The sequence below is a fragment of the Thalassotalea sp. PP2-459 genome (assembly GCF_001913705.1).
Lineage (GTDB): Bacteria > Pseudomonadota > Gammaproteobacteria > Enterobacterales > Alteromonadaceae > Thalassotalea_C > Thalassotalea_C hakodatensis.
The window spans coordinates 1-57,671 of record NZ_MKQD01000056.1; the positions used below are offsets into that span (position 1 = coordinate 1).

The window sequence follows — 57,671 nt, forward strand, 5'->3', positions numbered from 1 at the left end:
ACTGGAGTAGAAGAACTACACAGCGCAAGTGTTGCCTTGTATAAATACCAAACAAATTGCGGCAAAAGTAAACATGAAAGATCAACACGCTCTAGTTATTTATCCATATTAATATTAAGTGTACGTATCTCATCAATTGTCTGTTGCTCAAGTTCTTGCAAAGACTTGCCATGTGCAATCGGTGCACCGGTTTCAGGGTCCACTTTCACAAAAACGATATCGTCAGCCATACAAATCGTTTTTTTAGTGACCTTATTTCTTACTAAACAGCTAACAGTAATTGATGTACGGCCAACACTTTTTGTTTCCAGTCCGAACTCAACTACATCTCCTTGCATAGCGGGTGCTTCAAAGGTTATTTCACCAATATGTTTAGTTACTAAGAAGTTAGTTTCAAGTTGACAAATTGCATAAATTGCAGCTTCTTCGTCAATCCACTGCAGTGCGCGACCGCCAAATAATGACAGTCCATAGTTTAAATCGCTTGGCATCACTAATCGTCGAGATAAAAATCGCATAGGTATTTCCTTGTTAAAAAGATGCGTTAAATTATAGACTAAGCCATTGTCTTTAGGGAGTTAAATATAAACTTTACTGGCTACTTACTAAAGTGTGAGTAGTTTTATCGACAGATAAATCGTTGCACAACTTACTACGATAAAAAGTAATGAAAACATCAGTTGAATAACATTGATTAATTTATGTTTAATTGATGAGAAAAAACCAATTTTGTCAGTAGATTGTGCTAATGGTTGAAAACAAAACGTTAACGTTCTAAACAATAAACACCATAAGAATGTTAACATTAAAAAAGTTAACCCGTTATTTTGCGTGGCAATATCGGCAAATAATAATAGGAAAACAAAGATACTGGCGCTTACTAACGTTCCGATAAGAAAAATAGCACGAAAAGGGAATACTAAATTTGCTAGTTTTTCGAAAAATCTAAACATATCAACAGCCCATTTAAAGAAAATACATTGTTCACAACGTTATCGCATAATATTGATTCAAATACATGCACTTTATTGATTGATAACTAAATGACGACTTATCAATGCTATAGATGCTAAAAACTCACCGTTAATATCCTTTTTGGTAACTTACCGTTCGTGGTAATTGCCCGGTATTGTAGTAATTAACAATATTGTTCACCACAACATCACAGGCAGTATTCTGGCTTGTTGGTGCTGAAATATGCGGTAACACTGTGACTTTATTATGTGACCAAAAAGCATGTTGCTGTGGTAAAGGTTCTTGATTAAAAACATCTAATATTGCCTGAGATAAATGTTCTTGATCAAGCACTTCAAGTAAAGCCTGTTCATGAATAATGGCGCCGCGAGCAAAGTTAATCAAGGTTGCGCCTTTTTTTAATTGCATCAATCGACTTTTATCAAATAATTGACGCGTTTCATCGGTTAAAGGTAACAAACAAATAACAATATCAGCATGACTTATTGTTTGAGTTAAGCCTTCATCTCCCGCAAAACATGCAATACCTTTTATTGATTTTTTACTGCGACTCCAGCCACGAACATTAAAACCATTTTGTGTTAATGCCGCACACGCAGCTTGGCCTAATTCCCCCAAACCGAGCACTGCTATATTGCATTCTTGTGTAAGTGTTACAGGGTGTTGTTGCCAGTTTTTTGTTTGTTGCTGTTGCGAGTAACGCAACATATCACGTAGTACAAAATAACTCCAAGCAACACAAGCTTGCGCCATCGTTAATGCTAAGCACGGATCAACAAGTCTCACTAACTGGATAGGTTTGTGTTTTAAATCATCAACAAGCCTTTCTACACCGGCCCACAAACTATGTACCCAAATAATATTAGGATAGTTAGCCAACAATGCTGGTTCAGGATTAGCTACTATCGCAAACTCTACCAGTGCGTTTTGACGGTTGCTTAACTCATTTGGTAAGCAAACTCGCGCATCTACCTGATGATGTTGTAAAGATTTATTTAGCGCTTCACACCACGTTTGTTGTTCAGATAGCGATAGCTGACTGACTAACGGAATAAGCTTACTCATAGTGCTATTTCTTTTCTTTCAATGACAATACATTACGTTTTGACTGTTCATCAAAGGCAGCATAGGGGCTGGCATTGGGGTTATCGTAACGCTTTTTCGCCTTTGCTGGCTTAGCAACGTTGTTTTCTATTTTTTCAATGGGCTTTTTACGGTATTCGGCAGGTTTTTGTTGCGTTTTTTTATCGGCCCCTTCTGGGCGATGTGTTAACTGAAGCGCCATTAAAAAATTACGTAAAAATTGCGATTTACAGTGGCGGTAATTTTTATGCTCTGGCTTTCTAAAGAAAGCCGTTAATTCTGCACTGCCAATAGTCACATCCATTTTAGCCAACAAAGCAATAATATCGTCGCTGGTCAAATTCAACGCTATTTTAAGTTTTTTTAAGATTAAGTTTTTTGTGAGTTGCTTTTCAGGCGCTGGTACTGCCTTTTCACTTCTACCGCGCTTTTCAACAATAAAACCATTGAGAAAACTTGCCAATTCACTGTCTGATATAGGCATCGTTTCTTTGTCTTCATCAGGTTTTAACCAAGCGATCACTTGTTGCGTTGTTACTTGCCTACTTGCCAAGGCAAAAATATTCACCATCTGTTGATCTTTAAATTGAAAGGTAAAACGTATTCGACGAAGGACATCATTATTGGTCAAGTGGTTTCTCGCTACAGTTAAGGTAATAAAGTCATTATTATATCGTCTTTCAGCTTTAATTCGAAATAAATGTTAACGCCTAGCGCCTGCTAAGGTATCATCAGCAAGTTTTTCACGGATAATCAAGACAAACAGCTAGCTTCATGACTAAATCAAATACGCTTTTTCAACCAACATTACCTAATCGCAAGGGTAAAAATGCCGATAAAAAGGCATGGCAAAACTTATTAGGGTCAAGTGCAACACTTGCTATTTATCATGCGGCCTTACAAACCGAAAAACCCATTTTATTGCTCACGCATGACACGCCTTCGGCACTCAAATTTGAGCAAGAACTACGCAGTATTAATGCAAACAATCAGGTACCTATTTGTTTATTTCCTGATTGGGAAACACTCCCTTACGATACATTTTCACCACACCAAGATATTATTTCACAACGGTTAGCAACGCTTTATCAGCTTTCGCGAATGAAACAAGGTATTGTCATTGTTCCAACGGCAACCTTTATTCAACGCTTAGCACCAAAAGCTTACCTTGAAAGTAATAGCTTACTGATCAAAAAAGGTGATCGAAAAGATCTACATCAAATGCGTGTTGAGCTAGAAGCAAGCGGTTATCGATGTGTTGATCAAGTGATGGAGCATGGCGAATTTTCCGCCCGTGGTGCGATTCTCGATTTATACCCGATGGGCAGTAATAAACCCTTTCGCCTTGACTTTTTTGATGATGAAATTGAAGAAATTCGTCATTTTGATCCTGAAAGTCAACGTTCAAAAGAACAAATTGAAACGATTGATTTGCTTCCGGCACATGAGTTTCCTACCGATAAAGACGGGATTAATACGTTTCGTCGACAATATCGAGAACAATTTAGTGGCACGATTGATAAAGAATCTATTTATCACCAAGTAAGTAACGGTATTTTACCCGCGGGGATTGAATATTATTTACCGCTCTTTTTTGAACAAACAGATACCCTTTGTGATTATTTAGCACCCGATACTATCGTGCTCATGTCTGGTGATATAGAGAAATCTTTAGCAAATTATTGGCATGATATCGAATATCGCTATGAAGATAGAAAATACGATTTAACTCGTCCACTGCTGCCGCCAGAGCAGTTATTTCTCTCTGAAACAGATTTATACGTAGCACTAAAACCTTTTGATCGTATCACTATTGAAGCAACAGCAAATAATGAAGCTTCTAGCACGCGAGGTATCGTAAGTTATGATGTTAAACCATTACCTAATATTACCGTCAATCATCAATCAAAAGATCCGTTTGACCTCTTAAATGGTTTTATAAACGAAAAGTCTTCTCATGGTAAAACGCTATTCGTTGCCGAAAGCCAAGGCCGACGAGAAAGTGTATTAGAACTGTTAAAACGTAATAACTTAACACCACCACTTTTTGACACGATTGCTGACTTTATTGACAGTGAACACCCCATCGGAATCACGGTAAACGCCTTAAGTGCTGGCTTTATTTTTCAATCCAAAGGTACAGCGGCTAAAAACAATATTGCGTTAATTACGGAAACTGAACTACTCGGTGACCGAGTCAGACAATCAAGACGTAGAAAAGCCCAACAAGACGTTCATGCTGATGCAATCTTTAAAAACTTGGCAGAGCTCAGCATTGGTCAACCTGTCGTACATATCGAGCATGGCATAGGAAGATACTTAGGTCTGCAAACCTTAGAAACTGGCGGCATAAAAACCGAATTTCTGACTTTACGTTACGCCAACGACGCTAAGTTGTACGTACCGGTTGCCTCGTTACATTTAATTTCTCGGTACTCGGGTGCAGATCAAGATCATGCACCGCTACATAAACTCGGTAACGATACCTGGAGTAAAGCTAAACAAAAAGCAGCAGAAAAAGTGAAAGATGTTGCCGCTGAGCTGCTTGATATTTATGCAAAACGGGCGGCAAATACGGGTTATCAATTTACTCGCAACAAAGAAGATTACCGTGCTTTTGCAGATAGTTTTGGTTTTGAAGAAACCTTAGATCAAGAGCAAGCGATTAATGCGGTGATTAGCGACATGTTATCTGATAAAACCATGGATAGGTTAGTGTGTGGTGATGTCGGTTTTGGTAAAACAGAAGTCGCGATGCGCGCAGCTTTTGTCGCAGTAAACGACAGTAAGCAAGTGGCTATTTTGGTACCAACAACACTACTTGCTCAACAACATTATGAGAACTTTAAAGATCGTTTCGCCAATTGGCCTATATCGATTGAAGTTTTATCACGTTTTAAATCAGCAAAAGAACAAAGCCAAATTATTGAACGTGTTGAGTCTGGTCAGGTAGATATTCTCATTGGCACTCATAAATTATTGCAAAATAGCATCCAATATCATGACTTAGGTTTACTTATTGTCGATGAAGAGCATCGATTTGGCGTGAAACAAAAAGATAAGATTAAAAAGCTTCGTGCTAATGTAGATATTTTAACACTTACGGCAACACCGATCCCTAGAACATTAAACATGGCGATGGGTGGCATGCGTGATTTATCAATTATAGCTACTGCGCCAGCAAAACGCTTAGCGGTAAAAACCTTTGTAAGACAACGAGACAATTCACTGATCAGGGAATCTATTTTACGTGAAATTCTAAGGGGTGGACAAGTATACTTCTTACATAATAATGTCGATACTATCGACAAAACCGCCGCTGATTTAGAAGCCTTATTGCCCGAAGCAAAAGTCATTGTTGCCCATGGGCAAATGCGTGAACGAGAACTAGAACGTATCATGAGTGACTTTTATCACCAACGTTATAATGTATTAGTTTGTACTACTATTATTGAAACGGGTATCGACGTACCAAGTGCCAATACTATCATTATGGACCGAGCTGACCACTTGGGTTTAGCACAATTACATCAACTTCGTGGCCGTGTGGGTCGTTCACATCATCAAGCTTACGCATACCTACTCACTCCTCATGAAAAGCGTATGACCAAAGATGCTAAAAAGCGTCTTGATGCTATTGCTTCATTGGAAGACCTTGGCGCAGGTTTTACCCTTGCTACACACGATTTAGAAATTCGTGGTGCTGGTGAGTTACTTGGTGAAGACCAGAGTGGTTCAATGAACCAAGTAGGGTTTAGTTTATATATGGAAATGCTTGACCAAGCGGTAAATGCTTTAAAAGAAGGTAAACAGCCATCGCTTGACCAAGTATTAGCAACACAAACTGAAGTTGACTTACGTGTACCAGCCTTATTACCTGATGATTATATTTTTGATGTAAGCTTACGTTTAAGTTTGTATAAGCGTATCGCAAGTTGCAAAAACAAAGCAGAATTAGACGATGTGCAAATTGAATTAATCGATCGTTTTGGTCTATTACCACAGGCTGCCAAAAATTTAATACATATTGCTAAACTGAAAATTAAAGCACAAAACATTGGTATAGCACGAATTGACGCAGGACCAGCCGGCGGTTCAATTGAATTTAGCGAAAACACTCGTGTCGACCCCATGTTTATTATTTCTTTAATACAACAACAACCAAGCGTTTTTAAAATGGATGGCGCCAATAAGTTGAAATTTATCCGTGAAACGGAAGATACAGCAAGCCGCTTTACTTTAATTTCATCAATACTTGCTGATCTGTCAAAAAAACTCAATTAACACGGATGCTAATTCAAGGTATGATGAATAATAAAGCTGTTAAATATTTAAAGAATATAACTTGTTGGTACTTAGATGAAATTTAAACAAGGGTTAGCGCTGCTTTCCAGTCTTTTTGTCGCAAATAGCCTCGCTGCTACAAGTCGATGGTCAGGTGATTGGTTTGAAATAGAAGTTATTTTACTATCAAATATTGCAGATAAATCAGCGATTAAAGAAGTATTTACCAACCAACAACCTTTACCTAACTATGAGCAGTCTCGTGATTTACTAGGAACATACCTTACCCCTGATGTAAGCAATTTAAAACGTTTATTACCACAGTGTTATGCAAACACTAACGCACCAGATGCATTCAGTAAATATCATACCGTTTCAGCCCCTAAACTTAATAGTCTATTTCAAACATTTAACCTCTCGTTAAATCAACATCTTGCTGAGCTTGATCAGAATGCTTTAGCAGAAAAACGTTCAAACAACGAACAACAAGCGATTGAAACTCAGGCGATAACTTCCCACGAAGAACAAAGTCAGTCGCATGATGTGCAAACTACCGATGATTTCTTTGATCGTGTAAAAACGACCCAAGAAGGGGCTCTTAGCGTACCTTTAGACGAAAAAACACCTAACAATCACAGTGCTGATGTAACAATACCAACTAAACCCCCTCTTAACGCGCAAAAAACATTAAGCGATGAAGATTTAACATTCTTAACAATCGTTGAAAAACTCACTACGGCATATCCTGATATAAATCTTTATTTGCCTGAATTACTCGACAATCCACCATGCACATTAACGCCAAATCAGTTCGATGCGTTATCAGTTGATCCAGCATTGTATTCATATAACAGTTATGCTGTTGAACATGTGCCATCAAAGATTGATGGCGTTGAAAATTTATACTCATCGACCCCCTATTTAATAAGTAGAGCTTCATTAAAACTTGATGATATTGTATTGCAATTAAAACGCAGTCGTGATTTTAAGCCACTATTACATGTAGGCTGGCGTCAACAAGTTTTTGAACAAAAAAAATCTGTACCTATGCGATTATATGCTGGCGCTAATCTGCAAAAGCACTATCAGCAAGCATTAATACAATATAATGAAGAAAGACGAGCAGAGCTCGATACTGAGCAAAATTTACAGTCAGTTCTTGGTGGTGCGCTTAATAACACTACAGTTTCACCAGCAATACAAAAACAACAGGCAATCACTCAACGAAAACAGCAAATTTTATCAACACTACAGCATTTTAACCATGAACAACCGATTTCTCAGCTAACACTAGCACCTGAGCCGATAATCTATGGTGAACAACTCAGTGTTGGTCAAGCACCAACACCACCAATACAGCCGTGGTACCTTAATGGATTTTTAAACATTTATTTAATTGGTAATTACCTAAATGTAAAAGCTGACTTTTCAATTATGAACCTGAGCTTAGCAGAGCAAGCAAGTTTAGCATTAAGACCTAACGCAACATTTGAACTAACGCCAGTTAGGCTTAAACAGAAGCGTAGAGTAATCAGTCAAGAAACACATTACTTTGATCACCCTTATATGGGCATGATCGTTCAAATTCGCCGTCATGATCGCCCTGAACCAAGGGTAGTACAATCATTAGCAGGAAATTAAACATATGGAAAAAGAAATTGAAATTCAAGCGGCAGTATTTCGCCGACTATTGCGCCACTTAGACAGTCGTAAAGATGTACAAAATATTGAGTTAATGAATTTAGCTGGATTTTGTCGTAACTGTTTCGCTAAGTGGACTGTCGCTGAGGCAGAGAAACTAGGTGAAAAAGTAGATATTGAAGATGCAAGAGAGCATGTATACGGCATGCCTTACGCACAGTGGAAAGAAAAATATCAATTACCTGCTACCGAAGAACAAATGGCCACCTTCAATAAGCTGCAAGCAAAAAAATAAAAACACTGATCTTCATTACAACTAATTTAAGACATGACAGTGAAGCAAAAAGCTTAGCAATGTTTAGCTTTTTGCCACATATCTCTTACATGCATATTGATTTAAACGTTATTTGTTCAAGTCATTAATGCCCATGTCTACTATTACTGGGACGTTAGTACCATTCACTGCATATAACCATAGCAAACTTTTCAACACTATCCTTTTGGTATTCAACGGTATTATTTCGGTTTTCTAAGCAATGTAATGCCAAGTTTCTCGCAAATAGAAACAAAATTATCTTGTCTTAGCGGTTTCACTATATAATTTTTTGCCCCAAGCTTAATACACTCAAGCGCTGTTTTCTTTTGCCTATTCCCCGTCAGCATCACTGTATTTGCATCTTTATTATTCGAACTCTGAGATATTTGATCCAACAAGTAAATACCGCTGGTATCTGGGAGGCCTATGTCTAATAAAATCAAATCATATTGTTTGCTTTTTAAACACGCCAATGCCCTTCTACCTGTAAAGGCGGTATCAAGCTCTAGATTGAATAACTTAAGAATCTCTGAGGTTAAATGAATACTTATAGGATCATCTTCAATAAGCAGCACTTTTAATTTATCTGGTAATTTAACAATGTCACTTTCGATAGATTGCGATTGCAGCTCTTGAAACTTATTATGAATTTGTTGGCAAGCAACCTTTGCTAGTTCATCTTTGTCACCATCTATTTTTTCTAGCATATCTTGATTGTCTTGCACAAAAGATTGCAATAAATTTAAAACTTTATTTTGAATTTTTAACAGCTCTGGCCTTATTTCATCAGATTTTATTTTGCCTAATGTTTCTCTTAATATACCGAGATCTAGCGATACTTTTTGATGTTGTTGTATTTTTTCTGCAGCATTATCTAATGCAGATTCAATAATACCTACTGAGCTTTCAAGCTCTTGCTTCAGTTGTTCTTTACGCTCAAGCCCTTTTGCTACAACCCCTCTTACATCATCAGCATATTTTTCTTCACGATAGATATGCTCAAGCCCAGGTTTTTCTTTTTTAGCAAAGCCAAGTTCAATTAATAAATGTTCACAGATAACAATAGGCCGATGAATTTCATACAATGGCCTAGCAACTAAATAGTCATCAATAATACCATTTCGGTAAGCATCATAAGCTTCTCCTTCATCATGTCTAGAAACTAAAGAAACAAAAAAATGCTCACATAAGCTTTGATCCGGTACTTTATCTAATGAACCATAAAAAATAGAGAGTGTTTCTTGGAATCGTTCTGCGGAAACTAAAATAATCTTAGGTGTTTCTTCTTTTAATTGTTCAACTAGTTCATCAGGCTCTTGGCATACTTTTATTTTTTCATAATGCTTAGTTAATGTAGAGATCAATAAGGAATCCGTACTTTTATCACTGGAAAACAATACAATTTGATCAGCTTTTTTCATATATTTAATGGTCCTGTAAAGCTATTGATAATAAGTTCCTTAATATTTGAAAAAGTAGAACAAAACACGCTAACCACATCCAATTTACGCTTAAACATATGGCAATCACACGCCTCATATACTGACGCATGACGTAATGAAAATACCAAATAATAATTGAAGTGATTGTTTTGTTGTTCTCTCATCTAATTTATAGTGCTTATGAACAATTGCAAAAATAATTAGCTTAGAGGAAGTATAGAAAATAAGAATTGAAAATCAAAAATTTCGAGCATTTCTAGTTCCACCTTTACCTTAAATAAGTGATGACCATAAGAAAAGGTAAGGCGAAGTTGAGAGTTAAATAGCTTTGTTAAGTGCTTATTATCGAAAACATCAAACCGGGTTATGTTGATCTTAGTTGTACACTTATGCAGCGCTATATATGATGTTTATACAAGGCTGAACTTAGATAACGGGGTTGTTCTGCATAAATAACCTGAGCTCAGGTTAAATAGATGAAAACGCCCTAGAAAATTCGCACTCAAAAGTTCAGCCCCACCTAACTAAAGCAAAGCCATGGGTGCTTCATATTAACAGACGTAAAGAAGTATGCCTTAAATGCTAAGCTTAATTTCTGTCTTGATATTTTCTTTGCGTCTGTCTTTATTCAAACGCGAATCAAGCCAACGGCCTCTATTTTTTTGATGCAAGCGGCGATCTTCCCCTGAACGTCGTTCAACAAAATACGCTTTTTTAGGCGCTTTTTTCTTTTTTTGAGTCTGTTCTGCTGTTTCATTATTTTCTTCAGACGACTGCTCTTGCTGAGGCTCGTGTTGCTCAGGTTGGCGATCTTTTGCTGTTGTTTCCGACTTTACAAGATAGGATGGCGGTAATAAATCTGCCAAAACGTCCATTTTTCATACCTAATAATTCAATTAAAAACCAAAGACTTGGTTATATTATCGGCAACGAATCGAATTTCTTTAGCAATGAATTAACAATTTTTTGACTTTTTTTATTTTTCAGCTAAAGCGTGTTAAACGAGTAACAGCAGTAATCAGCAATTATATTATTTTATAAAAAATGAGCAACTTCATCACTGGTTAAATAACGCCATTCGCCTAATTCAAGCTCTCCAAGTTTAACACTGCCAATACTTTCCCGGTGTAAACCAACCACTTTATTCCCCACTGCGGCAAACATACGTTTAACTTGATGGTACTTACCTTCGGTGATGGTAAGTAAAACTTCTTTTGGCTCGACCATTTCTAGCACTGCTGGTCGAGTAAGGTCTCTTTCTCCTTGTAATTGCACACCCGATGCAAATTGTTCAGCAGTGTCAGGTTTTAAGGCATCTCGTAACCAAACACGGTAGGTTTTCTCACACGCTTTTTTGGGCGAAATAATATTATGTGACCAACGTCCATCATCTGTGATTAACACTAACCCCGTGGTATCGGCATCAAGCCGACCAGCAATATGCATATCAAATGCTTTATCTATATCAAGAAAATGTAATACTGATGGGTACAACTCGTCAACATTTGAACAAATAGTATCTACTGGCTTATGCAGCATAATATATCTTGATTGTCTGGCGATTAATTGACTGCCATCTACACGAATATCATTGTTTTCATGTACCTGTGTAGCAGGGTTGGTAATAACCTCATTATTTACCGTTACTTCACCTTTTTTTAATAACTTTTTGGCTTCTGTTCGAGTAAGTTCGGTACTTTTACAAATAAATTTATCTAAACGCATAGGCAAGTTTTTGTCGTCGTATTGTCAATCTTAGTGCAAAATTACGCCAAGATTGCAATATTGGATTGATTAAGTGATGATAATCTGACAATTGTAATCTTTCACACGAGATCCAACAAATGGATTTACTCTCAGGCCTAATAATAATTACTTCAGTTCACTTATTAGCTGCGGCCTCTCCAGGGCCTGACTTCGTATTAGTGACACAACAAACTCTTAAACATGGCAAAAAAGCTGGCCTGCTTTGTTCCTTAGGTATTGCGTTGGGGTTATCCGTTCATATCATATATTCTGCTTTAGGGTTAGCAGCAGTAATAGCCAGCTCCGATACCTTATTGTGGGGAATAAAAATTCTCGGTGCTGGTTACTTATTTTATTTAGGTATTCAAGGCTTACGTGCAACACCACGTAATATAGAGCCACCGTTGAATCAAGAAGATACACTTATTGGTAAAAATGACGAGAATAATTTAAACAACAGACAAGAAGAGTCAAGCGTAAAAACGATCATCAAAGGCTTTTTTTGTAACGCCTTAAACCCTAAAGCCCCCATTTATTTTGTCGCATTATTTACTGTGATATTGTCGCCAGAGCTACCTAGTACACACTTAATCATTTATGGCATTTGGTTAATGGTGATTCAATTAGCCTGGTTTTGTTTGGTCACGCTCTTATTCTCACAACCTCGCATTAATTTGAAATTTCAGCAAATGGGCCATTGGATTGATAAAGTTACTGGTGGCGCTATGGTTTTATTAGGCATCAAAGTATTGACTTCTAAACTAGAATAACAGAGACAATAATGGCAGAAAAAACCTATCAATCTTTTGCTGACTTTTATCCATTTTATTTGAGCCAGCATAAAAATAAAACCTGTAGACGTTTACATTTCATGGGCTCTTTATTCGTGCTTATTCTACTTATGTTGAGTATTTTTACTCAACATTGGCTGTATTTATTTTATGTGCCTATTGCAGGTTATGGATTTGCTTGGATTGGTCATTTCTTTTATGAAAAAAATAAACCTGCCACTTTTAGTTACCCCATTTATAGCTTGATTGGTGACTGGGTAATGTTTAAAGACATTCTGCTTGGTAAAGTCAAACTTTAACGGTAGATGCAGCTAGCCATGTTATTTGGCTTGAATTCGAATAAATAATATGTCGCCAAATCACGACTAGTTCTATCAAGTATTCTCGACTCCGTGTTAAATATATTTGACACATGAAACACAAATAAGTAACATCACCCAATGTCTACTATTTTTTACATGGTGTTTAATATGTCTTACAAAGAAAAAACTATCTGGATATCTTTACTAATTTTACTTTATATTTGGGGTGATTATGGTTTCAGCTTATTAGCCTTGATAGAACAACAACAGTTAACACAAACGAATGTCAATTCATTACTAAAAGTGGTTATTTTCAAAACCATTGCGTTAGAAATTATTTTAAATATTGTACTGGCCGTGATTAGTGCAAAAGATGCAAACGTTGATGAAGATGAACGCGATAAACAAATATCACTTCGTGCCAGTAAATATGCCTATGTTGTATTGTCAGTAGGTGTTGCTCTTGCTATTTTTTACACCTTAGCACCAATGTTAAACGCCTTTCTATTACCAGACACGCAATTAGCCTACCACGAAAAAATTATCCAAATCATTATTATTTTTATGGTAAGTGCTGAAATTACGAGAATGAGCTCACAGCTATTCTTCTATCGCAGGGGCTTTTAACGATGACAAAAGTGATCACTAACACGCTTCGTAAGTTACGCTTCGAGCAAAATGAAATGACACAACAGCAACTTGCCGATGCAATTAGCGTTTCAAGGCAAACTGTTGTAGCCATAGAAAAAGGAAAATATTCCCCCTCACTAGAGGTGGCATTTAAAATTGCTGATGTATTCGCAGTCAATATTAGCGATGTATTTCAATATCAACATAGCAGTAACACAGACTAAAAAGCGAATACCACGTTACATAGAATGTGAACAATTATTTCTACCAAGTACTATTCGCTAGTAGGTCATTTTTTGTCGTTACTCTAACTTTGTCGGTTTATTAACAAGAAGCGCTTTTATTTCCGCTAATTCATTTTGAAGAGATTCAATTTGCGCTCTACTTGCTGGTTCTGCTCCTTGTGCAGATTCACCGTGCTGTTTAGCACGGTGTTGCTCATGTTCTTCATTCATCACATCTAAAATAGTCCCAACCATCATGTTGAGAAAAATAAATGCCGTTAGAAAAATAAAAGATAAATAGAAAATCCAACTTAACGGATGTACTGCCATTGTTTCATACATTACATCGGTCCAATCTTCAAAGGTTGCTACTCGAAATAATGTTAATAATGAAATTGAAACGTCTCCCCATAACTCTTCATTAATTTCATGAAAAATGATGCTGCCTATTGCCGCGTAAATGTAAAAAATAACGAACATTAACAATGCAATATAACCCATTCTTGGTATGGCTTTAATTAACGCATTAATCAGCAACCTTAATTCAGGCACCATGGAAACTAGCCTGAGTACTCTAAAAACTCGTAGTAATCTCGCTAATAAAACACCAGAACCACCATCAGGAACTAAACTCCCTATTACAATAATGGTGTCAAAGATATTCCAACCACTCTTAAAAAATGATTTTTTATCTGCAGTGGCTAAAAAGCGAATAATAATTTCAATCAGAAAAAATACCGTGACCGCGTTGTCTGCAAATGATAACAGTTGAATAACCGGTTCAGGTAAATCGTGCGTTTTAGCACCGATAAGCAATGCCGATAGAATGATAACGGCAATAACACTCCATTGAAACCATGGGCTCGAATCAATTTGTTTCAATCTATCTTTAAGTGAAATTACGACAGTACTCATTGTTAACTTACCCTGTCAGCAACAAAAGGGTTGGTTCTTCTTTCTTCACCAAAAGTACTCATTGGCCCATGCCCAGGAATAAAACGAACATCGTCCCCTAACGGAAAGAGGTTTTCACGAATAGATTCGATCAAAGTGGCATGGTCACCACGAGGAAAATCTGTTCGCCCCATTGAGCCTTTAAATAATACATCGCCTACTTGCGCCAGTTTAGTATCGCGATGGAAAAAAACCACATGCCCTGGTGTATGTCCAGGGCAAAAATACACTTCTAAAGTAATATGTCCAAAACTTACGGTATCTCCTTGGTTTAACCATCGAGTGGGTTCAAAAACCTCTGCATGATCAAAACCAAAGCGCGTAATTTGCTCTGGGATCAAATCAATCCAAAATTTGTCTTCTTTATGTGGCCCTTCAATATCAACCGAATACTTTTCAGCAACGGCTTTGGTAGCGCCTGCATGATCAATATGCGCATGGGTCAATAATACTTTTTCTAATGTAACACCATTTTGTTCAATGGCTTGATTAATGAGTTCTATATCACCACCAGGGTCTACAACAGCGGCTTTTTTTGTTTCATCACACCAAAATAATGTGCAATTTTGTTGAAAAGGTGTAACAGGGATAATTTGGTATTGCAACATAGTAACTCTCAAGTTTCAAAATTAGGAACTATTTTCTCTGCTCCTTAATGTGGGTGCAACCCATTTTTAATTCAATACTAGGTTGAATATATTTACATCAACAAGGAAAGAAATGTTAAGAAATCATTAAAATTACTTTCCTATTTCTAGTGAACTCGGTAAGCTCGGCTGAAATAAAAATAATAGCGCAACACTATATGACACAACTTAGGGACTCTTTTCATTCACGCATTGGTTTTGTACTGGCTGCTGCCGGCTCTGCCATTGGCCTTGGTAACATTTGGGGTTTTCCAACGAACGCGGCTAATAACGGTGGTGGTGCCTTTCTGTTTGTTTATTTAGTCGTCACAATATTGTTGGCGTTACCCGCTTTATACGCGGAAGTCTACATTGGTAATCAAGCACAAAAAAACCCAGTATCGGCATTAGGAGATGCCTGTAAAGGTGTTTCTGAAGGATTAGGTCGTAAAGCAGGTATCATCGGCTTATGCGGCGCTATCATGATGTTGAGTTTCTATACTATCGTAGCTGGCTGGATGCTTTCTCATGCACTATCTGCAATTTCAGAGCTTGTCGGTCTAACCGACATTTCGCAGTGGCTAGCAACCTCAAGCACTGAACGAAATTTGCTATTCACGCCTATTTTTATCTTATTAGGAGCAGCAATTGTTCATCAAGGTGTGAACGCCGGTATTGAAAAGTGGTCTACTCGATTAATGCCAATTTTATTGATCATGTTGTTCGGCTTAATTGTCTATATATTACAACAGCCAGGTGCGATGGAAGGGTTAAAAGTATATTTGATCCCTGACTTTAGCCAAATCACCAACCCAACATTAGTGGTTTCAGCGATGGGGCAAGCATTCTTTTCTTTATCAATAGGTGTTGGCGGTATGATGGTTTACGGTTCATACATGCAAAAAGATAAAGACTTAGGCAAGTTAGTATTGTCTATTACCGCATTAGATACCGGCATCGCCTTTTTAGCGGGTTTACTGATAATTCCTGCGTTATTTGTTGCTCAACATGCTGGTCAGCAAGTATTTGAAGGAAATGAGCTTATTGGTGAAGGCCAATTGATTTTCCATATCTTACCTGAGTTATTTACCTCAATGGGCTCTATTGGCCTTGTTGTTGCCGCAAGCTTCTTTTTGTTGTTATCAATTGCCGCATTAACGTCAACCATTTCATCCACTGAAGTGCCTGTTGCCTTTCTAATGGAAGATAAAAAGGTATCTCGACAAAAAGCGACCTGGTTAGTATCGGCTACAGTATTATTTTTCTCTCTGCTGTTAATCGCCTTTTTTGATGTATTATTTGGGGCATTTATTAGCGTACTCACCACTATTTTACAGCCTCTTAGCTGCCTATTTTATTTTATCGTTGTTGGTTGGTTATGGAAAAGAGGCAATAAACTTCGTGATAGTGACCTACAACAAAATCGACCTTGGCTACGTCATTGGGGTAATTATTTGCGTTTTGTCTGCCCATTGTTGTTAACCGTCGTGTTTGTCAATGTGGCGATTTTAAATTAATAGTCATTAATTAACGTTATTAAAAGTAAAAAAGCCTTACACATAGCACAGTGTGTAAGGCATTTTTACTTCATTGTTCAACGCGATATAAACACGACTACCGACTAACGTTGTTTCTGCCCTTCTTCTTCGCGCGATATAGTGCTTGATCTGCTACCTTTACGACTTGTTCAAAGCTTTGTTTATCTTCTCGGGCAGAGACTCCCATAGAAACAGTCACACTCACTGTTTTGGTTTGCTCTGTTGGCTTACTGCCACGTGCTTTTTTACTTTTTCTTACTGGGTGCCTAATAATGATTTTATAATCAGCAATTAATTGACGAATGCGTTCAAGTTCAGGCGTTGCACCCTCAATCGTCTTCCGAGGAAATATTAGGGTGAACTCTTCACCACCATATCTAAACGCTTTGCCTCCTTCACCCACCGTCGCTAATTTTGCAGCTACTAGCTTTAATACCTGATCGCCAATATCATGACCGTAACTGTCATTAAACTTCTTAAAATGATCGATGTCTACCATTGCAACACAGTAGCGTCGCCCTAAGGATAATGCGTACTGATTTAATGCTCTACGGGATGGAATAGTTGTGAGTTCATCGCGATAGGCAAGATAATATGAATCAATGACCACCACCACAATATAGTGCACTAACAACAGTGTAAGTATTGCACTCAAAGGTAAAGTTAATTGTTGATAATACGCTAAACTCGCAACCAGTAAACTTGTGAGTAAAGAAGCGATTAATAAGCTAGGGTATCGCAACGATTGAAACAATATATAGCTACAGGAAAGCAGCAATGGAAGTGTAATCGTTATATGCGCGCTAAGTTGTGCAGGCCAGCCAAGTAGTAAGGTTTGGGCAGTTAAATATTCACCGAATAACAACCAACCTTTTGCCAAAAGAATACAAGAAAAAATAGCAGCTAGGCGCAATCCACCATGGACAGAAATTAAACTACGATCTTTCACATTCACTAAAAAGCTTAAGATGAACATCGCAGATAAAAATATCCACTCTTGGTGTTGAATAAACCAGTCATTACTGACCAGTTGTTGTTGAAAGAGTAAATAAACGCTAAGTAAACTAATGATAAGTAAGGTATATCGACTTCTACTAAATTGCGCAGTAAAAATAATACCTACAGCAAATAACCCTAACACAACCTGTTCGATTAGATTTATTTTACTTAACCAATACGATTGACTATAACAAGCAACAACAAAGAATATGCTGACTGCTAGCCCTGTCCATAATGTGGTTTTTATACCTTCAATTTTTTGCAACAACTATACAGCCCTATCATTGTTATTTTTCGACATTTTTTATTTCATTGCACCTCTAGACAAGGTGACAACCGTAAACGCTATTGTATGGTGTGATATAAGCGGCAATCAACTGGTTTTTTCATGAAGTAACTGTGCCTTTAATTTATCTTCTTGGGATAAGTCTACTTGCTCTATCTTGTCAAACCGAGCAGATATTTTATCTGCCGAGGTATGAATTTGTTTAACATCAACTGACGCTTGATCAATATGCCGAGCAAGGTTATTAAAGCGCAATTTAAATCGGGAAAAGTCAGCAGATAACTCACCTAGATGTGCTTTAATAATATGCACTTGTTCTCGTGTAGCTTCATCTTTAAGTACCGCTCGGGCTGTGGTTAAAACAGCCATTAGCGTAGTTGGAGAAGTTAACCAAACCCTTTGATTATTCGCATGCTCCACTAAATCAGGAAAATGACGGTGTATTTCAGCAAATATCGCTTCTGCAGGAATAAACATAATTGCACCATCGGCTGTTTCACCATCAATCAAGTACTTACTGCTTATGTCATTAATATGTTTTTTTATATCCGCTTTAAATTGTCTTTCCGCCGCTTTACGAGTCAAGTCGCTGTGATGTATATCAGTCATCACTTTGTAGTTTTCTAATGGGAATTTAGCATCAATAACAACGTTACCTGTTGGTTCTGGTAGCCATAAAATACAATCAGCCACTCGATTATTAGACAAAGTATGTTGTAGGCTAAAATGTTGTTCTGGTAAAACATTACGAATTAACGCACTAAGCTGTACCTCACCAAAGGCACCACGAGAACGCTTGTCAGATAAGACTTCTTGCAGTGATACTACGTTGCTAGATAATTCTGTTATTTTTTTCTGTGCATCATCTATTAATGCTAAACGCTTAACAATATCGCTAAACGTTTTACTGGTTTTTTCAAAGCCATCCGCAAGTCGCTTCTCTACTTGTTCACTGATTTCTTTTAAACGGTTATCCGTTGCACCAGTTAACTCAGACACTTTGTTCGCTATTTTATCACTGGCAATCGTTAATGACTTTGCTTGTTCTTCACGGTTTGATTGATTATGTTTTGCAATAACATCTAGTAATTGCTCAAGAGCAACCGTTTGTGTTTTAGTAAAGTCTTGTTGGTGTTTATGCAACATTGATTGCAGCATATGTGCATCATCACGCGCCTGCTGTTGCTGTAATGTTGCCTGTTCAGAAAACAATTGATGTTGTGCAAATTTATGCTCAGAAAATAATTGCTGTTGTTGCTGTATAAGTAATTGCATATGCTGCTGTAATAGCGTTTTTAATTGTTCGCGGCTTGCCTTTCCGTTTATATTCCCAAGCATAATGCCGATCAATAAAGACACGAATAAACAAGAAAAACTAAAGAGCAGTTGAGATGTGGAAAGTTGCTGAAAGAAATCGAGGATAAATGTTAGCATAACACCAATAAACACTGTAAATATGAACAGTTATTTAAGCATAACAAAACACTAATGCCAACCATTAAAAAAAGCGGCAGATTTTACTTGCCGCTTTATCTTAATCATAAACGACAGAAGTATTTATTTCTTCGGTGTTAATGCGTCGTCGAGCTCTTCAATTTTTGCTTGCCAAATGGCTGGTCCAGTAACGTGTGCTGACTCACCTGTAGAGTCAACTGCAACAGTAACGGGCATATCTTCCACATCAAATTCATAGATGGCTTCCATACCTAACTCTTCAAAAGCGACAACTCGCGCTTTTTTAATGGCTTTTGACACTAAATATGCCGCGCCGCCAACAGCCATTAAATAAACCGACTTATGCTGCTTTATGCTTTCTACCGTTGCTGGGCCTCGCTCAGCTTTACCGATAGTACCTAATAAGCCAGTATCAGCTAACATCATTTCGGTAAATTTATCCATGCGTGTTGCCGTTGTTGGGCCAGCAGGACCTACCGCTTCATCACCAATCGCATCAACGGGGCCAACGTAATAGATAAATTTATTAGTGAAATCGACCCCCGCAGGTAAGCCTTCGCCAGAAGCTAATAACTCTTGAATTTTTTTATGTGCCGCATCACGACCCGTTAAAATTTTCCCTGACAGTAATACGGTTTCGCCAGTTTTCCATTCTGCAATATCGGCTTTAGTTAAGCCATTAACATTTACTCGGCGAACATTTTCACCAACTTCCCAGGTAATTTCTGGCCACTCTTCTAATTTAGGTGGTGTTAAATCAGCAGGGCCATTACCGTCTAGATTAAAATGAACATGACGGGTTGCAGCACAATTTGGGATCATCACCACAGGTTTAGACGCAGCATGCGTTGGTACTGAGTTAATCTTAACATCAACAACCGTTGTTAAACCGCCTAAGCCTTGAGCACCAATACCAAGTTTATTGACACGTTCGTAAATTTCTAAACGTAATGCTTCTTCGGCATTTTCTGGCCCACGATCAATTAACTCTTGAATATTAACGGGATCCATTAAACTTTCTTTTGCAAGTACCCCAGCTTTCTCAGCTGTTCCACCCACGCCAATACCGATCATGCCAGGCGGACACCAGCCAGCTCCCATGGTAGGTAATGTTTTAACAACCCAGTCAGCGATAGAATCACTTGGGTTTAACATAGCCATTTTAGTTTTATTTTCACTGCCGCCGCCTTTCGCTGCAATCATCACTTCAACTTCATTACCAGCAACCATGTTAATATGAACAACAGATGGCGTATTATCTTTAGTGTTCTTACGAGCGCCTGCTGGGTCAGCAACAATTGACGCCCTTAAAGGATTATCAGGATTCAAGTACGCACGACGTGTTCCTTCATCTACCATTTGCTGAATGGTCATATCGGTTTTATCCCATTGCACTTCCATACCGATATTTACAAAACAAGTAACAATACCCGTATCTTGACAAATAGGACGTTTACCATGCGCTGACATACGCGAATTAATAAGTATTTGTGCAATAGCATCTTTAGCTGCTTGGCTTTCTTCTTTGTGGTAAGCCTTTTCTAATGCTTGAACAAAATCTAATGGGTGATAATAAGAGATATATTGCAAAGCATCAGCAATGCTGTCGATCATATCTTGTTGTTTAATAATAGCCATGGTTGCCCTTTAACGATTTTCAGTGTGATCTTTCTACAATAACTATAGCGAAAGTATTGAAAGTTATATTTTTGCCGATATGATACCCTGCTTGAATCGCGCTCGCTAGTAGCGGCGTTTGAATATTTAACGGGTACTCACATTGTCGCAGCATTGTAAAACAATTATCACCGCGAAACCTTTACACTTTGGTCATGCTTATACCCCTGCTGAAGTTTTCACTCCACTTGCCAAACAGCCTTGGGCTATGTGGCTTGATTCTTCAAGTAAAGGGCATATCGATAGCCAATTTGACCTTATCGTTTGGCAACCCCGCGCGACCATTATTGCCGATGATCAACAAATCGTTATTGAACAAAATCAGCAAAAAACGACCTTACCTGTTGACGAAGATCCACTTAATGCTTTATCTGCATTGCAGTCTACAATTTTCGAATCTATCGAAATAGCAAGCTCTGAACTTCCATTTACTGGGGGATCCGTTGGGTATTTCTCATATGACTTAGGAAGAAGTTTTGAACAATTACCCAAACAAGCGATTAAAGATATTGCTATGCCTGAAATGGCCGTTGGCATTTATACTCATGGGATCATTTTCGATAATAAAACACAACTATTTTTTCTAATATGTATAGAAGATGAGCGCGCACAGTTAGAACAAACAATTAAACAATATTTGCAAAACACGCAAAATGAGCCAACGAGATTCAGACTAACGGCTCCGTGGCAACATAATATTACCAAAGCACAATACACCGAAAAATTTAACCGTGTTCAACATTATTTAACCGAAGGCGATTGTTATCAAATCAATTTAACACAACGCTTTTCTAGCCGTTATCAAGGTAATGAGTTCTCGGCGTATTTAGCATTAAGAGCAGCAAATCAAGCGCCCTTTTCCGCTTACTTAACGTTTGATAACTTTTCAGTGCTAAGTGTCTCGCCTGAGCGCTTTATACAAACAAAACAAAGTAAAGTACAAACAAAACCAATTAAAGGCACAATGGCTCGCTTAGCCGATCCAATAGCCGACCAACAGCAAGCGACATTACTCAGCCAATCTGAAAAAGATAAAGCAGAAAACTTAATGATTGTTGATCTGCTACGTAACGACATGAGTAAAGTCTGCGAAGCTGGCAGTGTTGTTGTACCTAAATTATTTGAAATAGAAAGTTTTCCGGCTGTTCATCATCTAGTCAGTACCGTTGAAGGAACGCTTAAAGAAAATAAAACCGCTATTGATTTATTACGGGCTGCATTTCCAGGAGGCTCTATTACTGGTGCTCCTAAGATACGGGCCATGGAGATCATTGACGAGCTTGAGCCACAACGAAGAAGTATTTATTGTGGTTCTATTGGTTATATTTCTGCCAACGGAAATATGGATACCAGTATCACCATTAGAACGCTGGTATGCACTAATAATCACATTTATTGTTGGGCAGGTGGTGGCATTGTCGCCGATTCTAATGTCGATGACGAATACCAAGAAAGCTTAGATAAAGTTAACAAAATACTTCCTGTCTTAGCTGCAATGCCTTAACATTTATTAATTACCTTATCGCTAATGTTAAGCATTGTGCTATGAATAAACATGAGTTTTTACATAAGTTTCATCTGCACCCGCTAACTGCTGCTGTATCTTCACCTCCTTTAGGTACAGGTGGAGTAATAAAAGAATCAGCAGTGTTAGTTGCGCTTGTTGAAATTAATAACGCTCTACACGTTGTACTCACAAAGCGTGCTTCACATTTAAAGCATCATCCAGGTCAAATTAGTTTTCCTGGGGGAAAAGTAGAAAAACATGATTCGAATATTTTTGCTACAGCGTTACGAGAATCACAAGAAGAAATAGGACTTGCAGCTGATTCCGTTGCTATATTGGGACAGCTACCAGAATATCGAACACTCACAGGTTTCACCATAACACCCGTCATTGCCTTGTTACCACAATCACAGCATTACGTTATTGACCAAAATGAAGTAGCACAAGTATTTCATGTACCTTTACAGCATTTTATCGACCAAAGAAACCATATTATTATTACCGTTGAGCGAAAAATGCGTCAACATCCAATTTATTACATGCCATATAACGAGCACAACATATGGGGAGCAACGGCGGCGATCCTCAAAGACTTATGTGAAAATTTACGTTAAAACTTTCACACTAGCGTTAAACATTTTCGTTTTCAGCGACTAAACTTATTTAGTAATGTATAACTTTACGTTATCATGACCGAAGATTATTTCACCACAAACAAAATAATGAATTATTATTCAGGTTTAAAGTATGATTAGTGTATTTGATATGTTTTCAATAGGCATTGGCCCTTCTAGCTCTCATACGGTAGGTCCAATGAAAGCAGCAAAATTATTTGTTGATCACCTTATAGAACAGCAATTAATTGATGATGTAGATCGGTTTAAAGTTGAGCTATTTGGCTCATTAGGACAAACAGGTGTCGGCCACGGCACAGGTAAAGCCGTTATATTAGGTTTATTTGGTGAAACCCCTGAAGGTATCGCGGTCTCTTCTATTGAGCGCATTGTTGATCAGGTCAATAAAACAGAAGTGATCACATTATCTTCAGGCAGAGAAGTTCAGTTTCCGAAATCAGACGCGATCATTTATCACCGAAGAAAAACCTTACCTGCTCACGCTAACGCAATGACGTTATATGCTTATCAAGATGATGAAGTTATTTTTGAAGAAACCTATTACTCGATTGGCGGTGGCTTTATCGTGCAAGATTGTGACTTTGAAAAAGAAAAAGATAAAGCACTTTCCTTACATAGTAATATTGTTCGTCCGCATAAATTCTCAAGTGCTGATGAGCTCATTGGTATGGCTGCTGAGAAAGGCTTGAGTATCAGCACAATCATGATGGAAAACGAAAAATGTTTGGCTGATGAAAAAGTCATTAGAAAAGAGTTAATTAATATTTGGCAAGCCATGAAAGACAGTGTTGAGCGTGGCATGAAAACCGAAGGTATTTTACCTGGCGGGTTAAAAGTAACCCGCAGAGCGCCAGCGTTATATCGATCGTTATCTGTTGAAAGTAATAATGACCCACTAAGTGCGATGGACTGGGTAAATCTATTTGCGCTTGCGGTCAATGAAGAAAATGCCGCAGGTAGCCGAGTTGTTACAGCACCTACAAACGGCGCTGCTGGCATTATTCCTGCGGTGTTATGCTATTACGACAAATTTATCAGACCAGTAACCGATGAAGACTGTATTCGTTATTTATTAACGGCAGCAGCAATCGGTATTTTATATAAAACAAATGCCACGATTTCAGGCGCGGAAGGTGGCTGCCAGGCTGAAGTTGGTGTCGCTTGTTCAATGGCAGCAGGTGCATTAACTGAAGTAATGGGCGGTAGTCCTAAACAGGTAGAAAATGCAGCCGAAATTGGTATGGAGCATAATCTTGGTTTAACTTGCGACCCAGTAGGAGGCTTAGTTCAAGTACCTTGTATTGAAAGAAATGCTATGGGGTCAGTAAAAGCAATTAATGCTTCACGTTTAGCATTGAGAGGTACCGGTACACAAAAAGTATCTTTAGACAAAGTTATAAAAACCATGTGGGAAACCGGCAATGACATGAAAACTAAGTATAAAGAAACGTCAAGAGGCGGTTTAGCGGTTAATATTATTGAATGTTAATCACAATGAGCTTTGTATTACATAAAATACAAAGCTCATTGACTAAAAGCATTACCGAATAGGTAATTCGATATTTTGAAACAACTCTTCGATTTCAGCGTTATTCTTTAATAATACTGCTCTTGTCACCAAGTCGCGATTTAAATGCGGAGCAAATCGCTCAATAAAATCAAACATATAACCACGTAAAAATGTTCCGCGTCTAAAACCAATTTTAGTCGTACTGGCTTTAAACAGGTGACTTGCATCTAACGTAACAAGGTCTTTATCTAATTCAGAATCCATCGCCATGGTTGCAATCACACCAATACCTACCCCCATTCTTACATAGGTTTTGATCACATCAGCGTCTGTTGCAGTAAAGGCAATTTTGGGCTCAACACCAGCTCTTTTAAAGGCTTCGTCAAGTTCTGAACGCCCAGTAAAACCAAAGACATAAGTCACCAATGAATATTGTGCAATATCTTCAATGGTTAAGGTTTTTTTCTTAGCAAGTGGGTGATCAGGTCTAACAATAATACTACGATTCCAATGGTAACAAGGTAGCATCACTAAATCGTTATAAAGGTGGAATGACTCTGTCGCGATTGCAAAGTCGGCTTCACCTTTAGTGGCCGCATCACTAATTTGGGCTGGCGTTCCTTGATACATATGCAACGTTACTTTCGCATATTTTTTCATGAAACCTTGAATAACATCAGGTAAAGCATATCTTGCTTGTGTATGTGTCGTGGCAATTCTAAGCTTACCTTCATCGGGCTGAGTGTGCTCTCGAGCAACCGCTTTAATTGCTTCAACTTTCGATAGAATTTCCGTCGCAATGTTGATCACCTCTTTACCCGCAGGGGTTACATGAGTGAGATGTTTACCGCTACGACCAAATATCTGGATCCCTAGCTCATCTTCTAACATGCGTACCTGTTTACTGATACCTGGTTGAGAGGTAAATAAACTTTCTGCAGTAGCAGAAACGTTTAAATTATTGTTTTGTACTTCGACGATATAACGGAGTTGTTGCAGCTTCATAATCTATGTTTCAAATGACTTATGCCAAAAATATATACTTAAATAACAATTTATTCCATAGCCTTTTGGCTTTTTTGTAAAAATATTTCATAAAAATATAATAAACCCCTTTAATGAAAGAATATTACAACAAAAGGTAAATTAAAAGTACATTTTTTAATCTTTTCATTTAAAATCTAATTATATTTCATTTCAAGGAATATCCAGATATAAGATAACGCTATGCTAAGCTCAACATTTTTTGTAGACTGAGAAAAGTTATCGTAGCAATATCAGTTGAGAAACAAAATATGGGTATTATTATAGGCTTAGTTATCGCACTTGTGATCATTGTTGTTTTTGTGAATGCTGTGCAACAACACAAAGAAAAACAAGAACAAGATAAACGAGCTAAAGCAGCCAAACAAAAAGCTATTATTGATGAAACAGAAGAGTTGATTCTTAATCTTTCACACTTACCTACCAACCCAAAGGTTGTTGAAATACTCAACCGTCGAAGCTTAAATGCAGCGAAAGCAATGGCACAAATAATACCAGAGCTAAAAGGGATAAAAAATAGAATCAATGAAATGGAAGCAAGACTTTCAGCCTCGGAAGATTTAGCCTCACAAACCACAGATGATACCTTTATATTACCCGATAACGAACAACAACTAGTGGTCATCTTACAAACGATCAAGAAATTGAGAGTTACATTAAAATCTGAACAAGCGAAGGGTGCTTTAGATGCCCAAACATTTATGCATGAAGATCAAAAGCTTGATGCAATGCAACTTCGCATTAATATCGAAAGTCTGTATAAGCGTGGGTCTCAAGCACATGGTAAAGAAATGCTTGGTTCAGCCCGTCAATATTATGAAAAAGCGATACAAACATTAACCGAACACCCGCATCAAACTGAATACACCATAAAAAAACGCGAAGAAATTCAAGAGCAACTTGAGTTAATCACTGATGCGCTGAAAAACTCAAATGCGGCAGATGCTGCTAAAAAAGCAAAAGCAGAGGAAGATGATTTAGACTTACTTTTTCAACCTAAGAAAAAATGGTAACTAACCTGAGCCTGGGATAAGAAGTTAGCTAATCAACTGAAACGGTAATCTTTTTATTTATCACACTGTTCTAGCACGGAGCTTTTTCTTAGTGCAAGGCAAATTTGTGCGGTAATAACTTGTCTATTGCAAATAAATTTAACGCAGTAATAAGGAAAAACAACTGCTAGAAAGTAAGTTGTTATCCCGAGCTCAGGTTAACTAATACTCACACCCAAAAAAGCCGACTGAAAGTCGGCTTTTCTCTTTATTCTGATTAATTAAAACGGCATCTTCATCCCTGGAGGCATTTGCATACCACCTGTGACAGAGCCCATCTTTTCTTTATTTTGCTCTTCAACGCGTCTTACAGCATCATTAATTGCAGCGGCAACTAAGTCTTCCACCATTTCTTTATCATCTTCTAGAAGGCTCTCATCGATCTCTACACGACGAACACTATGGCTACCTGTCATGGTGACTTTTACCATACCTGCACCAGACTCACCAGTCACTTCCATATTTGCGAGCTCTTCTTGCATTTTCTGCATTTTTGCTTGCATTTGTTGGGCTTGTTTCATTATGTTGCCCATTCCGCCTTTCATCATACTTTTCTCCAATTAACACTTATGCCAAAGATAGGGGCTTACGAACAAAAATTCAAGCTTCTACCTTGCTTCTATCGTATCTTCATTCAACTCTGCTTGAAAAGTCTCTTGCATCGCAATAACGAGATCATCTTCTTTTAATAGTGTTTTCGCATACTCGTAACGTTTATCATTAATTTTTTGTTGTATTTGTGCAGGATCATCATTGGTTTCATCAACAATAACAACTTCTACCCTTGTTGTTTTACCAAAGTACTCTGAAACAAACTGATTGAGCTGTGTCATGGCTGCATCTGATTTCAGATGCTTTGTTGATTGATTTAACGACAACACTAAACTTTCTTCGTTCGTGTTTTCATTAATCGTTGCATTTAATGCTAATTGACGTAACCGACCATTTAATGCCATAGCGTCAATCATGTTCGCCCATTTATCAACTTGATTAGCTTTTTTTATAATACTTGGATCAATCGCCTGTTCAATAAAAGGTTGTTCAGGGATCGTTTCAATATCAGGTACTTGCTTGATCTTATTTTTTGCAACATTAGCAACTGCAGTTGTTTCTTGACGCGTTGCGGCGTCATCAGACTTTTTTTCAGTATTCTCCAGCGCTTGTTTTTGACTTCTCAGCATATTTCGACGTGCTAATACCTGTGCAATTTCTGGTATTGCTACTTGCCCCAGTTCATCAGCCACCGTTGCTGACGGCATATTTGAAGTTTCTGTAGTGCTTTCAGATTGCTGCGTATCAAGTGCATTTTCAATCGTTGTATGCTCATTAGGCGCTGTAGGTTGTTCAACAACCGTACAATCTTTTTGAGCAACAACGTCGTTTGAGGAATCTGCGGGTATTGTATCTTCACGCAAACTAGCTGCTGTTAATTCCAGCTCGGTCATTTGAGTTGTGAGCGTCTCTTCATTAACAGCACAATTGTCACCTTCTTCCGCCGATGGCATGATTTCTTGAGCAGCCTTTTCCGTTTGTTCTACCTTATTAGCTCCTGACCGTATATCAGTTGATAATTCAACTTCAGAAAAACGGATCTCATCAAAGCTGACCTTATTATCAATTGTTTCAGTTACTGAGACATTTTCAGCATGCGTTTGTGGTTTAAAGGCGAGTAATCGTAATAATACCATGTCAAAGGCTGCTTGTTCGTCAGCAGCATAAGGTAAGTCTTTACGACCCGCTAATGCAATTTGATAATACAACTGTACATCTTCAGGCGACATTGCTTGGCAAAACTTTTCAACGAGCACGTTATGTTCTGGCGATAAATCAAAATGCTTACCAACCACTTGAGTAATCGCAACTTGATGTAACAACTGTATTAATTCAGCAAGTAAACGGCCATAATTAGGAGAATATGAAGCGATTTCCAATGAGAGGTTCATTAACGCTTTACTGTCACTTTTAATCAGGGCTATTAGTATTTTAAACACCCAATTATGATCAACACCACCGAGCATTTGTTGAACATTAGCAGCAATAATTTCACCATTACCCTGCGCTATTGCTTGATCCGTTAAACTCAATGAATCACGCATACTGCCTCTAGCTGCTTTTGCAAGTAGGTTCAGTGCTTGTGGATCTATTGGGACGTTTTCTGACTGTAAAATTTCCGAAAGTTTTTGTTCTATTTGGTTGACTGTTAACGCCTTAAGGTGAAATTGAAGACACCTTGAAAGAACCGTAATAGGTAATTTTTGAGGGTCAGTGGTGGCTAGAATAAACTTAACATGCTCAGGTGGTTCTTCTAAGGTCTTAAGTAAGGCATTAAAACTACTACGTGAGAGCATATGCACTTCATCTATTAAATATACCTTATAACGGCCTCTTGTAGGTGCATATTGCACATTATCTAGTATTTCACGGGTGTCATCTACTTTAGTACGAGAAGCTGCATCAATTTCAATTAAATCAACAAAACGGCCAAGATCAATATCTTCACATACATCACATTGCCCACAAGGATGAGCTGTTACACCCTCAGCACAATTTAAGCTTTTAGCAAAAATTCTCGCTATCGTTGTTTTGCCTACACCTCTAGTACCCGTAAATAAATAAGCATGATGTAGTCTTTGCTGCTGCAACGCATTAGATAAAACCGCCACCACATGCTCTTGCCCCATTAATTGAGCAAAGTTTTTCGGACGCCATTTTCTTGCTAAGACTTGATAACTCATGACTTATTTAATCGCCTTCATATGCTAATAAAGAGTGTACCGCTAACCCTAACGCTTCAAGTTTCTTCTCACCACCTAAATCAGGCAATGAAATAACGAACGCTGCATCTGTTACTTTGGCACCAATGCGGCGGATCAGTTGATATGTTGCTTCGATAGTACCACCTGTTGCTAATAAGTCATCAACAACTAATACTTTATCCTCAGGGACTAACGCGTCTTGGTGTATCTCTAAAATATCCGTACCATACTCTAATTGATATTCTTGTGAAAAAGTCGCCCTTGGTAATTTACCTGGTTTTCTTACCGGAACAAAACCAACTCCTAAACGCAACGCTAGAGGAGCACCAAATAAAAAACCACGCGCTTCTGTACCAATAACTTTCGTAAATCCACAGTCACGATATTTTTCAACGAATAAATCTATGGTTAAGTTAAATGCCTCTGCATTATCTAATATTCCAGTAACATCTCGGAACATAATGCCTTTTTTAGGGTAATCAGGGATAGTGTGTACTGCGCTTTCTAATAACGCTTTTTGAGAGTTTGTCATACTTACTATTAATCTGTTTTCTTAAAGATTTTCTTTAGCTAATAGAATAATAGAAAAACGACTAATTTGATATAGATCTTATCGGGTTAATTTGTGAGAAAAGCGGCTCAATAACCTGATTGAATAAATCAACGTTAATGGGCTTTTCGATCAGTTGATCGAAGAGTGAAGACTCAGCTGTCATGTTAGCAGCAGTTGCGCCTTGTGTTGTCATGAATAATAACGTGGCGTTAGCTAACAATTGTTTTTTATCTAAGTTTTTGACCAATTGAAGACCATTCATAACGGGCATCAAATGATCTACGATAAACAGGTCGTATTGCTTTTTTTGAGCTTTTTCAAGAGCATCTAAGCCATTACCAGCACTATCAATTTCACACGGATAGTCAGCCAGTAACGTACGTAGTTGTTCTAGTACAACAGGTTTATCATCAACAATTAAAATTTGCATATATTTTCTTAGTTCAGTGAAAACTAGCTTAAAACGGTAAACCAACCCATTAACATAGGTAATAGCGGTGCGGCAAACATGACAGTTATGGCAGCAAATAAATGGCGCTTTGATGAGCTATCTTTGAAATTTTCATTATGTGACATCTTACACTTCCTACTAAACTACAAAATGAACGGCGCGAATTCTAGCGAATTTTAACCAAATTAGATAGCCTTTTTTGATCTAGATCATAGTAATACCTATTCGCATAAAAATTACAGGGATAAAAAAACCAGCCACTAGGCTGGTTTTTTAAATGAAGACAACAACATGCTATTAAATAGCTTTGCCTTTTCGTTGTGCAGTATCTTTGATATACGTTACCCAACCTCTCGCACTTTTACGTGTTTTAGGATCCTTTTCTGCAAGCTTAACTGCAGCATAGGCTTGTTTGTACTGTCCTAAATAAAAATGTGCCTCAGCCAAGCTCATATTCAAACGGCCTTTGTTACTAGCACCTAAATCTAACGCTTTGTTCAGTGCTACAATAGCTTTTTTAAACTGTTCATCCTGAGCAAGTAACGTACCTAATTTAGCGTAATGCTTAGATTCATTAGTCATCTTTGCAAGTTCGCTAAAATATTTAGCTGCGGTATCAATTTCTTGAGCAGCATGGTATGCATTAGCTAGTGAGAATAGGTTCTGATCATCACGCTTTATTTCACCTGAGTTGATATGCTTCTCTAAAATTCTCGCCGCTTTGTGCGGGATATTATTTTGAGAATATAAACTTGCAAGTGTTTTAAGATGTGACTCTTTCTCTAAAAAGCCTTGCTTATAAGCAAGATCAAGTGTAGCCATGCCACGCTTATAATCTTCCGTTAGCAAATAAAAGTTACCGAGTTGTGTCCAGAAAGCTTTCTCTGTTGGGAACAATTGCACCGCTGTTTCAAGCACTTCGACCGCATCTTTATATTTCTTACGTTCGTAATATGAAGTAAGTTTTAATAAATACGGGTTTTTATTGTGCTTGTCACCGTAAGCAGCAATTGCGTTATCCGCCGGCGTGATCATTTTATCTAAACGCTTAAGTTGATACTGCGCGTTCGAAATTTTAACCCACGTATCACCGTCAGACTTACCGGTAAAGTCCATCCAAGCTTCATAATTTTTTAGCGCGTCTGCATATGCTTGTTCTTGCATTTGAAGATCCGCTAATAACTTAAGTGCATCGCCATGATCAGACTCATTGAGAATGTCAGGTTCAACTGCTTGCTTAAGATAGTCTATTGCTTTCTGTGGTTCACCTAACGTCGCGTACATATTAGCGATAAATCGTGCTAAATATGCCTTGTCATAGTCTTTCTTCGCGTTAATTTCTAATAACGTTGTTAAAGCACCTTGAACATCGTCAGCTGTATATAATTCGAAAGCCTTACCAATTTTTTTACCAACAGACTGCCCAACCAATTGCGTTTTTCGCTTCGGCTTTTCAGACTTTTGCTCAGCAGCTTGTACATCATAAGACGTAGGAAGCTGCACTAACGCAATAGAAGCGAATAACATTAAAGATTTAGTTATCTTGTGCATGATTATTGACCCCCATCCATTTTAAAGTCTAACTGTACAGTTAAACCAGGTTGTTTAATTGGTTTACCATCTACAACTTTAGGCTTGTACTTCCACTTTCTCAATGCGCGACGTGCTTCTTTATTGAAAACACGTTTAGGTTCAGCATCGATAACTTCAACATCTTCAACACCACCAATTTCATTGATAGTAAATGATAAAATTACCCAGCCTTCAATACCATCTCGCGCTGCTTGCATTGGATATTTAGGATTAATACGCACAATAGGAGCGGCATCACCATCACGTCCAAAGCCTGCACCAGGTGCTGCAATGTTAGTGTTTGCACCAGCAAGTTGTATGCCTGGTAAATTAAAACTTAAACCACCAGAGTCAGTGCTTGTTTCTGGCTCTGGAGCCTGCGGCTTAGGCGGCTGTTTAGGCGGCGGCGGCGGCGGCGGCGGTACACGTTGTCTTGATTGAGCCTTTGACTCAGGTGGCGTAGTGTTTACTTCAACAACAATGTGTTCTAACTTTTCTTCTTCTCTTCGATCTGTGCTAGAGATCAAATAAGCCATAAAAGCGAACAATGCAAAAGTAACCGCTGCGCCTAGTAGTATTGATACTAAAAAGCGAATCATAAACTTACCCCCTAGCTGCAGCGATGGAGATACGGTCGATGCCTGCTTCTTTAATCGCGTCCATTACTTTGACAACAACACCGTGTTTAGCGTTTTTGTCAGCTTGAACAATTACTACATCACTCGGTTGCTCTGCTAATAGTTTTTCAATATTAGCGGCAACACGTTCGACATCCACACGACGCTTATCTAACCAAATTTCACCAGAATCTCTAACAGCAATAAAAATGTTAGCTGACTTTTGTCTGGTTTGATTAGCTGCCTTCGGTTTATTAACTTCAATACCTGCTTCTTTTATAAAAGAAGTGGTCACGATGAAGAAGATCAGCATAATGAAGACGATGTCTAGCATCGGCGTCATATCTATAGCTGCGTCTTCATCTTCACGAATACGTTTACGTGCCATTCTAATCTCTCTCTAGTGGTGAGGTAAACTGTCAACCAGTTTTGCCTTTGCTAGTTTAACTTTTGCATCTAAACGGCTGCTAAAAAATACACCTGATAATGCTGCAACCATACCCGCCATTGTCGGAATAGTTGCCATTGAAATACCAGAAGCCATTAGACGCGGATTACCTGTACCTTGTTGAGCCATGGTTTCAAACACTGAAATCATACCGGTAACTGTACCTAGTAATCCGATTAGTGGACACATTGCCACTAAGGTTTTAATCGTAATCATGTTACGTTCTAGTAACTCTGCCGCTTCGGAGATCCATGTATCTCTAATACGATGTGCGTACCATGACGTTGTATCAGCTCTGGCATCCCACTTTGCGATAATTTCTTCACGCAATTTAGGGTATGTTGAAGCCAAGAACCAATAACGTTCTATCATTAATATCCACATCATTAAGAGAGCAAAGGCGACAAAGTATAAAACGTTACCGCCAGTTGCAATAAAACTCCTGACAGATTCGATAAGTTCTATCAGGAATAACATTACTTAGACTCCTTCTCTGCAATTTCAGCAATTAAACCAGCGCTTTGCTCGTCTAATTTATGAAGTACAGATTTACTACGACCAGCAACAACACTGTGAACTAGAATTAACGGCAATGCAGCAATTAGACCTAATGCAGTAGTTACAAGGGCAAGAGAGATGTTACCAGCCATGATTTTAGGGTCACCTGTACCGAACAATGTAATTGTTTGGAAGGTTAAAATCATACCGATAACCGTACCTAAAAGACCCATAAGTGGCGCAATCGCTGCGAACATCTTAATCAGGTTAATACCACGGTCAACTTTAGGTGTTTCACGAAGAATAGCTTCGTCAAGTTTCAGTTCTAACGTTTCAGCATCAGCGTTTTTATTTTCGTTGTAAACAACTAATAAACGACCAAGCGGATTGTTTTCGTTAGGTTGATCTAAGTTCTTCTGTTGAGCCTTAATCTTAGAACTAACACTGCCAAGAACAATTAAACGTTCAAGAGCGATTAGTAAACCAATGATTAACAATACAGTGATTGCATAACCAACAGTGCCACCTTGATGGTAGAACTCTTCAAGCGTTTTCTTACGTGTTTCTAACGTTAAAATAGCACCACGAGAAGGGTCAACATAAAGTTCAGTATAGCCAGAAGTTGTGTTGAAGAAGCTTGATGCTGTTTCAGTAATAAAACCAGCCGGCTGTTTAGCAAGTGGTTGAACTTGACCAACTTCATCATTATACGTTAAGTAGCCATTATCTGACACTAAGTTAAACGTACCGATACGGGTAATCGTTTCTGTTGATTTTGTACCGTCAAGATTAGTCACTTCAGTCGTAAATTGTGAAACTTCACCTGACTGAGTCATTTCAGTTTGCAGCGCAAACCATAACTCTTCTAGCTGTTCTAGCTCAGGTATTTCTTTTGCATTTGCGATTTCGTTTAATATATCGCCACGACCAGGGTACTCAGCACTTACGATAGAAGTAGAGATTGCACCATAGGCATCAGCAGCCGCTGCACGACTTACACCGAACATTTCACCTAACGTACCTTCGGCAGTATCAAGTTCAACTGCTTTTTGCGCTAAGGTAATTTCATTTTGTGCGTATTCTTTTGTTAAACGCTTATTACGCTCTTGCTCAGCTTTTAACTGCGCTTTTGCTTTATTCAATAACGCTTGTTTGTCAGCACGAGCAGCAGTGAATTCAGCTTCACGCTTTTTATCAATGCTTGCTTCAGAAATACGGTCATTTTTAACCTGTTCAAGTAATTTTTGTAAGTCGTTTGCATTTGCAGACGCTACCATGCCAGCCGTCATTGACGCAGCAAGCATTACATAATTAATCATCTTCTTCATTATTTAGCTCCTGCTGCGAAAACGGGTAACTTAGTTAAATCTTTCGTTAGCTGGTTACGAGCCATACGAATGCCGTCTGTAATAGGCTTCAAGTATTCATCACCTAATTTTTCCCAAGCACGTGTTTCGTTGTTCCACACCCATGCATTTTTCATATCAAGCGATTGTGCAACAAATGCGATTCGGCCCATATGTAAGAAATCAACCGTAATTTTTTGACCATCTAAATCAAGTTCACCTTGATAAGCAGCAAATACAGTACCGTAGTTAGCTTCAATTTCAAAAGCTTCTAGTACTAAGCGAAATTGCTCTGAAACGGTAACGTTCGAATCGTCCATTACATCACGTAAACCTTGAACACGATCTTTTCGCGCTTCAATATTTACAGGAATGTCTGCATTAATAAATTGATCAAGTGTATCGATCATCTTATACATTAGCGGTACAACGCCTTGCTTAGTTTTGTCGATACCTGCAATTTGCTTTTCTAATGATTTAATGTTGGCTTTTTGACCATCAACCATACGCTGAACATGGTCGTTGTAATCCGATAAAATCTCAGCTTCGTCTACTGTATTACGGTATTCCGCAAGTAAAGTAAGCGTTTGCTCATAGATATTGTTTATTTTAGCTTGCGATCTCGCAGAGTTTTTAAACGTTTGTGCTTCAGCTTTTTGCAGCTCGGTTAATTCATCCGCAGAAGCGAAAGTGCTTGCTGTCAATGCTAATGAGCCCACCATCGCTGATGCGATAAGGCTTTTTTTACTTAATATGGACATAGTTCCCAACCAATTGTTATTGAATGTAGATAACAAATCTCATCGTTAAGGCAAATCCCAAAAATTTGCCCAATAATTTTTTTAAGTTTTAATTTCTCTAGAATAAAACCATGCAATATTCCCAAACGACATGTTTCATGTCAACCTGACATATTAAAAATGTCTGCTAAATTGAAACAAAAAAAAGCCAATTGTTCTTTTTTGTAACAACTTCCAAACAAAAACTTATCGTTTCATTTGCAATTGTGTTATTTAGCAGGCGCCTAATATCTTCAGAATATTGCCTACCCTATGTTTTACTAATTCATTCGTAGTAAGTCAAATTTAATTGTAACGATATCCAAATATAATAAGTAATTATTCATGAATTATGTGTCCGAAAGGACTATCACTATAGTGACTACGTTTTAATTTACTCTCTGATATTATTGAACTTATCCTATAAAACATCACAAAACCTAAACGTTATTTCTATTATGTCTTTATCTATTTTAAAAAATAGCCTTTTATTCGTACTTTATAACCACAAATATAGCAAGGTCATTACTTTTTTGTTTCGACTACTTTACAGGGAACAGTTTAGATCTGTTAAATCTGAACGTTAAGTTACTAAATGTATTGATTGGTTATATAGGTAAAAAATTTAATGTGATAATATTACGCCTTTGAAACATACGTTGTTGTTATTTACCTATCTTCATGGAAATTGCTCTCGAACCTAACCTCTGGCTCATGCTTTGCGGTATCGGATTTTTAGCCGGTTTAATTGATGCTATTGCGGGCGGGGGTGGCATGTTAACCATTCCTGCATTGTTAACCGTTGGTTTACCCCCACATCTTGCATTAGGCACCAACAAGCTTGCTGCATCTTTCGGTTCACTCACCGCATCTATCACTTTTTATCGAAAGAAATTGTTTAATATAAGTTTCTGGCGAGTATCTATCATCATGACTGCAATTGGCGCAGTTCTAGGCACAATTGTAGTAGATTATTTACCTGTGCATTTATTAGATAAAGCTTTACCTATCCTTATTATGTTCACAGCAGCTTATACGCTATTTTCAAAAAACATTGTTTATGAAAACAACCAATTGCCACATAAAAATAGATTATTAAAAATTAAACAAAGTACGCAAGGATTAATCTTAGGCTTTTATGATGGTGTTGCTGGCCCTGGTACCGGAGCGTTTTGGACAGCGACCTCAAGTGCATTATATAAAATTAATATTCTTTTAAGTTGTGGGCTTGCTAGGTCTACTAATTTTGTGAGTAATTTATGCAGTTTGTTAACCTTTGTTTATTTAGGTTATGTTAACTTCTTACTAGGTGTATCAATGGGATTGTTTATTATGCTTGGTTCTTGGGTTGGGTCGCATTGGGCGATCAAATTTGGCACAAAGTTTATACGTCCTATCTTTATTACCGTTGTTATAATAATGTCAATAAATCTTGCTTATCAGGCGTGGTTCAATGGTTAGTGTACCAACGTTGAATACGCTTAATAAGCTAGATGCAATTGTTAAGCAGTTAGTCGCAGAAGCGCAGGCAATTGACGATCGACTTGCTGCAAAAAAAGCGAAACAACACAATACTAAACAGTTATTTTCACCACCATTATTTACTTCTCAAGCTGATACTTATCTCCCCTATTCACTTGAAGTAAAAAAGAAAGTTCATCATGTTTCACGATTGATTGATCGTCAAGAGCATAATGATTTTGTTTTTAATGAGTTAAAAACGATAGAACAACAAATACATGCACTTACTACTGCTTTTCATGCCCAAGGAAGACAACAACAAATAGAACAGCAGTTCACGCAAAAAAATCGTGCTAAGTACTTTAAAAAAGCAGCGAAACAAGTATTAAACACTTCGCATCACTTACATCAAAAATTAGCAGAAACACATGAATTTGAACGACGACTTATGGAGATGCTTGAACTAAAAGAAATTGAACTACATAACGCTAACAAAACTACCCAAACAAGTTTATCTCAACAAGTCCTAACGCTTCATCAACGCCTTGGACGCTGTAGACAAGCAATCAGTAAAATTGAACGGCAAATTGAAATGAGTGAAAAACGCTAATAGCATACAGTGTTCTGCTCTTTCTTGACATTCAAAACATGCTGTTCATCGCACTAGCTTACGGCATAGTCCTTCCAACAGAAAGCCAGCAGTTATAAATGAAGTGTTTTAAATTTCACCTATTAGGGCTGCATATTTCCCTCGATTCTATTGCCTTATCATTTTCTATGTAAGTTAACGACTCGATAATCACCGCGTATTGTTTACAGCACACATAGGTTGCTACAAAAAAGTACACCAAAGATCAACACGCCCTAGGCTTTAGGCGTTTGCTTTGCTATGGTTATAAAGATTTTAGTCTTTAACATCTTGAGGTCACAATGAAAATTGCTGATGATATTCACAATTACTATGAAAAACTCGTTGTTCAACATTTCGCCGCATTAAAACTAGAAGAGACACATGATGCTGATTTTATCGCTGACTTAACGTGTGTAGTACTGAATCAACTGCCATGTCGTTATATTCGCCATGAAGTGGATATGGCTTTCTATCTTCCGGCATCTGAGCGATTTGAAATGGAAAGCAAAGTAAAGGTTGCAGTAAGTAAAGCACTAGAGTTTATGAAGCAACATCGAAATTAATGCTAGGCTTATAATTTCAGATGGGGATTTGGGTGGCAACCCAAACAGCCACACTCCGGCACATGAGTCGTCTGCTGCGGTTGCTTCCTTCCGGACCTGGCCGAGTTCACAGAGTATCATTGCGAAGGGACCGTAAGGGTCACCATAGATGCTATTATAGCGGCGAGGATTATCGCTAAACATTCACTGAGTTGCAAGAACAACCGATCAACTCTAGATTGATCGGCTAAAAGTTAATCGTTTTCTTGATTTTCTCTAGCTCTGGATAACTTTTCACTGATTTCTAGTAGCACAGACTTTATCACTAATAGGTTTTCTTTACCTATTCTTAACATTAATTTTTCTGCATCATCCAAGCTTTCGTAAGATTCATCTTTAAATTGATACATCACACTTGGGCGAACAAGTTCTAAGCGCTCTTTAGGGATCTCCATATCAAGTACTTTGGTAATTGAGTCTTGTAAAATATCAGTGAAATTTTCTTCTGGGTAGCCCAGTTCTCTATATGCCTCGTTAATCAGTGGTTTTAATTCAAAATACCAAGAAACTAACGTGTCTGTGTCTACCGAGCGTAATAAATCTACATATAAACTAAAACGTCTTGATGTAGTTTCATCCCATTTAATAACTATTTCATCATCTTCGTTGATCTCTTTTGCAGAAAAGGACGTAGTAGGTTTAATTAGTGGACTATGTTCGTAAGCTAATAACCCTTGAGAAAAATTATCGGTAAACACAACAAAACGGCGGATCATATCATCGTCGATGACCAGTTTAAGCAATTCTTTACGCCAAGTAATGCTAGGTAACTTTTCTTGAAGCCACTGATCACTTTCATTAAGCGTTGGTAATAAAGGTTTTGTCGGTTCAGGTGCTATTGGCTCTACTGGCTCTGGCACGACAACTTCTGGTTCGATTGGCGGTTCAGGAAGCGGTATTGGTTCTGGCTCAACAGGCTGTTCAACTTCCACAACAGGTTCAGATGGTTGCTTACGCTCCGGTTGCGTTGGTTCATCAAGGAGAAACCATAAAAGCATTGCCACAATCACAATGATAATACCAATAACGAGAGGCCAAGGTGTTGATGACTGATTAGATGATGATTTATCCATACTTCCCCTGATTAAAAAACTTCGATGAAAAAAGAGTGTACAAAATTTACATTGGTTACACCCTCTCTATTGCAACGCTTTTTAACCAAGGTTTCAAGTAACATTTGTTTATTGTTCACACTTTCTTGCAATTTCGATAAATAATTGTCTTAAAAACAAGCCAATACTAAATTTTTTATACGGCATCTTTTTGGTTTTCAGGTAACGCTTGGCTAAATGCAGGCAGTTCATTGCAATTATTCGTGATACTATTAATTAAAGGATATGGTGTCATATCAAGATTGAAGCGCTTCGCGTTGTATACTTGTGGCACCAAACAAATATCAGCGATGGTAATATCATCACCAAAACAGTATCTGCCAGCTGTTTTACTTAATTTTGCTTCAATTGCAGTAAAACCTAAATGCATCCAGTGATGTGACCAACGTAGTTTATCTTGATCAGAACAATTTAATTCGTTCGCTAGATATTGCTGTACACGCAAATTATTCACAGGGTGTATCTCACACGCAATGTCAAACATTAGCGCTTGCACTAACGCTTTATCTTGTACAGCGCTAGGGTAAACAGCAGGCTGTGGATATTTTGCGTCGAGATAATCAATGATAGCGATAGATTGATTTAAAATAAAACCGTTATCTTCTAAGGTTGGTACTAGGTGAGTAGGATTCATATCAACATAATTTTTTTGATGTTGTTCTCCCCCAGCCTTAACCAAATGAACAGGGATTGTTTCGTACGGAATATCCTTCAAATTAAGTGTAATTCTTACGCGATAGGCCGCAGAAGAGCGCCAATAGCCATACAATTTCATATAAATATCACCTTAAAAAGTCAAATAATAAAAGAAACGTACTTAAAGACCAATGATTTATTGATAATAAAAAAGCAACCATTGTTATGGTTGCTTTACAGTAATTTCAATCGATTAACTATATTTTCACGGTTTTTTTATTGATATCATATTCACGTAACTTATTAGCGATAGCCGTATGACTCAATCCAAGCTTCTTTGCTAACTGACGCGTGCTAGGATATGCAGGGTATAACTTTCTTAATAGATCCGCTTCAAAGCCTTTAACCGCCGCATCTAACGTACCCTCAAATTCTTGTTCTAAATAACCATGTTCTCGCGTATATGCCGGCAATTGAAGGTGTGATGTTTGAATAAGATTACCTTCCATTAATGATACAGCCCTGATCAACACATTTTCTAATTGCCTGACATTGCCAGGCCAAGGGTAGTGTTCTATAAAGTCACGACAATCATCAGACATATTAATACTGCCTTTACCAATTCGTTGACCAAATTTTGCAATAAAATATTCCGCCAAAGGAATAATATCAGAACGTCGTTCTCTTAATGATGGAATGTTCAACCCCAGTACATTTAAGCGATAATATAAATCTTCCCTAAACTCACCTTGCTGTACCATGGTTAATAAGTCATGGTTAGTGGAACTAATAAATCGAACGTTTACATTGATTTCTTTCTCATCATCAACTCGCCTAAAAATACCATCTTGTATCACGCGCAAAAGCTTAATTTGAAGTTTTGGCGACATCTCCCCTACTTCATCAAGAAAAATAGTTCCGCCACCAGCCAGTTCAAACAACCCTTTTTTAATTAACTCAGGTTTGTTCGATCCCATACCAAATAATTCAGTTTCGGCTGCCTCATCTGGTAATGAAGCACAATTAAGCGTCATAAAGGGTTTTTCTGCACGATCACTTGCAGCATGACAGGCGCGAGCAATTAATTCTTTACCCGTGCCTGTTTCACCTACAAGTAGCATTGAGGATTCAAGCAACGACATTCTTTTCGCTTCACGAATCACTTTTCGCATTGCACCGCTACTTGCTTGAATGCCAGCAAAATTATTTTCATTTGCCTGTTTAAATGCACTCATCTGTTGACCTAAGCGAATTTCTGATTTTAAAATCAGTACAGCGCCGGCAAGAATAACCTCGCCATCAATGCCTTGGATATGAATAGGCATAATATCAGCAACATAATCATCATCAATAAATTTGAGCCGTCTTGTTTGTGCTAAAACTTCTTCACTATCAAGCCAACGATTAAAATTAAAACCTTTAAGCCACTGGCTTACATGTTGACCAACAATTTCATTGTTACTGCAACCAATAATACTCGCTGTAACGTGGTTGACAATTCTAATGTTCCCTTTTGCATCAATAGAAACAAAGGGATCGGGAAACGTTTTGATTAACGTAGAAAGTTCATTTTTTTCACGTTCAGAAGGCATATAAGGCGTTGTTTTAACATCTTCTACCCCTTCTATTAAACGTAACTGTGGCATGAATGTTTGCAATTCAGAAAAATCTAAATCAGGTATATTGATGAATATTTTTCCAGGTTGTTCTAATTCGATACCACGTAAATCAATACTACGTTCTACAAATATGCTTAAAACATCTTGTGCTATGCCAACGCGATCTAAACAACCAATTTCTAATCGCATAAACGTTTCCTCAAACTCATCATGCTTAAAGCTTTATTGTAAACTAATTTTTACAACAAAAAAAAGCCCCCCTACATGGAGAGCTTTATGTAATTAATGTAACTAAGTATTACAATAAGGCGTCAGTTTTGGCCGCGCAAATAAAATCGTTCTTATGCAGCCCTTTAATAGCGTGCGACCACCAAGTTACTGTTACCTTACCCCATTCCAATAAAATGGCTGGGTGATGAAACTCTTCTTCCGCTAAAGTTGATACTTTATTTGCAAATGCCCAAGCTAATTTATAATTTTTAAATTTATAAACGCGTTCTAACATCATTACTCCATCTCTGACTTCAGGTACCCAATCAGGTATTTGAGACATTAATGTTTGTAACTCTTCGTCTGTAACTTTAGGGGCGTCGGCATGACACGCTTCACATTTTTGTGTTGATAACTCTGAACTCATTTTATTTATCCTTAACTCGCTTGCTTTTCTTCTTTAGGAGGAAATTTTGCTTCGTGTAAACCGAGTGCCTTTGCTTGCTCGATCAATTCAAATATATCTTCAATTTCATATTTTCTGATCTCGTCAAGATCAGTGACTTTAGTTAACATATAATATACTGGCTGTAGAATATCAATGCGATAAGGTGTACGAAGTACATCGAGTACGTTATCAAATGACAACGTTTTTCTTTCTACATTTTTATCATTTAGCGCATATTCTGTTTCCGTCGGTGAAGAAATGATACCGCCGCCGTATACGCGTAACCCTTTAGGTGTATCAAGTAAACCAAACTCAACGGTAAACCAATACAATCTCGCAAGGAACACGCGTTGTTCTTTTGTCGCATTAAGCCCCATTTTTCCATATGCTTCTGTATAGTCAGCAAACGAAGGGTTTGTTAATAAAGGGCAATGACCAAAGATTTCGTGAAAAATATCTGGTTCTTGTAAATAGTCAAACTCTTCTCGAGTACGGATAAACGTTGCAACCGGAAATTTCTTTTCAGAGAGCAAACGAAAAAACTCTCCAAAACCAATCAATGCTGGCACAGGCTCACATTGCCAACCCGTTTCAGCTCTTAACACCTTACTGACTTCTTCCAGTTGTGGAATACGATCGGTTGGTAACTTTAATTTCTCAAGCCCTGCGATATATTCATCACACGCAGTACCTTGAATGCATGACAACTGCCTGGTGATCAGGTCATGCCAAATGTTATTTTCTTCATCGCTCCATTGAATGTTTCCATCCTCATCAGGATATTTCGAAACGTATGCGCTGCTCTTAGCCATGTTGTAACCTTAAATTTATAAACTCAGCACATTGTTGCTGTTCTTATTGCGCTAAGTTAAGGCGTGTTGCCTTTATTATAGATGACAGACATATTAAGCGATAACCATAGCAAAAAGCACCAAATTTAATTCGGCAACCAAATGACGCACAACTCACTTTGTAAAAATATAATTACACTTTAATTGACAGCAACCATTAACTGACTGTTTAAACAAGAATAATTATATTAAAAGTATCTATTTTAATTGTTTTCACCCGTATTTTATTCAAGATTTTTTTGATAGTGATACAATCTTTGACACGATTTGTTTACGAATAGTACCTAACTTAGGCGCTTCTTTTTGTTCAAACGCTATTGGTCGGCAAAGCTTCATCGTTTGCAATCCTAACCTGGCTGTTAACATTCCCGCACCAAGACCTTGTGCCAAACGTGCCGAAAGTTTACCTAATAAGTCAGCGCCAACTAAATCAGCACCTACATCAGCAATCAACTCTGATGCGCCAGCATAAACCATGTTAACGAACACTTGTTTGATCAACTTAATGCGTGACCAATAGCCGATTTGTAAACCATACAAACTCGATATTTCGTTAATCATTTTAATGTTGCGCCAAAACATGAGCCCCATATCCACAAGAGCAATAGGACTTAACGAAACAAGAACAACCGCTTCAGTGGAGTATTTACTAATTTTATCTAATACTTTTTGATCAGCTGGCAACAGCACTTGTTTAGAAAATAACGAGATAACTTCTTTATCTGTCATCTCTTCAGCAATTGAAGATGACCATGAGTTCAGCACATTTTCTTTTGCATCGCATGGCATTTTATCCGCCACTTTATCGCATAAAGCTCTCGCTGATTTTGATGAATTATTCTCACAAAGTTCATGAAATGATTGCCGCGTTGATGTTCTTTTCTTTAAAGCACGTAACCCTTGAACTTCCTGATATATTGTGCGTGAACACATTAAAAAAACAACAGCGAGTAAAGCCGCATACAATCCTGTAATAAAAGGCTCATTTTCAAAACCTTCAATAAAGAACAAACTTGCTTCAATAAATAGTAACACTGTTAATAACAATAAACCGCTCTTGAGCAACCATCGAGATGGAGATTTGCTTATTGTTTGTTCTTCAACGATTTCAATGCTTTCATCATCTGCAAGAGGTTCAAAGTTATCTTGCCCGATAATAATTTGCTCTACCGGTTCTGGTAAACTTTTATCGTCTTCGGTATTTAACGTTGATTCTTCAAATAATATTTGCTGTTGATATTTTTCTTTATCTTGGGTCATTTCATCTTATCTCCCAATAAAAACTCTAGTACTTGATCCATACGAATATGTTGAAAAGGCTGATGTAACCCCGTAGAAACCAACGGAGCAAATGGCACAAATTTAAATTGATAATCTTGCCAATAAGATTTTGCAGGAAGTTCTTTCGGTACCATGCCGGGGTACAGCGTAATTTCCTGAAAATCAGATAATTGATTGCCACGAACAACAGGTATTTGTTTTCCTTGATGCTGACTTTTGCCAAATTGAGTTGCTTTAACCGATGATATAGCGAGTGTTTCAGTATTAATATTATCAAAATTTGTTTTCTGTCGTACTGGGTGTACTAACTGTGCGAGCAAAGAAGTCAAATTACCGTGTTGTTCCGGTGTTACATGATCTGATTTAGTCGCAGCAAATAATAACTTATCTATCTTAGGAGAAAATAATCGTGATATAAAGTTTGTTGAACCATAACGGAAGCTTTCAGTGATTAGCGTGATTGCTTGCTGTAAATCTTTAAAACTACTATGCCCATTATTCAATGGTGTGAGGCAATCAGCCAAAATAATTTGACGATCAAAATTAACAAAATGTTCTTTATAGAACTCTTTTACTACCCGTTCTTTGTATTCAATATAACGCGCTCTTAACATACCAATTAAGGTATCATCTTGTGCTTTTTGATAATGATCTAAATCAATATGTTTAAATTGTGTATAAGGAAAAAATTGTAAAATAGGTGCACCGGCAAGATCACCTGGTAAGATAAAACGTCCTGGCTGTATAAGAGATAACCCCATTTCATGACGAAATTTGTTGAGTAATTCAGTGTATTGTTTCGATATATCTTCTAAAAGCTTTTCATCAACTGGTTCAAAGGGTGATATTGATTCAATACGGTTTAAAAAACTAGCAGCTTCATCGGCACGGGGCGATTGCAATAATAGCTCTGTAGTCGCTTGACTCCATTCTTCGTAAGTTTGATTTAGCATAGGCAAATCTAATAACCATTCGCCAGGATAATCAGTAATGTCTACAAAGAGTGTTGCAGCATTAGTCGTGTACTTGATAAAAGAATCTTTTGGTTGATACTTTATTGCAATACGTAATTGGCTGATCCCTTTTGTTGGCGCTGGCCAATGTGGTGGTTCTTCACTTAGCGCTTGCGCCGCGGAATCATAATCAAACCTTGCGATATGTAAATCTTTTTGTGGAACCCGTTTAGCAGCGATAAAACGTCCTTCTTGCATGGTTGAGAAGAACGTCATTTGAGATTGTGCATTTTCATTAATTAATTGGTTTACTAAGGAAGTGATAAACGCCGTTTTACCACTTCGACTGAGCCCTGTAACAGCAAGGTTAATATGTTGATCTATCGCGCGATGTTTAAGCACATTGGCTTTAACACGTATTTTTTCGATTAATTCTTTTTCAATAAAAGGCATAGTTTTACAACTCAGATAATCAACTGGTTATACCAAGCCGTGTCAGAAAATAATACTTAGAACGGTATGGCATTATTATTTAATAAAAAACTACGGAATATAGTAACCAGTTTACACACTAAAATATATGAGAAACATTTGAAAAATAGTGAAAAAAAAGCGGTATAAACCGCTTTTATAATTTGTTGATTTCACGAGAAACCGTGAATTCAGGTGAGGTAACATAGCGTTCCATTAACTGTAGCTCTCGCTCTAACATAGTAAACTTTTTACGTATATCATGAAAAGCTTGCTTTGGCGGTTCTCCTGCCTGCCAAATACGAGCCTTAACCTTTATTGGCTCTGCTGCTAATTCATCTTGAAAGTCATTTTCCTGTTGTTTGGCACTATGTTGTTTCGTTGTTGAATTTTTGGCTGTTAATGGTGTTTTATCCAATATGAACCATGCAGCAATATAAATAACAATAAACCAACCCATACCTAATAAGACACCAGATACAACAAGTATACGCACTAACCAAGTTTCCCAGCCAAAGTAATCAGCTATTCCTGCACAAACGCCTGCAACTTTACCTTTACTTGGGTTACGAAAAAGCTCACCGCGGCATTTTTTTATCATACTTTGTTTCTCCAATCAGGCGTTTCAGCATCTAATATCGCTTCAAGCGTTTTGATACGATCTGCCATTTTATCGGCTAACTCAGATAATTCAGATAGCTGGTGATATTCTTCTTCAGTAAGCCCTTGGCTAATTTGTCGTTTACTTCGATAATGTAGCACTAACCATATAGGGGCTACGATTATCATAAAAATAATGACAGGCGCTAAAATAATCTCTTCCACGATACATCTCCTTCCGATTCGATTAGCAATTTACTGTTAAACTAAGTTATTTAGATTTTTTTTCTGGTTTCATCTTAGCTTTTAACTGCGCTAATTCATCATCTATATTTTCATCGTTTTCAAGCTCTGCAATTTCATCTGCTAAAGACTTGCTACCAAGATCATAAGCTTCTACTTGCGCTTCTATATCATCAATTTTGCGTTCATAACTATCAAACCGATTTAAAGCATCATTCACTTTATCGGAATCGATATTGCGCTTAACTTTTAGTCTAGAATTTGCGGTTTTTTCACGCATGATAATAGCTTTTTGACGTGCTTTTGCATCAGCTAACTTTTCTTGTAACTGAGATATCTCATCTTGTAATTTAGCAATGTGCTCATCTACATGGCTCAATTCATCACGTAATGCTTGTGAATTTTCACTGCACTTTTTCTTTTCTACAAGTGCAGCCCTTGCTAAGTCTTCCCGACTTTTACTTAATGCTAACTCCGCTTTTTCTTGCCATTGTTCAGCATCGTTCTCAAATTTTTCAGCTTGGCGCGCTAATTCTTTTTTATCGGCTAACGTTTTAGCTGATGTAGAGCGAACCTCTACTAAGGTATCTTCCATTTCCTGAATGATCAGGCGTACCATTTTCTCCGGGTCTTCAGCTTTATCTAATAAGCTATTGATATTCGAATTGATAATATCTGTAAATCTTGAAAAAACACCCATTTTTACTTCCTCATTCTATTAGAAATGTGTGGCGATGCTTTCTAGTATTCACATTTTACGCCAAGATTATAATCATCTTTAAGTGGTTGTTTTAATTATTTTTATCAACATTGCAAAAAATGCTTCCCTCTACAGCATTAATGAAATAGACTATTTGTTAGCGAAAAACACTAATTATTAGGTCAGCAATGTCTCGATTCAATCAGCAAGATAATCTCATTGGTCAATCAAATAGCTTTTTAGAGGTTTTAGAGCAAATATCACAAATAGCTCCGTTAAGTAAACCTGTGTTAATTATTGGTGAAAGAGGAACAGGTAAGGAACTCGTTGCTGCCCGTCTACATTACCTTTCTCAACGCTGGGATCAGAACTATCTTAAACTAAATTGTGCCGCATTAAATGAAAACTTACTTGAAACCGAACTGTTTGGTCATGAAGGTGGGGCATTTACGGGCGCAAGTAAACGCCATGAAGGACGCTTTGAGCGTGCTGATAAAGGCACATTGTTTCTTGACGAGATAGCGAATACCTCAGGGCTTATTCAAGAGAAATTGTTACGCGTAGTCGAATATGGTGAATTTGAACGTGTTGGTGGCTCTAGAACGATTAAAACAAATGCTCGATTAGTTGCTGCAACGAATGAAGATCTTCCTTCTATGGCTGACTCTGGTGAGTTTAGAGCTGATTTACTCGATCGCTTAGCATTTGACGTTATAACCCTTCCGCCCCTTAGAGAGCGCCTTGAAGATATTTTGATGCTAGCTGAACACTTTGCTATAAATATGGCTCGTGAATTAGAATTTGAGCTATTTAGTGGTTTTACTGAAAAAGCAAAAAGGTCATTACTTGAGTACCACTGGCCTGGCAATATTCGCGAATTAAAAAATGTTGTTGAGCGTAGTGTTTATCGATGTAATAACCCTCACTTACCGGTACATGATTTAGTTATCGATCCCTTTGAGTCTCCTTATCGCCCAAAACAACGCGTAAAAACCCAAGATCGTGTTGTCGTGCAACAGGCGCCAAGTCAATGGCAAGAACAAGAAGAAGCTCCAGTAACGGTAGAAAAACCGTCAGAGCTAAACACGAGTGTTAACTTCCCACTTTCGTTAAAATCTTTATCTCAGCAATATGAAGTTGATCTTATAAAGTCCGCATTAGAAAATTGTCAATATAACCAGAAAAAGACTGCAGACGCTTTGGAATTAACATATCATCAATTACGTGGTTATTTAAAAAAATACAACTTGTTAGACAGTCAACATAGCGAAGGGTAAAGGTTTTTTGTGACAGTTACATCGGCGAGTCAATATTTTAGAATATTAGTGACATTATCAGCTATGTTTCTTGGGGGTTGCGACTCTTATAAAGCTGACTCGCTGAGTGAAAGAAGCTTGATTTATTGTAGCGAAGGATCCCCTGAAATTTTAAATCCTCAACTCGTTACGTCAGGCGTCACTGTTGATGCAACATCTAAACAACTTTACAATCAATTAATTGCGTTTGATGTGGCTACTAACGAGGTCACCCCTTCAATAGCTAAATCTTGGCATGTAACACAAGACAATAAAAAAATTACCTTTTATTTGCGAAGAAACGTTGCTTTTCATCATACACAATATTTTATGCCCACAAGGCATTTAAATGCAGATGACGTGTTATTTAGCTTCAACCGCATATTAGATCCTAGCCAAGTTTTTCATGATGTTTCTGGCGGAAAATACCCTTTTTTCGATAGCGTTGGTTTTGCTGACGTCATCGAGTCACTTGAAAAAATAAACGAATACACTATCAGGTTTAATCTTAAACGTGCTGACAGTTCATTTTTAGCAAACCTTGCTACCGACTTTTCAGTAATACTATCTCGAGAATATGCTGAGTTATTAATACGTTCAAACAGACTAGAAGATATCGATACATTGCCTATAGGTACAGGCCCTTATAAGTTTAAAGAATATCGAACTGGTTCATATATTCGTTATGAGCCTCATGCAGAATATTGGGAAGGCCAGCCAAAGCTGCAACAACTTATTTTTGATATAACCCCTAGCAATACCGGCAGATTAACTAAATTACTTGCTGGGGAGTGTGATGTTATTGGTTACCCTATTGCACATAAAAAAATAAACAACAATCCTTTGCTAACACTTGAAGACGTCACGGCTTTTAATATTGGTTATTTAGGCTTTAATACTGCAAAGCCACCTTTTAATAACAAATTAATACGAAGAGCGGTCGCACATGCCATTAACAAACAGGCGATTTTAGATACTGTATATTTTGGTGATGCAAAAGCCGAATCTGCCAATTCAATTTTACCCCCTTCTTCCTGGGCATATGCTGAGGATACCCATGATATCGAATACTCCATTGAACAAGCGGAATTGTTATTAACACAAGCAGGGATCACTGATGGTTTAACAATAGATTTATGGGCAATGCCCGTGCAACGTGCCTACAACCCTGATGCAGTAACGATGGCCAAGCTTATTCAGGCGGATCTGCAAAAAATCGGTATAACCGTCAATATCATTAGTTATAATTGGCAAGAATTTTTAAGACGTTTAGCACTTGGCGAGCACCAATCGGTACTTTTAGGTTGGTCGGCTGATCACCCTGATCCCGATAATTTTTTTACTCCCTTACTTAGTTGTGGCTCTGCTGAAACAGGCAATAATAGAACTTTTTGGTGTAACCAACAATTTGAAAAATTACTTCAAGGAGCGCTAAAAATCACTGATGTTGAACAACGTAAAGCATTATATCGAGAAGCTCAAAAAATTGCCGCTGAAGAATTGCCGCTGTTTCCTATTGCACACTCTAAGCGATTCCAAGCACGTAAAATATCCGTAAAGGGTGATATATTACACCCCTTTGGTGGCATTAGCTTTGGTGGGGTAGAAAAACAATAACATGCTAATTTTTACCTTAAGGCGCTTAAATTTATTTTTCTTCACCATGTTAGTATTGACGCTTTTAACCTTTAGTTTAAGCTTTTTCTTTCCTGGCGAACAAATTATCAATGTTACTGGGCAAATAGATGCAACGCCTGAACAAATAGCGTTAATTGCGTTAGATTACAACAAGCATGAATCATTAATCATGCAATACTGGAGCTACCTAGTACATCTTTTTAACGGAGACTTAGGTGTTTCTATGGCCTCAAGAATTCCTATTATGGATGAAATGATGAGCCACCTTCCTGCCACGATAGAGCTCACGACTGTTGCTTTAATTATTGCAATGGTTGTTGGTATTCCAATCGGTTTTATCGCCGCTATTCGGCACCGAAAAAAAACTGATGATATCATTTTAGCTGTGTCGATGGTTGGCTATTCAATCCCTATTTTTTGGCTCGCTTTACTTGCCATCTTAATTTTTTCTATTCAACTCGCCTGGTTACCTTCTGCTGGGCAAATCAGTTTAGTTTATGAGATTGAACAGGTAACGGGTATTTTATTTTTTGATATTTTATTAAGTGATAACCCTTATAAATGGCAAGCTTTTCAAAACGCGAGTGTGCATATATTATTACCTGCTTGTGTTGTCGCTCTTGCACCTGCCACGGTTTTTGTTCGATTAGCAAGAACATCAATGTTAACCGTATTAGATTCACATTATATAAAAGCAGCTATGGCAAAAGGACTAACCTTTCAACAACTTATTTTTAGACATGCGATTAAAAATGCGATGGTTAATGTGATTAGAGACGTCGGCTTACAATTTGCTAATTTAGTTACATTAGCAATGGTAACAGAGGTTATTTTCAACTGGCCAGGCATCGGAAATTGGCTAATTCAGAGTATTTACCAGCGTGATTATACTGCCATACAAGGCGGGCTATTAGCCCTTTCAAGCTTCATATTTATCGTGCATATTTTTACAGATTTTATTTACGCAAGCTTAAACCCATTAGCACGAGGTATTAAGTATGGCTCGTGATAAAACATATACGGAAGAAGAGTTTCCTTCACCATTAGTACAGTTATGGCATAACTTTAAGCAATCACCCGCAGTGATGATTGGCTTTGGGTGTTTTATTTTTTTAGTCTTGTTAGCAATATTTTCACCTCTGATATCTCCTTATTCGCCGATAGAAAATAATCTTGACGCTATTCTGCTTCCACCCGCGTGGCATAACGATGGTGATGTTAGCTATTTGCTAGGAACTGATAATTTAGGCCGCGATATGCTGTCTCGTTTAATGCACGGTGCATCGTTAACCTTTGGTTTAAGTTTTATTGTTGTCATCTTATCTATGTTTGTCGGAGTGATAATCGGTTCTATTTCAGCGTTGACTAAAGGGGTAAAATCAAGCTTTCTTAACCACTTTTTAGATGTCATTCTTTCCATTCCATCGTTGCTTTTAGCCATTATTATCGTTGCTATTCTTGGGCCAGGTCTTAGCAATACATTATGGGCTATTGTGATCATTCTAATTCCACAGTTTATACATATTACAAGAAATGCTGTTGTACAAGAATTTAAAAAGGACTATGTACTTGCATCAAAACTTGATGGTGCAAGTAACATTCGAATCCTTTATTACTCTATTTACCCTAATATTATTGAAAAAATGATCAGCCAAGCCACGCTCGCTCAATCTGCTGCAATATTAGACATAGCAACCTTAGGATTTTTAGGGCTTGGTGCGCCTATCCCAATGCCTGAGTGGGGAGCAATGTTGGCTAATGGTATTGATTTATTTTATATCGCGCCGTGGACTGTTTATCTACCAGGGCTTGCGATTTTATTTGCCGTTGTTGCCACCAATTTAGTCGGTGAAGGCATGCGACATGCGCTGAAAGTCAGGAAAGAACATTAATGAACTTACTTGATATTCGCAATCTATCCATCAGATTACTTACCACAACCTCTTCAATTTTAGCGGTTGATCGGGTGAGTTTAACCATGAAAGAAGGGGAAGTTCGCGGTCTAGTTGGAGAATCTGGTTCGGGCAAGTCTTTACTTGCACAAGCCATCATGGGTGTATTAGATGATAAATGGAAAGTAGATGCTGATCGTTTTCATTGGCGTGGACAAGATCTAATGCGGTTATCGCTAGAAGAAAGAAAAGCCATTATTACCAAAGATGTGGCGATAATTTTTCAGGAGCCTATGGCTTGTTTAGATCCAACAACAACTATTGGCGCACAACTTGAGGAAGCGGTCTCAGGAGAACAACTAACCGGCTTTTTTTGGCAACGAAAACAACAACGAAAGCTTGCTGCAATTAATTTATTGCATAAAGTTGGTATTAAAAACCACGAGAAATGTGTGCATAGCTATCCGCATCAGTTAACAGAGGCGCTTTGCCAAAGGGTGATGATAGCCATGGCATTAGCGCGAAAGCCACTATTACTGATTGCAGATGAACCAACGGCTGCCATGGAAAGTACCAATCAAGACCAGATCTTTCGTCTACTTGCAAGTCTCAATCAATTAAAGAATATGTCTATTCTTCTTATTAGCCATGATTTAGAAAATGTCACCCATTGGACAAAAAATATAACGGTTATGTACTCAGGTCAATTTGTGGAAGCAGGAACAACAGAGCAAATATTTCACACGCCGTTTCATCCATACACCCGCGCGTTAGTTGATAGCAGTCCTATGGCAAATATGCAGATACCTGCTAAATCACGCTTGATGACGTTACCCGGTAGCATTCCTATATTGCAACATCTACCCATAGGGTGTCGACTTGGACCACGTTGTCCGAAAGCACAAAAGGCGTGTGTGCAAGCCCCTAAAGTTAAAAATTATCACGGACATCAAGTAAGTTGTCATTATTCATTGAAGGATAGCTATAAATGACAGCTTTATTACAGGTAAATAATTTAAGTAAAACCTATCGAATTACGAAAAGCTGGTTTAATCGTACATTAGTTCCTGCGTTGGAGCCTGTTTCATTTACATTGGATGCACATAGAACGCTCGCGATAGTAGGTGAGGCAGGTTCTGGAAAGTCAACGCTTGCGAAGCTTCTAGTGGGAGCAGAAAAGCCAACAACAGGCACAATTAAATTAAACGCACAGTTACTCCAAGATGGTAATTTTAAACAGCGCTGTCAGCATATACGGATGATTTTTCAAGATTCAGGCACCACGTTAAACCCTAGTTTAACCATTCAACAATTGCTTGATGAACCTTTATATTTAAATACCCAGTTAAATGAAGCACAACGCACTGATTTGATCATTGCGACCTTAAAAAAAGTAGGATTACTTGCAGAGCATATGAATTTTTACCCTCATATGTTTTCAGGTGGTCAAAAGCAGCGTATATCGTTAGCTCGCGCTATTATTTTAGAGCCACAAGTTATCATTCTTGATGAAGCGCTTGCCGCATTAGATCCGTCATTACGATCTCAAATGATAAATTTATTACTCGACTTGCAACAACAAATGGGACTTGGCTTTATTTTGATTTCTCATAACTTGGGTATCGTTAGGCATTTTAGTGACGAAATAATGGTGCTGTGTAAAGGACAAGTCGTTGAAATGGGTAATACCACCGCCGTACTACGAAACCCTAAGCATAAATATACCAAAAAGCTGATTATGAGCCAACGCTTCCAACTCTCGAAAAAATAACCTTAAAGATTAAGGGGTCAGGTACATTAAAGATTAAATTGGTATCAGACATGAGTAGAGATTAAAAAGGCCGCATAGCGGCCTTTTGACGATTCACGTATTAACGGCATAATTAATATTGATTAGATGCCTGTATCGATGAACGACGTGTAATCTTGGCTTCTGCTTTTAACGCTTCAACGTAAGACGCATAACCTGACTGTGCCAATTGCTGCGTAAGTTGTTCTGCTAAGCGCGGCGTTGTCTCCGCTTCTTCGCTTTCATTTACCGCGGTTACATTAACAACAGCATAGTCACCCGTTGTCAAACTTACCGTTGTTGCAGAAACAGTATCTCCTTTTGGATGAGGCAATTTGAAAGCTTCTCGCACTAAGTTAGCGTCAAGGTTACTACCATATCGTGCTACATCAGCTTGTTGTTCAAAACTTGTTTGACTCGCTGCTAATTGCTCATCAACGGCTTCTTCATTTCTTATTGAAGCGAGCAATTCTTCTGCTGCCGTTTGTGCTTGTGTTTGCGCTTTTTGTGCCGTTAACGTTTCACTGATCGTTGCTTTAACTTCATCAAGAGGTTTTACATTTGCCGCTTGATATTCATTAACACGCAAGACTATAGCTAAGCTATCGCTTACTTCAATAATGTCTGAGTTAAGGCGTTCTTCTAATACTAAAGAAGAAAACGCAGCTTCTATTGCTTTAGGGTTATCAAAAGGCGCAGTATTACTGTTTTTTGTTAACCAGTCAGAAGTTTGAACGTTTACATTAATTGCTCCTGCAGCATCTTCTAAGCTATCAGGTACTTCAAAACTTAATTCAGCAGCACGTTGTTGCAATTCAAAGTATTTATCTTGTGCTTTGTCTTGGCTTACTGTAACTCTTAATTCTTCAACAACATCAGAGAACGGTTTCACCTTTTCATCTTCTAATGCCGTCAATTTAATTAAATGCAAACCAAAGTCAGTTTCTACAACATCTGACACCTCTCCAACTTCAGTTAAAGCAAATGCTGCATCGTCAAATGCTTCATCCATTGCACCTCGTTCTATCCATTCTAAATCACCACCATTTTCACCGCTAAACACATCGGCTGATAACTCTTCAGCTAAAGCCGCAAACTCTTCACCATTGGCAAGACGGGTTTGAATGTCTTCAATTTTAGCGATTGCTGCTGCTTCATCATCTTCATTTTCAATTAAGATATGCGAGACTCTGCGTTGCTCTTCTTGACGATAATTTGCAATGTTACTTTGATAATAATCTTGAAGTTCTTGATCAGAAACCGTTATGTTTTTGGCAATTTCATTAACGTCGATAGTAATGTAATCAACCTTTACTTTCTCTGCGTTTTGATAACGAGCTTGGTTAGCTTGATAATATTGTGAAATCTCTTCATCTGTTACCGACACACTGTCAATAAATTGTTCAGCTGAAATAATGGCATAGCGTAAATCACGCTTTTGATTTTGTAATGCCATTACTTGTTTTTCTTGAAACGGTAAACTAAATTCTGTTGCAACCAATGCTTGTGAAAGCTGTCGTCTCGTCATTTCTACACGTAGGTAATCACGAAAATCAGATGATTGATAAAAGCCGTTCTGGTTTATCACCGCTAAATAACGGTTGTTGTCAAACTCACCTTCCACTTGAAATGCAGGCATTTCACGGATTGTTTTTTTAATTTGTTCATCACTTACACGAATTGACAAGTCATTAGAGGCTTGATCTATTAGCTCTTGGTTGATCAGGTTATCAACAATGCTATTTCTAAAATTAGCCATATATGAAGCATCAGACGCTAATGTTTCAAACATCTCACCATATTGTTGCGCCATGTTAGCACGCTGCTGCTGAAACGCTTTATCGAATGAAGCTTGCGATATTTTAACGCCATTCACCTCTGCAATTGATGTATCAACACTATTGGTATAACTACCTATCCCTGCTACTGCAAAAGTAAGGATAATAAAACCAAGAATAATCTTTGCGACTAATCCTTGAGAATTTTCTCTTATATTTTCTAACATCGTTTTCTCTCAACACTAGGTTTTTAAACCTGAAGATAATTATCTGCGCGCGATTTTATCAGATGGAACGCTAAGCTTGAAGCTATCTGTAAAATTATTCGAAATATTCTTATTAAATTTTTGGTAGATAACAAAAGACCACCTTTAAGGTGGTCTTTTGGAATGCTTATTTAGTAACTGTGATTAGTTACAAGCATCTTTTAAAGCTTTACCAGCTTTGAAAGATGGAATTTTTGCTGCAGCAATTTCAATAGTAGCACCAGTTTGTGGGTTACGGCCTGTGCGTGCTGCACGGTCACGTACTGAAAAAGTACCGAAACCAACTAGAGCAACTTGCTCACCACTTTTTAATTCTTCTGTAACAGCTTCGATAAATGAATCTAAAGCACGACCAGCCGCTGCTTTAGAAATGTCAGCACCCGCAGCAATTTTCTCGATTAATTGAGATTTATTCACAGTATATTCCCCTTCAATTGTTATTATTCAGCGCCATCTTTTGTTAATTTAGCGTCCTGCAAAAGCTTTTATAACAAGCTTCTTTTTGAACATCAAGCACTGAGTTAAAGAAAATCTAAAATTAAGATAATTTTAATTATCTCCAGCAGACCCCTTGTTTATATTGGGGTACAGCGCCATTAGCCTCATTAACTTACCATAGTTACAGCGTTTGGAAAGCCTTTATTGCAAATTTTTGCGATTTTTTTCACTTTTTTTGCTTATTTACTCAAAAAAGCATCAGTTTTCAGGTGTTAACCTGTGATTTTTACTTTCTCGATAGGGTTTTCCAACGCGATTGCTAATACTTCTTCAATCCATTTTACGGGATGAATTGCTAAGTCAGCTTTGACATTATCTGGAATTTCTTTTAAATCACGTTCGTTATCTTTCGGGATCACTACCGTTTTTATCCCACCACGGTGAGCAGCCAACAACTTTTCCTTTAACCCACCGATTGGCAACACTTCACCACGAAGGGTAATTTCACCTGTCATCGCTACATCTGCTTTTACCGGGTTACCCGTTAAACTTGATACTAACGCAGTGCACATACCAATACCGGCACTTGGGCCATCTTTTGGTGTTGCTCCTTCAGGTACATGCACGTGGATATCACGCTTCTCGTAAAAATCATCATTAATACGAAGCGCCTCCGTACGACTACGTACAACCGTCATCGCTGCTTGTATAGATTCTTGCATTACATCACCGAGAGAACCGGTATAACTGAGTTTGCCTTTTCCTGGTACTGAAGCGGTTTCGATAGTAAGCAACTCACCACCTACAGAGGTCCAAGCTAACCCAGTTACTAAACCAACGCGGTTCTCATCATCAGCTTTACCATAATCAAAGCGTTGCACGCCAAGAAAGTCAGCCAAGTTATCCTGTGAAATTTCGACTGATTTGACTTTTTTGTCTAGCAAAATCGTTTTAACGACCTTACGGCACAGTTTAGAAATTTCTCTTTCTAAACTACGTACGCCAGCTTCTCTTGTGTAA

General features: G+C 37.8%; 58 protein-coding genes and 1 other RNA gene (1 of these 59 running past the window's edge). 21 read left to right on the forward strand and 38 right to left on the reverse strand.

Annotated features, from left to right (window positions below; all coding sequences use genetic code 11):
- Positions 1 to 95: 95 nt before the first annotated feature.
- The 4 genes from BI291_RS13980 to BI291_RS13995 all read right to left on the reverse strand — a co-directional run bounded on the left by BI291_RS13980 (position 96) and on the right by BI291_RS13995 (position 2,689).
- Positions 96 to 518 (reverse strand): acyl-CoA thioesterase, encoded by a 423-nt coding sequence (locus BI291_RS13980; protein ID WP_074499393.1) that lies wholly within the window; start codon positions 516 to 518, stop codon positions 96 to 98.
- A gap of 87 nt (positions 519 to 605) precedes the next feature.
- A complete protein-coding gene (locus BI291_RS13985) occupies positions 606 to 953 on the reverse strand; it encodes a hypothetical protein (protein ID WP_074499394.1) in 348 nt (115 codons plus the stop codon).
- Between the two features lie 130 nt (positions 954 to 1,083).
- Complete coding sequence (locus BI291_RS13990; RefSeq protein ID WP_074499395.1) at positions 1,084 to 2,040, reverse strand: glyoxylate/hydroxypyruvate reductase A; 957 nt, start codon at positions 2,038 to 2,040, stop codon at positions 1,084 to 1,086.
- Between the two features lie 4 nt (positions 2,041 to 2,044).
- Complete coding sequence (locus tag BI291_RS13995; protein ID WP_074499396.1) at positions 2,045 to 2,689, reverse strand: DUF1456 family protein; 645 nt, start codon at positions 2,687 to 2,689, stop codon at positions 2,045 to 2,047.
- 143 nt (positions 2,690 to 2,832) lie between these two features.
- On the opposite strand from BI291_RS13995, the gene mfd reads away from it, so the two are divergent.
- From mfd to BI291_RS14010, 3 genes are all read left to right on the forward strand, one after another.
- Complete coding sequence (gene mfd / locus BI291_RS14000; protein ID WP_074499397.1) at positions 2,833 to 6,342, forward strand: transcription-repair coupling factor; 3,510 nt, start codon at positions 2,833 to 2,835, stop codon at positions 6,340 to 6,342.
- A 75-nt stretch (positions 6,343 to 6,417) separates the two neighbouring features.
- A complete protein-coding gene (locus BI291_RS14005; RefSeq protein WP_074499398.1) occupies positions 6,418 to 7,983 on the forward strand; it encodes a CsiV family protein in 1,566 nt (521 codons plus the stop codon).
- A 4-nt stretch (positions 7,984 to 7,987) separates the two neighbouring features.
- A complete protein-coding gene (locus BI291_RS14010; RefSeq protein WP_074499399.1) occupies positions 7,988 to 8,278 on the forward strand; it encodes a DUF1244 domain-containing protein in 291 nt (96 codons plus the stop codon).
- A gap of 221 nt (positions 8,279 to 8,499) precedes the next feature.
- Here the strand turns inward: BI291_RS14010 and BI291_RS14015 are convergent, their stop codons facing one another.
- The 3 genes from BI291_RS14015 to rsuA form a co-directional block, all read right to left on the reverse strand.
- Positions 8,500 to 9,720 (reverse strand): response regulator, encoded by a 1,221-nt coding sequence (locus BI291_RS14015; protein WP_074499400.1) that lies wholly within the window; start codon positions 9,718 to 9,720, stop codon positions 8,500 to 8,502.
- A 596-nt stretch (positions 9,721 to 10,316) separates the two neighbouring features.
- The gene (locus tag BI291_RS14020) at positions 10,317 to 10,616 is read right to left on the reverse strand and encodes a hypothetical protein (protein WP_074499401.1); all 300 of its coding nucleotides are present in this window, start codon (positions 10,614 to 10,616) and stop codon (positions 10,317 to 10,319) included.
- 160 nt (positions 10,617 to 10,776) lie between these two features.
- A complete protein-coding gene (gene rsuA / locus BI291_RS14025; protein ID WP_074499402.1) occupies positions 10,777 to 11,466 on the reverse strand; it encodes a 16S rRNA pseudouridine(516) synthase RsuA in 690 nt (229 codons plus the stop codon).
- Positions 11,467 to 11,585: 119 nt separating this feature from the next.
- Here rsuA and BI291_RS14030 point away from each other — a divergent pair, with 119 nt between their 5' ends.
- The 4 genes from BI291_RS14030 (at position 11,586) to BI291_RS14045 (ending at position 13,434) form a co-directional block, all read left to right on the forward strand.
- Complete coding sequence (locus BI291_RS14030; RefSeq protein ID WP_074499403.1) at positions 11,586 to 12,257, forward strand: LysE family translocator; 672 nt, start codon at positions 11,586 to 11,588, stop codon at positions 12,255 to 12,257.
- Between the two features lie 11 nt (positions 12,258 to 12,268).
- A complete protein-coding gene (locus BI291_RS14035) occupies positions 12,269 to 12,577 on the forward strand; it encodes a DUF962 domain-containing protein (RefSeq protein WP_074499404.1) in 309 nt (102 codons plus the stop codon).
- 171 nt (positions 12,578 to 12,748) lie between these two features.
- Positions 12,749 to 13,207, forward strand: coding sequence for a hypothetical protein (locus BI291_RS14040; protein WP_074499405.1), 459 nt, complete (start codon positions 12,749 to 12,751; stop codon positions 13,205 to 13,207).
- Between the two features lie 2 nt (positions 13,208 to 13,209).
- Positions 13,210 to 13,434 (forward strand): helix-turn-helix transcriptional regulator, encoded by a 225-nt coding sequence (locus BI291_RS14045; RefSeq protein ID WP_074499406.1) that lies wholly within the window; start codon positions 13,210 to 13,212, stop codon positions 13,432 to 13,434.
- A 78-nt stretch (positions 13,435 to 13,512) separates the two neighbouring features.
- Here BI291_RS14045 and BI291_RS14050 read toward each other — a convergent pair whose 3' ends face one another.
- Both BI291_RS14050 and BI291_RS14055 read right to left on the reverse strand, forming a co-directional pair.
- Positions 13,513 to 14,349 carry an ion transporter gene (locus BI291_RS14050; RefSeq protein ID WP_074499407.1) on the reverse strand — a complete coding sequence of 279 codons (837 nt, stop codon included), beginning with the start codon at positions 14,347 to 14,349 and terminating at the stop codon, positions 13,513 to 13,515.
- A 2-nt stretch (positions 14,350 to 14,351) separates the two neighbouring features.
- Entirely contained in the window at positions 14,352 to 14,993 is a 642-nt protein-coding gene (locus BI291_RS14055; protein ID WP_175573131.1) for an MBL fold metallo-hydrolase, read from the reverse strand.
- A 200-nt stretch (positions 14,994 to 15,193) separates the two neighbouring features.
- Between BI291_RS14055 and BI291_RS14060 the strand changes: the two genes are divergently transcribed.
- Entirely contained in the window at positions 15,194 to 16,531 is a 1,338-nt protein-coding gene (locus BI291_RS14060) for a sodium-dependent transporter (protein ID WP_074499409.1), read from the forward strand.
- A gap of 97 nt (positions 16,532 to 16,628) precedes the next feature.
- Here BI291_RS14060 and BI291_RS14065 read toward each other — a convergent pair whose 3' ends face one another.
- The 3 genes from BI291_RS14065 to BI291_RS14075 form a co-directional block, all read right to left on the reverse strand.
- On the reverse strand, positions 16,629 to 17,819 hold the full coding sequence (locus BI291_RS14065; protein WP_083602072.1) for a diguanylate cyclase: 1,191 nt from the start codon (positions 17,817 to 17,819) through the stop codon (positions 16,629 to 16,631).
- Positions 17,820 to 17,924: 105 nt separating this feature from the next.
- Positions 17,925 to 19,271, reverse strand: a complete 1,347-nt coding sequence (locus tag BI291_RS14070) for a DNA recombination protein RmuC (protein ID WP_074499410.1) — start codon at positions 19,269 to 19,271, stop codon at positions 17,925 to 17,927.
- A 123-nt stretch (positions 19,272 to 19,394) separates the two neighbouring features.
- Complete coding sequence (locus BI291_RS14075) at positions 19,395 to 20,930, reverse strand: fumarate hydratase (RefSeq protein WP_074499411.1); 1,536 nt, start codon at positions 20,928 to 20,930, stop codon at positions 19,395 to 19,397.
- A 142-nt stretch (positions 20,931 to 21,072) separates the two neighbouring features.
- Between BI291_RS14075 and pabB the strand changes: the two genes are divergently transcribed.
- From pabB to BI291_RS14090, 3 genes are all read left to right on the forward strand, one after another.
- Positions 21,073 to 22,473, forward strand: a complete 1,401-nt coding sequence (gene pabB / locus BI291_RS14080; protein ID WP_254849589.1) for an aminodeoxychorismate synthase component I — start codon at positions 21,073 to 21,075, stop codon at positions 22,471 to 22,473.
- Between the two features lie 41 nt (positions 22,474 to 22,514).
- Complete coding sequence (locus tag BI291_RS14085) at positions 22,515 to 23,090, forward strand: CoA pyrophosphatase (RefSeq protein ID WP_074499412.1); 576 nt, start codon at positions 22,515 to 22,517, stop codon at positions 23,088 to 23,090.
- Positions 23,091 to 23,223: 133 nt separating this feature from the next.
- On the forward strand, positions 23,224 to 24,600 hold the full coding sequence (locus BI291_RS14090) for an L-serine ammonia-lyase (protein WP_074499413.1): 1,377 nt from the start codon (positions 23,224 to 23,226) through the stop codon (positions 24,598 to 24,600).
- Between the two features lie 51 nt (positions 24,601 to 24,651).
- Here the strand turns inward: BI291_RS14090 and cysB are convergent, their stop codons facing one another.
- A complete protein-coding gene (gene cysB / locus BI291_RS14095; RefSeq protein WP_074499414.1) occupies positions 24,652 to 25,626 on the reverse strand; it encodes an HTH-type transcriptional regulator CysB in 975 nt (324 codons plus the stop codon).
- A 290-nt stretch (positions 25,627 to 25,916) separates the two neighbouring features.
- Here cysB and BI291_RS14100 point away from each other — a divergent pair, with 290 nt between their 5' ends.
- A complete protein-coding gene (locus BI291_RS14100; protein ID WP_074499415.1) occupies positions 25,917 to 26,678 on the forward strand; it encodes a hypothetical protein in 762 nt (253 codons plus the stop codon).
- Positions 26,679 to 26,938: 260 nt separating this feature from the next.
- Here the strand turns inward: BI291_RS14100 and BI291_RS14105 are convergent, their stop codons facing one another.
- The 11 genes from BI291_RS14105 to BI291_RS14150 all read right to left on the reverse strand — a co-directional run bounded on the left by BI291_RS14105 (position 26,939) and on the right by BI291_RS14150 (position 35,719).
- Entirely contained in the window at positions 26,939 to 27,265 is a 327-nt protein-coding gene (locus BI291_RS14105; RefSeq protein ID WP_074499416.1) for a YbaB/EbfC family nucleoid-associated protein, read from the reverse strand.
- A 60-nt stretch (positions 27,266 to 27,325) separates the two neighbouring features.
- Complete coding sequence (dnaX, locus tag BI291_RS14110) at positions 27,326 to 29,452, reverse strand: DNA polymerase III subunit gamma/tau (protein ID WP_074499417.1); 2,127 nt, start codon at positions 29,450 to 29,452, stop codon at positions 27,326 to 27,328.
- A 7-nt stretch (positions 29,453 to 29,459) separates the two neighbouring features.
- Positions 29,460 to 30,005, reverse strand: a complete 546-nt coding sequence (gene apt, locus BI291_RS14115; protein ID WP_074499418.1) for an adenine phosphoribosyltransferase — start codon at positions 30,003 to 30,005, stop codon at positions 29,460 to 29,462.
- 61 nt (positions 30,006 to 30,066) lie between these two features.
- Entirely contained in the window at positions 30,067 to 30,456 is a 390-nt protein-coding gene (locus BI291_RS14120; protein WP_074499419.1) for a response regulator, read from the reverse strand.
- Positions 30,457 to 30,479: 23 nt separating this feature from the next.
- The gene (locus BI291_RS18695) at positions 30,480 to 30,602 is read right to left on the reverse strand and encodes a hypothetical protein (protein WP_286271976.1); all 123 of its coding nucleotides are present in this window, start codon (positions 30,600 to 30,602) and stop codon (positions 30,480 to 30,482) included.
- Positions 30,603 to 30,774: 172 nt separating this feature from the next.
- Positions 30,775 to 32,028, reverse strand: coding sequence for a tetratricopeptide repeat protein (locus BI291_RS14125; protein WP_074499420.1), 1,254 nt, complete (start codon positions 32,026 to 32,028; stop codon positions 30,775 to 30,777).
- 2 nt (positions 32,029 to 32,030) lie between these two features.
- Positions 32,031 to 32,648, reverse strand: a complete 618-nt coding sequence (locus tag BI291_RS14130; protein WP_074499421.1) for an energy transducer TonB — start codon at positions 32,646 to 32,648, stop codon at positions 32,031 to 32,033.
- Between the two features lie 4 nt (positions 32,649 to 32,652).
- Entirely contained in the window at positions 32,653 to 33,054 is a 402-nt protein-coding gene (locus tag BI291_RS14135; protein WP_074499422.1) for a biopolymer transporter ExbD, read from the reverse strand.
- Between the two features lie 12 nt (positions 33,055 to 33,066).
- Positions 33,067 to 33,591 (reverse strand): MotA/TolQ/ExbB proton channel family protein, encoded by a 525-nt coding sequence (locus BI291_RS14140; protein ID WP_074499423.1) that lies wholly within the window; start codon positions 33,589 to 33,591, stop codon positions 33,067 to 33,069.
- Positions 33,591 to 34,940 carry a MotA/TolQ/ExbB proton channel family protein gene (locus BI291_RS14145; protein ID WP_074499424.1) on the reverse strand — a complete coding sequence of 450 codons (1,350 nt, stop codon included), beginning with the start codon at positions 34,938 to 34,940 and terminating at the stop codon, positions 33,591 to 33,593. The genes BI291_RS14140 and BI291_RS14145 overlap by 1 nt, the downstream gene beginning before the upstream one ends.
- Complete coding sequence (locus BI291_RS14150; protein WP_074499425.1) at positions 34,940 to 35,719, reverse strand: DUF3450 domain-containing protein; 780 nt, start codon at positions 35,717 to 35,719, stop codon at positions 34,940 to 34,942. The genes BI291_RS14145 and BI291_RS14150 overlap by 1 nt, the downstream gene beginning before the upstream one ends.
- A 699-nt stretch (positions 35,720 to 36,418) precedes the next feature.
- Here BI291_RS14150 and BI291_RS14155 point away from each other — a divergent pair.
- The 3 genes from BI291_RS14155 (at position 36,419) to BI291_RS14165 (ending at position 38,392) form a co-directional block, all read left to right on the forward strand.
- Positions 36,419 to 37,198, forward strand: a complete 780-nt coding sequence (locus BI291_RS14155) for a TSUP family transporter (RefSeq protein WP_074499426.1) — start codon at positions 36,419 to 36,421, stop codon at positions 37,196 to 37,198.
- Positions 37,191 to 37,808 carry a primosomal replication protein PriC gene (priC, locus tag BI291_RS14160; RefSeq protein WP_074499427.1) on the forward strand — a complete coding sequence of 206 codons (618 nt, stop codon included), beginning with the start codon at positions 37,191 to 37,193 and terminating at the stop codon, positions 37,806 to 37,808. The genes BI291_RS14155 and priC overlap by 8 nt, the downstream gene beginning before the upstream one ends.
- Before the next feature lie 320 nt (positions 37,809 to 38,128).
- Positions 38,129 to 38,392 (forward strand): late competence development ComFB family protein, encoded by a 264-nt coding sequence (locus BI291_RS14165; protein ID WP_074499428.1) that lies wholly within the window; start codon positions 38,129 to 38,131, stop codon positions 38,390 to 38,392.
- Positions 38,393 to 38,431: 39 nt separating this feature from the next.
- Here the strand turns inward: BI291_RS14165 and ffs are convergent.
- The 11 genes from ffs to pspA form a co-directional block, all read right to left on the reverse strand.
- An RNA gene (gene ffs, locus BI291_RS14170) (signal recognition particle sRNA small type) lies at positions 38,432 to 38,528 on the reverse strand.
- A gap of 97 nt (positions 38,529 to 38,625) precedes the next feature.
- Positions 38,626 to 39,504 carry a DUF3014 domain-containing protein gene (locus BI291_RS14175; protein WP_074499429.1) on the reverse strand — a complete coding sequence of 293 codons (879 nt, stop codon included), beginning with the start codon at positions 39,502 to 39,504 and terminating at the stop codon, positions 38,626 to 38,628.
- 175 nt (positions 39,505 to 39,679) lie between these two features.
- Positions 39,680 to 40,318 (reverse strand): maleylacetoacetate isomerase, encoded by a 639-nt coding sequence (gene maiA / locus BI291_RS14180; protein WP_074499430.1) that lies wholly within the window; start codon positions 40,316 to 40,318, stop codon positions 39,680 to 39,682.
- Positions 40,319 to 40,436: 118 nt separating this feature from the next.
- Entirely contained in the window at positions 40,437 to 41,987 is a 1,551-nt protein-coding gene (tyrR, locus tag BI291_RS14185; RefSeq protein ID WP_074499431.1) for a transcriptional regulator TyrR, read from the reverse strand.
- A 109-nt stretch (positions 41,988 to 42,096) separates the two neighbouring features.
- A complete protein-coding gene (locus BI291_RS14190; protein WP_074499432.1) occupies positions 42,097 to 42,435 on the reverse strand; it encodes a 4a-hydroxytetrahydrobiopterin dehydratase in 339 nt (112 codons plus the stop codon).
- Positions 42,436 to 42,446: 11 nt separating this feature from the next.
- The gene (phhA, locus tag BI291_RS14195; RefSeq protein ID WP_074499433.1) at positions 42,447 to 43,268 is read right to left on the reverse strand and encodes a phenylalanine 4-monooxygenase; all 822 of its coding nucleotides are present in this window, start codon (positions 43,266 to 43,268) and stop codon (positions 42,447 to 42,449) included.
- Between the two features lie 267 nt (positions 43,269 to 43,535).
- Positions 43,536 to 44,567 carry a YcjF family protein gene (locus BI291_RS14200; RefSeq protein WP_074499434.1) on the reverse strand — a complete coding sequence of 344 codons (1,032 nt, stop codon included), beginning with the start codon at positions 44,565 to 44,567 and terminating at the stop codon, positions 43,536 to 43,538.
- Positions 44,564 to 45,994 carry a YcjX family protein gene (locus BI291_RS14205; protein ID WP_083602074.1) on the reverse strand — a complete coding sequence of 477 codons (1,431 nt, stop codon included), beginning with the start codon at positions 45,992 to 45,994 and terminating at the stop codon, positions 44,564 to 44,566. The genes BI291_RS14200 and BI291_RS14205 overlap by 4 nt, the downstream gene beginning before the upstream one ends.
- 175 nt (positions 45,995 to 46,169) lie before the next feature.
- Positions 46,170 to 46,613, reverse strand: coding sequence for an envelope stress response membrane protein PspC (gene pspC, locus BI291_RS14210; protein WP_074499435.1), 444 nt, complete (start codon positions 46,611 to 46,613; stop codon positions 46,170 to 46,172).
- Positions 46,610 to 46,840, reverse strand: a complete 231-nt coding sequence (gene pspB, locus BI291_RS14215; RefSeq protein WP_175573133.1) for an envelope stress response membrane protein PspB — start codon at positions 46,838 to 46,840, stop codon at positions 46,610 to 46,612. The genes pspC and pspB overlap by 4 nt, the downstream gene beginning before the upstream one ends.
- A gap of 43 nt (positions 46,841 to 46,883) precedes the next feature.
- The gene (gene pspA, locus BI291_RS14220) at positions 46,884 to 47,555 is read right to left on the reverse strand and encodes a phage shock protein PspA (RefSeq protein ID WP_074499437.1); all 672 of its coding nucleotides are present in this window, start codon (positions 47,553 to 47,555) and stop codon (positions 46,884 to 46,886) included.
- 188 nt (positions 47,556 to 47,743) lie between these two features.
- Here pspA and pspF point away from each other — a divergent pair, with 188 nt between their 5' ends.
- From pspF to BI291_RS14250, 6 genes are read left to right on the forward strand one after another with little or no spacing between them, the layout of a single operon-like run.
- Entirely contained in the window at positions 47,744 to 48,832 is a 1,089-nt protein-coding gene (pspF, locus tag BI291_RS14225) for a phage shock protein operon transcriptional activator (RefSeq protein WP_074499438.1), read from the forward strand.
- Positions 48,833 to 48,841: 9 nt separating this feature from the next.
- Positions 48,842 to 50,467, forward strand: a complete 1,626-nt coding sequence (locus BI291_RS14230; RefSeq protein WP_074499439.1) for an ABC transporter substrate-binding protein — start codon at positions 48,842 to 48,844, stop codon at positions 50,465 to 50,467.
- Between the two features lies 1 nt (position 50,468).
- Complete coding sequence (locus BI291_RS14235; RefSeq protein WP_074499440.1) at positions 50,469 to 51,497, forward strand: ABC transporter permease subunit; 1,029 nt, start codon at positions 50,469 to 50,471, stop codon at positions 51,495 to 51,497.
- On the forward strand, positions 51,487 to 52,380 hold the full coding sequence (locus tag BI291_RS14240; protein WP_074499441.1) for an ABC transporter permease subunit: 894 nt from the start codon (positions 51,487 to 51,489) through the stop codon (positions 52,378 to 52,380). The genes BI291_RS14235 and BI291_RS14240 overlap by 11 nt, the downstream gene beginning before the upstream one ends.
- Positions 52,380 to 53,372, forward strand: a complete 993-nt coding sequence (locus BI291_RS14245) for an oligopeptide/dipeptide ABC transporter ATP-binding protein (RefSeq protein WP_074499442.1) — start codon at positions 52,380 to 52,382, stop codon at positions 53,370 to 53,372. Before BI291_RS14240 ends, BI291_RS14245 begins: the two co-directional genes overlap by 1 nt.
- Positions 53,369 to 54,151 carry an ATP-binding cassette domain-containing protein gene (locus tag BI291_RS14250; protein WP_074499443.1) on the forward strand — a complete coding sequence of 261 codons (783 nt, stop codon included), beginning with the start codon at positions 53,369 to 53,371 and terminating at the stop codon, positions 54,149 to 54,151. The genes BI291_RS14245 and BI291_RS14250 overlap by 4 nt, the downstream gene beginning before the upstream one ends.
- 112 nt (positions 54,152 to 54,263) lie before the next feature.
- Here the strand turns inward: BI291_RS14250 and BI291_RS14255 are convergent, their stop codons facing one another.
- The 3 genes from BI291_RS14255 to lon all read right to left on the reverse strand — a co-directional run.
- Positions 54,264 to 56,174, reverse strand: coding sequence for a SurA N-terminal domain-containing protein (locus BI291_RS14255; protein ID WP_074499444.1), 1,911 nt, complete (start codon positions 56,172 to 56,174; stop codon positions 54,264 to 54,266).
- Between the two features lie 183 nt (positions 56,175 to 56,357).
- Positions 56,358 to 56,630: a nucleoid-associated protein HU-beta gene (gene hupB, locus BI291_RS14260; RefSeq protein ID WP_074499445.1), complete on the reverse strand. Its 273-nt coding sequence runs from the start codon at positions 56,628 to 56,630 to the stop codon at positions 56,358 to 56,360.
- A gap of 293 nt (positions 56,631 to 56,923) precedes the next feature.
- Positions 56,924 to 57,671 carry the 3' portion of an endopeptidase La gene (lon, locus tag BI291_RS14265; RefSeq protein WP_074499446.1) on the reverse strand. Its footprint extends 1,610 nt past the window's final position, so 748 of the gene's 2,358 nt are visible here — the last part of the coding sequence; its start codon lies beyond the right edge, outside the window; its stop codon occupies positions 56,924 to 56,926.

What these genes read in the sequence shown, in the direction of transcription:
- BI291_RS14120 (WP_074499419.1), bottom strand. Translation starts at nt 30,456, where the DNA reads ATGCAAATTTTAATTGTTGATGATAAACCTGTTGTACTAGAACAACTA.
- phhA (WP_074499433.1), bottom strand. Translation starts at nt 43,268, where the DNA reads ATGGCTAAGAGCAGCGCATACGTTTCGAAATATCCTGATGAGGATGGA.
- BI291_RS14245 (WP_074499442.1), top strand. Translation starts at nt 52,380, where the DNA reads ATGAACTTACTTGATATTCGCAATCTATCCATCAGATTACTTACCACA.
- BI291_RS14150 (WP_074499425.1), bottom strand. Translation starts at nt 35,719, where the DNA reads ATGTCCATATTAAGTAAAAAAAGCCTTATCGCATCAGCGATGGTGGGC.
- BI291_RS14010 (WP_074499399.1), top strand. Translation starts at nt 7,988, where the DNA reads ATGGAAAAAGAAATTGAAATTCAAGCGGCAGTATTTCGCCGACTATTG.
- pspF (WP_074499438.1), top strand. Translation starts at nt 47,744, where the DNA reads ATGTCTCGATTCAATCAGCAAGATAATCTCATTGGTCAATCAAATAGC.
- cysB (WP_074499414.1), bottom strand. Translation starts at nt 25,626, where the DNA reads ATGAAGCTGCAACAACTCCGTTATATCGTCGAAGTACAAAACAATAAT.
- BI291_RS14140 (WP_074499423.1), bottom strand. Translation starts at nt 33,591, where the DNA reads ATGTTATTCCTGATAGAACTTATCGAATCTGTCAGGAGTTTTATTGCA.
- BI291_RS14165 (WP_074499428.1), top strand. Translation starts at nt 38,129, where the DNA reads ATGAAAATTGCTGATGATATTCACAATTACTATGAAAAACTCGTTGTT.
- BI291_RS14105 (WP_074499416.1), bottom strand. Translation starts at nt 27,265, where the DNA reads ATGATGAAAGGCGGAATGGGCAACATAATGAAACAAGCCCAACAAATG.
- BI291_RS14015 (WP_074499400.1), bottom strand. Translation starts at nt 9,720, where the DNA reads ATGAAAAAAGCTGATCAAATTGTATTGTTTTCCAGTGATAAAAGTACG.
- BI291_RS14235 (WP_074499440.1), top strand. Translation starts at nt 50,469, where the DNA reads ATGCTAATTTTTACCTTAAGGCGCTTAAATTTATTTTTCTTCACCATG.
- BI291_RS14155 (WP_074499426.1), top strand. Translation starts at nt 36,419, where the DNA reads ATGGAAATTGCTCTCGAACCTAACCTCTGGCTCATGCTTTGCGGTATC.
- dnaX (WP_074499417.1), bottom strand. Translation starts at nt 29,452, where the DNA reads ATGAGTTATCAAGTCTTAGCAAGAAAATGGCGTCCGAAAAACTTTGCT.
- BI291_RS14205 (WP_083602074.1), bottom strand. Translation starts at nt 45,994, where the DNA reads ATGCCTTTTATTGAAAAAGAATTAATCGAAAAAATACGTGTTAAAGCC.
- BI291_RS14190 (WP_074499432.1), bottom strand. Translation starts at nt 42,435, where the DNA reads ATGAGTTCAGAGTTATCAACACAAAAATGTGAAGCGTGTCATGCCGAC.
- BI291_RS14135 (WP_074499422.1), bottom strand. Translation starts at nt 33,054, where the DNA reads ATGGCACGTAAACGTATTCGTGAAGATGAAGACGCAGCTATAGATATG.
- BI291_RS14145 (WP_074499424.1), bottom strand. Translation starts at nt 34,940, where the DNA reads ATGAAGAAGATGATTAATTATGTAATGCTTGCTGCGTCAATGACGGCT.
- apt (WP_074499418.1), bottom strand. Translation starts at nt 30,005, where the DNA reads ATGACAAACTCTCAAAAAGCGTTATTAGAAAGCGCAGTACACACTATC.
- BI291_RS18695 (WP_286271976.1), bottom strand. Translation starts at nt 30,602, where the DNA reads ATGTCACATAATGAAAATTTCAAAGATAGCTCATCAAAGCGCCATTTA.
- BI291_RS14020 (WP_074499401.1), bottom strand. Translation starts at nt 10,616, where the DNA reads ATGGACGTTTTGGCAGATTTATTACCGCCATCCTATCTTGTAAAGTCG.
- BI291_RS14255 (WP_074499444.1), bottom strand. Translation starts at nt 56,174, where the DNA reads ATGTTAGAAAATATAAGAGAAAATTCTCAAGGATTAGTCGCAAAGATT.
- BI291_RS14125 (WP_074499420.1), bottom strand. Translation starts at nt 32,028, where the DNA reads ATGCACAAGATAACTAAATCTTTAATGTTATTCGCTTCTATTGCGTTA.
- maiA (WP_074499430.1), bottom strand. Translation starts at nt 40,318, where the DNA reads ATGAAATTGTATGGCTATTGGCGCTCTTCTGCGGCCTATCGCGTAAGA.
- BI291_RS14040 (WP_074499405.1), top strand. Translation starts at nt 12,749, where the DNA reads ATGTCTTACAAAGAAAAAACTATCTGGATATCTTTACTAATTTTACTT.
- BI291_RS14060 (WP_074499409.1), top strand. Translation starts at nt 15,194, where the DNA reads ATGACACAACTTAGGGACTCTTTTCATTCACGCATTGGTTTTGTACTG.
- rsuA (WP_074499402.1), bottom strand. Translation starts at nt 11,466, where the DNA reads ATGCGTTTAGATAAATTTATTTGTAAAAGTACCGAACTTACTCGAACA.
- BI291_RS14050 (WP_074499407.1), bottom strand. Translation starts at nt 14,349, where the DNA reads ATGAGTACTGTCGTAATTTCACTTAAAGATAGATTGAAACAAATTGAT.
- BI291_RS14200 (WP_074499434.1), bottom strand. Translation starts at nt 44,567, where the DNA reads ATGACCCAAGATAAAGAAAAATATCAACAGCAAATATTATTTGAAGAA.
- pspA (WP_074499437.1), bottom strand. Translation starts at nt 47,555, where the DNA reads ATGGGTGTTTTTTCAAGATTTACAGATATTATCAATTCGAATATCAAT.
- BI291_RS14035 (WP_074499404.1), top strand. Translation starts at nt 12,269, where the DNA reads ATGGCAGAAAAAACCTATCAATCTTTTGCTGACTTTTATCCATTTTAT.
- BI291_RS14085 (WP_074499412.1), top strand. Translation starts at nt 22,515, where the DNA reads ATGAATAAACATGAGTTTTTACATAAGTTTCATCTGCACCCGCTAACT.
- mfd (WP_074499397.1), top strand. Translation starts at nt 2,833, where the DNA reads ATGACTAAATCAAATACGCTTTTTCAACCAACATTACCTAATCGCAAG.
- BI291_RS13985 (WP_074499394.1), bottom strand. Translation starts at nt 953, where the DNA reads ATGTTTAGATTTTTCGAAAAACTAGCAAATTTAGTATTCCCTTTTCGT.
- BI291_RS14070 (WP_074499410.1), bottom strand. Translation starts at nt 19,271, where the DNA reads ATGCTAACATTTATCCTCGATTTCTTTCAGCAACTTTCCACATCTCAA.
- BI291_RS14030 (WP_074499403.1), top strand. Translation starts at nt 11,586, where the DNA reads ATGGATTTACTCTCAGGCCTAATAATAATTACTTCAGTTCACTTATTA.
- BI291_RS14250 (WP_074499443.1), top strand. Translation starts at nt 53,369, where the DNA reads ATGACAGCTTTATTACAGGTAAATAATTTAAGTAAAACCTATCGAATT.
- BI291_RS14045 (WP_074499406.1), top strand. Translation starts at nt 13,210, where the DNA reads ATGACAAAAGTGATCACTAACACGCTTCGTAAGTTACGCTTCGAGCAA.
- BI291_RS14130 (WP_074499421.1), bottom strand. Translation starts at nt 32,648, where the DNA reads ATGATTCGCTTTTTAGTATCAATACTACTAGGCGCAGCGGTTACTTTT.
- BI291_RS14175 (WP_074499429.1), bottom strand. Translation starts at nt 39,504, where the DNA reads ATGGATAAATCATCATCTAATCAGTCATCAACACCTTGGCCTCTCGTT.
- BI291_RS14100 (WP_074499415.1), top strand. Translation starts at nt 25,917, where the DNA reads ATGGGTATTATTATAGGCTTAGTTATCGCACTTGTGATCATTGTTGTT.
- tyrR (WP_074499431.1), bottom strand. Translation starts at nt 41,987, where the DNA reads ATGCGATTAGAAATTGGTTGTTTAGATCGCGTTGGCATAGCACAAGAT.
- BI291_RS13980 (WP_074499393.1), bottom strand. Translation starts at nt 518, where the DNA reads ATGCGATTTTTATCTCGACGATTAGTGATGCCAAGCGATTTAAACTAT.
- BI291_RS14240 (WP_074499441.1), top strand. Translation starts at nt 51,487, where the DNA reads ATGGCTCGTGATAAAACATATACGGAAGAAGAGTTTCCTTCACCATTA.
- BI291_RS14075 (WP_074499411.1), bottom strand. Translation starts at nt 20,930, where the DNA reads ATGGCTATTATTAAACAACAAGATATGATCGACAGCATTGCTGATGCT.
- BI291_RS14005 (WP_074499398.1), top strand. Translation starts at nt 6,418, where the DNA reads ATGAAATTTAAACAAGGGTTAGCGCTGCTTTCCAGTCTTTTTGTCGCA.
- BI291_RS13990 (WP_074499395.1), bottom strand. Translation starts at nt 2,040, where the DNA reads ATGAGTAAGCTTATTCCGTTAGTCAGTCAGCTATCGCTATCTGAACAA.
- pspC (WP_074499435.1), bottom strand. Translation starts at nt 46,613, where the DNA reads ATGATAAAAAAATGCCGCGGTGAGCTTTTTCGTAACCCAAGTAAAGGT.
- priC (WP_074499427.1), top strand. Translation starts at nt 37,191, where the DNA reads ATGGTTAGTGTACCAACGTTGAATACGCTTAATAAGCTAGATGCAATT.
- BI291_RS14090 (WP_074499413.1), top strand. Translation starts at nt 23,224, where the DNA reads ATGATTAGTGTATTTGATATGTTTTCAATAGGCATTGGCCCTTCTAGC.